Origin of the sequence: Sphingobacterium sp. UBA865 (assembly GCF_002295765.1) — a bacterium.
Taxonomy (GTDB): Bacteria; Bacteroidota; Bacteroidia; order Sphingobacteriales; family Sphingobacteriaceae; genus Sphingobacterium; species Sphingobacterium multivorum.
In genome coordinates this window covers 230,687-288,357 of record NZ_DBGB01000022.1, presented here as the reverse complement: position 1 = coordinate 288,357, position 57,671 = coordinate 230,687, and the positions used below count along the sequence as shown (strand labels likewise).

General features: G+C 41.4%; 41 protein-coding genes (2 of these 41 running past the window's edge). 16 read left to right on the top strand and 25 right to left on the bottom strand.

Annotation, left to right across the window (positions count from 1 at the left end; genetic code table 11):
- From B2O97_RS13080 to B2O97_RS13045, 8 genes are all read right to left on the bottom strand, one after another.
- Positions 1-500: the 5' end (the start) of a glycoside hydrolase family 9 protein gene (locus B2O97_RS13080; protein ID WP_286710251.1), read on the bottom strand. Its footprint begins 1,327 nt before the window's first position; 500 of the gene's 1,827 nt are visible here — the first part of the coding sequence; the start codon lies at positions 498-500; its stop codon lies beyond the left edge, outside the window.
- A 42-nt stretch (positions 501-542) separates the two neighbouring features.
- Complete coding sequence (locus B2O97_RS13075; protein ID WP_286710252.1) at positions 543-2,402, bottom strand: PQQ-binding-like beta-propeller repeat protein; 1,860 nt, start codon at positions 2,400-2,402, stop codon at positions 543-545.
- A 143-nt stretch (positions 2,403-2,545) separates the two neighbouring features.
- Positions 2,546-4,387, bottom strand: a complete 1,842-nt coding sequence (locus B2O97_RS13070) for a RagB/SusD family nutrient uptake outer membrane protein (RefSeq protein ID WP_070561302.1) — start codon at positions 4,385-4,387, stop codon at positions 2,546-2,548.
- Between the two features lie 13 nt (positions 4,388-4,400).
- Positions 4,401-7,892 carry a SusC/RagA family TonB-linked outer membrane protein gene (locus B2O97_RS13065; protein WP_201640030.1) on the bottom strand — a complete coding sequence of 1,164 codons (3,492 nt, stop codon included), beginning with the start codon at positions 7,890-7,892 and terminating at the stop codon, positions 4,401-4,403.
- Between the two features lie 51 nt (positions 7,893-7,943).
- A complete protein-coding gene (locus B2O97_RS13060) occupies positions 7,944-9,188 on the bottom strand; it encodes an exo-beta-N-acetylmuramidase NamZ family protein (RefSeq protein WP_286767518.1) in 1,245 nt (414 codons plus the stop codon).
- Positions 9,189-9,632: 444 nt separating this feature from the next.
- Positions 9,633-10,283 carry an N-acetylmuramoyl-L-alanine amidase gene (locus B2O97_RS13055; RefSeq protein ID WP_286767517.1) on the bottom strand — a complete coding sequence of 217 codons (651 nt, stop codon included), beginning with the start codon at positions 10,281-10,283 and terminating at the stop codon, positions 9,633-9,635.
- Between the two features lie 118 nt (positions 10,284-10,401).
- Positions 10,402-12,291 (bottom strand): SusD/RagB family nutrient-binding outer membrane lipoprotein, encoded by a 1,890-nt coding sequence (locus tag B2O97_RS13050; protein WP_070561308.1) that lies wholly within the window; start codon positions 12,289-12,291, stop codon positions 10,402-10,404.
- A gap of 10 nt (positions 12,292-12,301) precedes the next feature.
- Positions 12,302-15,475: a SusC/RagA family TonB-linked outer membrane protein gene (locus B2O97_RS13045; protein WP_070561310.1), complete on the bottom strand. Its 3,174-nt coding sequence runs from the start codon at positions 15,473-15,475 to the stop codon at positions 12,302-12,304.
- A gap of 597 nt (positions 15,476-16,072) precedes the next feature.
- On the opposite strand from B2O97_RS13045, the gene B2O97_RS13040 reads away from it, so the two are divergent.
- A complete protein-coding gene (locus B2O97_RS13040) occupies positions 16,073-16,705 on the top strand; it encodes a DUF6266 family protein (protein WP_070561311.1) in 633 nt (210 codons plus the stop codon).
- An 18-nt stretch (positions 16,706-16,723) separates the two neighbouring features.
- Here B2O97_RS13040 and B2O97_RS13035 read toward each other — a convergent pair whose 3' ends face one another.
- The 3 genes from B2O97_RS13035 to nagA all read right to left on the bottom strand — a co-directional run bounded on the left by B2O97_RS13035 (position 16,724) and on the right by nagA (position 20,290).
- Positions 16,724-17,278, bottom strand: a complete 555-nt coding sequence (locus B2O97_RS13035) for an acyl-CoA thioesterase (RefSeq protein WP_070561313.1) — start codon at positions 17,276-17,278, stop codon at positions 16,724-16,726.
- Between the two features lie 184 nt (positions 17,279-17,462).
- The gene (locus B2O97_RS13030) at positions 17,463-19,088 is read right to left on the bottom strand and encodes a glycoside hydrolase family 10 protein (RefSeq protein ID WP_070561315.1); all 1,626 of its coding nucleotides are present in this window, start codon (positions 19,086-19,088) and stop codon (positions 17,463-17,465) included.
- 95 nt (positions 19,089-19,183) lie between these two features.
- Positions 19,184-20,290 carry an N-acetylglucosamine-6-phosphate deacetylase gene (nagA, locus tag B2O97_RS13025; RefSeq protein WP_286767516.1) on the bottom strand — a complete coding sequence of 369 codons (1,107 nt, stop codon included), beginning with the start codon at positions 20,288-20,290 and terminating at the stop codon, positions 19,184-19,186.
- A 148-nt stretch (positions 20,291-20,438) separates the two neighbouring features.
- Between nagA and B2O97_RS25140 the strand changes: the two genes are divergently transcribed.
- From B2O97_RS25140 to lipB, 9 genes are all read left to right on the top strand, one after another.
- On the top strand, positions 20,439-20,570 hold the full coding sequence (locus B2O97_RS25140; protein ID WP_312128511.1) for a DUF6728 family protein: 132 nt from the start codon (positions 20,439-20,441) through the stop codon (positions 20,568-20,570).
- A gap of 12 nt (positions 20,571-20,582) precedes the next feature.
- Complete coding sequence (locus B2O97_RS13020; protein ID WP_070561318.1) at positions 20,583-20,969, top strand: RidA family protein; 387 nt, start codon at positions 20,583-20,585, stop codon at positions 20,967-20,969.
- A gap of 3 nt (positions 20,970-20,972) precedes the next feature.
- Positions 20,973-21,905 (top strand): EamA family transporter, encoded by a 933-nt coding sequence (locus B2O97_RS13015; protein ID WP_070561320.1) that lies wholly within the window; start codon positions 20,973-20,975, stop codon positions 21,903-21,905.
- Between the two features lie 432 nt (positions 21,906-22,337).
- Entirely contained in the window at positions 22,338-25,397 is a 3,060-nt protein-coding gene (locus tag B2O97_RS13010; protein ID WP_286767515.1) for a SusC/RagA family TonB-linked outer membrane protein, read from the top strand.
- Positions 25,398-25,493: 96 nt separating this feature from the next.
- Entirely contained in the window at positions 25,494-27,164 is a 1,671-nt protein-coding gene (locus B2O97_RS13005) for a RagB/SusD family nutrient uptake outer membrane protein (protein ID WP_286767514.1), read from the top strand.
- A gap of 272 nt (positions 27,165-27,436) precedes the next feature.
- Entirely contained in the window at positions 27,437-27,862 is a 426-nt protein-coding gene (locus B2O97_RS13000; protein ID WP_070561326.1) for a hypothetical protein, read from the top strand.
- Positions 27,863-27,927: 65 nt separating this feature from the next.
- Positions 27,928-30,033: an ATP-dependent DNA helicase RecG gene (recG, locus tag B2O97_RS12995; RefSeq protein WP_159333464.1), complete on the top strand. Its 2,106-nt coding sequence runs from the start codon at positions 27,928-27,930 to the stop codon at positions 30,031-30,033.
- A gap of 510 nt (positions 30,034-30,543) precedes the next feature.
- The gene (gene hflX / locus B2O97_RS12990; protein WP_046672676.1) at positions 30,544-31,734 is read left to right on the top strand and encodes a GTPase HflX; all 1,191 of its coding nucleotides are present in this window, start codon (positions 30,544-30,546) and stop codon (positions 31,732-31,734) included.
- 60 nt (positions 31,735-31,794) lie between these two features.
- On the top strand, positions 31,795-32,490 hold the full coding sequence (lipB, locus tag B2O97_RS12985) for a lipoyl(octanoyl) transferase LipB (protein WP_070561330.1): 696 nt from the start codon (positions 31,795-31,797) through the stop codon (positions 32,488-32,490).
- 183 nt (positions 32,491-32,673) lie between these two features.
- Here the strand turns inward: lipB and B2O97_RS12980 are convergent, their stop codons facing one another.
- From B2O97_RS12980 to B2O97_RS12970, 3 genes are all read right to left on the bottom strand, one after another.
- Positions 32,674-33,894 carry a hypothetical protein gene (locus tag B2O97_RS12980; RefSeq protein ID WP_286767513.1) on the bottom strand — a complete coding sequence of 407 codons (1,221 nt, stop codon included), beginning with the start codon at positions 33,892-33,894 and terminating at the stop codon, positions 32,674-32,676.
- A gap of 218 nt (positions 33,895-34,112) precedes the next feature.
- Positions 34,113-34,493, bottom strand: a complete 381-nt coding sequence (locus B2O97_RS12975; RefSeq protein WP_201640022.1) for a hypothetical protein — start codon at positions 34,491-34,493, stop codon at positions 34,113-34,115.
- A 26-nt stretch (positions 34,494-34,519) separates the two neighbouring features.
- Positions 34,520-34,936 (bottom strand): hypothetical protein, encoded by a 417-nt coding sequence (locus tag B2O97_RS12970; protein WP_070561335.1) that lies wholly within the window; start codon positions 34,934-34,936, stop codon positions 34,520-34,522.
- A 186-nt stretch (positions 34,937-35,122) separates the two neighbouring features.
- On the opposite strand from B2O97_RS12970, the gene B2O97_RS12965 reads away from it, so the two are divergent.
- Entirely contained in the window at positions 35,123-36,358 is a 1,236-nt protein-coding gene (locus B2O97_RS12965; RefSeq protein ID WP_286767512.1) for a hypothetical protein, read from the top strand.
- Positions 36,359-36,401: 43 nt separating this feature from the next.
- Positions 36,402-38,093 carry a HEPN domain-containing protein gene (locus tag B2O97_RS12960; RefSeq protein ID WP_112375057.1) on the top strand — a complete coding sequence of 564 codons (1,692 nt, stop codon included), beginning with the start codon at positions 36,402-36,404 and terminating at the stop codon, positions 38,091-38,093.
- 99 nt (positions 38,094-38,192) lie between these two features.
- Here the strand turns inward: B2O97_RS12960 and B2O97_RS12955 are convergent, their stop codons facing one another.
- Both B2O97_RS12955 and B2O97_RS12950 read right to left on the bottom strand, forming a co-directional pair.
- Positions 38,193-38,831, bottom strand: coding sequence for an NAD-dependent epimerase/dehydratase family protein (locus B2O97_RS12955; RefSeq protein WP_201640019.1), 639 nt, complete (start codon positions 38,829-38,831; stop codon positions 38,193-38,195).
- Positions 38,832-38,907: 76 nt separating this feature from the next.
- Positions 38,908-40,485, bottom strand: coding sequence for a Na+/H+ antiporter (locus B2O97_RS12950; RefSeq protein WP_286767511.1), 1,578 nt, complete (start codon positions 40,483-40,485; stop codon positions 38,908-38,910).
- 174 nt (positions 40,486-40,659) lie between these two features.
- On the opposite strand from B2O97_RS12950, the gene B2O97_RS12945 reads away from it, so the two are divergent.
- Both B2O97_RS12945 and B2O97_RS12940 read left to right on the top strand, forming a co-directional pair.
- Positions 40,660-41,031: a hypothetical protein gene (locus tag B2O97_RS12945; protein ID WP_112375059.1), complete on the top strand. Its 372-nt coding sequence runs from the start codon at positions 40,660-40,662 to the stop codon at positions 41,029-41,031.
- A gap of 2 nt (positions 41,032-41,033) precedes the next feature.
- Complete coding sequence (locus B2O97_RS12940; RefSeq protein ID WP_201640018.1) at positions 41,034-42,449, top strand: PLP-dependent aminotransferase family protein; 1,416 nt, start codon at positions 41,034-41,036, stop codon at positions 42,447-42,449.
- A 192-nt stretch (positions 42,450-42,641) separates the two neighbouring features.
- Here the strand turns inward: B2O97_RS12940 and B2O97_RS12935 are convergent, their stop codons facing one another.
- From B2O97_RS12935 to B2O97_RS12905, 7 genes are all read right to left on the bottom strand, one after another.
- Entirely contained in the window at positions 42,642-44,285 is a 1,644-nt protein-coding gene (locus B2O97_RS12935; protein ID WP_201640017.1) for a PepSY-associated TM helix domain-containing protein, read from the bottom strand.
- Between the two features lie 6 nt (positions 44,286-44,291).
- Positions 44,292-44,570, bottom strand: a complete 279-nt coding sequence (locus B2O97_RS12930; protein WP_046672687.1) for a hypothetical protein — start codon at positions 44,568-44,570, stop codon at positions 44,292-44,294.
- A 10-nt stretch (positions 44,571-44,580) separates the two neighbouring features.
- Positions 44,581-44,913 (bottom strand): hypothetical protein, encoded by a 333-nt coding sequence (locus B2O97_RS12925; RefSeq protein ID WP_286767510.1) that lies wholly within the window; start codon positions 44,911-44,913, stop codon positions 44,581-44,583.
- 29 nt (positions 44,914-44,942) lie between these two features.
- Positions 44,943-47,360, bottom strand: a complete 2,418-nt coding sequence (locus B2O97_RS12920; RefSeq protein WP_112375063.1) for a TonB-dependent siderophore receptor — start codon at positions 47,358-47,360, stop codon at positions 44,943-44,945.
- Positions 47,361-47,482: 122 nt separating this feature from the next.
- The gene (locus tag B2O97_RS12915) at positions 47,483-48,199 is read right to left on the bottom strand and encodes a DUF4198 domain-containing protein (RefSeq protein ID WP_112375064.1); all 717 of its coding nucleotides are present in this window, start codon (positions 48,197-48,199) and stop codon (positions 47,483-47,485) included.
- A gap of 389 nt (positions 48,200-48,588) precedes the next feature.
- Entirely contained in the window at positions 48,589-49,401 is an 813-nt protein-coding gene (locus tag B2O97_RS12910; RefSeq protein WP_286767509.1) for an MBL fold metallo-hydrolase, read from the bottom strand.
- Between the two features lie 76 nt (positions 49,402-49,477).
- Positions 49,478-50,905 (bottom strand): L-serine ammonia-lyase, encoded by a 1,428-nt coding sequence (locus B2O97_RS12905; protein WP_201640015.1) that lies wholly within the window; start codon positions 50,903-50,905, stop codon positions 49,478-49,480.
- Positions 50,906-51,120: 215 nt separating this feature from the next.
- Between B2O97_RS12905 and B2O97_RS12900 the strand changes: the two genes are divergently transcribed.
- Positions 51,121-52,668 (top strand): glycoside hydrolase family 10 protein, encoded by a 1,548-nt coding sequence (locus tag B2O97_RS12900; RefSeq protein ID WP_070561357.1) that lies wholly within the window; start codon positions 51,121-51,123, stop codon positions 52,666-52,668.
- Positions 52,669-52,764: 96 nt separating this feature from the next.
- On the opposite strand, the gene B2O97_RS12895 is transcribed toward B2O97_RS12900, so the two are convergent.
- Both B2O97_RS12895 and B2O97_RS12890 read right to left on the bottom strand, forming a co-directional pair.
- On the bottom strand, positions 52,765-54,471 hold the full coding sequence (locus B2O97_RS12895; protein WP_201640014.1) for a glycoside hydrolase family 3 protein: 1,707 nt from the start codon (positions 54,469-54,471) through the stop codon (positions 52,765-52,767).
- A gap of 305 nt (positions 54,472-54,776) precedes the next feature.
- The gene (locus tag B2O97_RS12890) at positions 54,777-55,319 is read right to left on the bottom strand and encodes a TetR/AcrR family transcriptional regulator (RefSeq protein ID WP_070561361.1); all 543 of its coding nucleotides are present in this window, start codon (positions 55,317-55,319) and stop codon (positions 54,777-54,779) included.
- Between the two features lie 218 nt (positions 55,320-55,537).
- Here B2O97_RS12890 and B2O97_RS12885 point away from each other — a divergent pair, with 218 nt between their 5' ends.
- Positions 55,538-57,671, top strand: partial view of an outer membrane beta-barrel protein gene (locus B2O97_RS12885; RefSeq protein WP_286767508.1) — the 5' portion only. It continues 608 nt past the right edge of the window; 2,134 of the gene's 2,742 nt are visible here — the first part of the coding sequence; the start codon lies at positions 55,538-55,540; its stop codon lies off the right edge, out of view.

The window sequence follows — 57,671 nt, the reverse complement described above, 5'->3', positions numbered from 1 at the left end:
GGAATACCGGCTTTTCCCGCATAAAGCGTAAACCCATCGTGTGTATGGCAGCTATCTTTCAGAAAAGGGTTAAACAATGTCCGTTGTTGCCGCATATAACGCAACACAAAATCTGCCGCCCCTTTGTAGACGTCCCGAGCAATTCGGAATGTTGGAGACTTTACATCTCCAGCTTGAACAAAAAAACGCCCCGTATCCTGCACGGAAGAGAAATCAAAACGAAAACTCTGAACAAAAGGACCATAAGCCCCATAATCTTTTCCAACAGGATGCACATAGACCGTTTTACCCGTTTGTGCGTTTTTAATTTCAAAAGAACGAAGCTGCCTGATTGATTTCCCGCCCCATACCGCGACCTTCTTGCCCGCTGGAGTATAGCCCAATTGGTTTATTCTAATCCAAGCATTTTGCTGTGCTTCCGCAAAGTTACAAACAAAACATGCAAAAACAAGCAAAAAAGCTTGACGTAAATTTAAGAAGTTTAGACATTTTTTTATCATATCAAGGCATTTATTTTCAAAAAGATCAATTCAATCGATTGTTTAAAACTGTAATGAAACTATTTTACCATCCATCGTACTCGTTATCACTGTGTTTCTTCCATCTAACACGACAGGATTAACCATTCCATTGGATATTTTATATTGCCATACGACAGCGCCTGTTTTTGCGTCAACTCCAGACAGCAAACCCGAATGACTCGGCACAAAAACCAATTTTCCGTTGGTTGTAATAGCAGAAGGTGTCAATTCGTAGGGCAATTTAAGTTTGGACTTCCAGGCAACATCCATGCTGTTACCAGCAACCGAAATACCCAAAAGATCACCATCCATCGTCTTTACATAGACCAATTTATGATCTGCGGCTAGCCCCATAGACTCACGTACCCGAATGGTATCTTTCTTTTCCCGCCAGATGACCACTCCCGTTTTCGCATCCAATGCTGTCATAAAACGATCCGGTGCAACCACAAAGACACGATTATTTGTCCCTACAGGATTACATGCCGCCGCCGAAAACATCCGATTGGCCTGTCCATTATTCCATTCCCACGAAAGCTTACCCGTTTTGGCATCTAAAGCATAGAACCCATTACTCCAAGAGCCGAAAATTACATTCCCTAAATAATGCGTTGGCAGCGTCGATACAAATCCTTTGACCTGATCAAAACTCCATTTTACAGCTCCAGTCTTGATGTCCAGCGCTCTAAACTTACCATCCGAGCCACCGATAAAAGCCACGCCATCATGTAGCAAAGGGGAACCCAAAACCGCCTTCTCAGTCTCCACCTTCCACAACAACTTGCCATTACCGGCATCTACCGCATAAATTGCATGATCCGATGATCCCGCCACGACAATCCCTTTCCACACAGCAGGCGTAGAATAAACTTTACCGCCGGTACGGTATGCCCATAGCTTTTTGCCAGTTTTTAAGTCAAGCGCAAAGATATCGCCCGCGGTATTTGATGTAATCACGCTATTTTTGTAAACGGCTAGTCCCGCCCCGATATCGCTGGCGTCTTCAAACGTCCAATTGACTTTAACCTGGTCCGCATATTTTGCGTTCACAGCATAACTTGGTCTCGGGTAGCTTATCGTTTCATTTTCATAATGATGGTCGAACATTGGAACAACAACCCAAGGTTTCTCCTGCATTCCTACACCGGGATTACGTTCCTGATAACTGGCTTTGCCATCGGCGATGGTCACGATATTATAACCCCCAACCGCTTTATTCGCACGCAGATTAGACCGTCCCATCACCCCCGGAATTCCTTCCCAATCGTATAATTTATTGGCATGACCATGCCCACAAAGCGCCAACTGGACATTCCGCGTTTTAACTCTTTTCAGTGCGTCAAACCAGTTATTTAACGATGAATCCTGTGGATAATGATTAATATAGATCAATGGTAGCTGTTTATCCGGATTCGCTGCAAAAATGGAATCCATCCAAACCAGGTTTTCCCGAGGAATTTGACCAGGACTCATGCGCATATTGGGGCCTGAATTGGTTCCAATGAATGCGTAGCCTTTATGCTTAAAGAAAAAGGTTTCGCCACCAAAAACGGTGCGAAACGTGTTGGCTCCATTTTCTGACCAATTGCCATCGTGATTTCCCGGAATCACATACCAAGGCAACTGCAGACTATCTAAGATTCGCTTCGCAAGCTTTAATTCATGATCAGCACCAAACTCGGTGATATCTCCGGAGACTATAACAAAATCAATATCTTTCAATGTATTCAGGTCCTTTACAGTACGTCGCAAATCCTCCTCACCTGTTGCACCACCGACATGCGTGTCTGTTACGTGGGCAAATTTGAAGGACTGCTGTGCTATCGCAACGTTAAAAACGCAGGATAATGCAATAAAAAAGGTGATAATTGGAAACCTCATGCGTAATGTTTTCTTAAAAATAGCGTTTTTATGCATAAAACAGAAATGATATTGCATTTTTATGCATCTTCATGTAAATCAAAATTCATTATGTATTAAAAAGCCTTTCTGAAATTCAGAAAGGCCTTTTAATACAATGCTATCTATTGCCAGCCTGGCGTCTGTGTTAAGATATAGCCCAAATTTGCATATTGTTGAATCTGATTCAGTCCAACAGGAGCCAAGTACGACCGATCGGTAAAACTTACCCTGTTTGCAAATTTCGGAACAACGTAATATCCCACCATAGCATCGGCGTTTTTACCATTGTACGTGATTGTATTTCCTGCTGCGTCACGGACTTTCAAAACACCTTCGTAAGCTTTTGTCAAACGATTTGGAAGGTCCTTTTTGATATTTACCCAGGGACCCAATGAATAATCGACATTGCGTGAAAAGTTCATATAATCCAATTTTTTCCAGCGACGGATATCATTCAATCGCGCATACTCATATACAAATTCCATTCTTCGTTCACGTCTGATTTCCCACATCAACGGCGATACATCCGCATCGCGGCTTGGATCGTTCGGCAGGGAATTTAATGTCAAAGGTGCCGTTTTCTTTACCCCTTTAGCTATGGCATCTGCGTCTAGCGGCCTATTCCGTACCGCATTTATTGATTTATCCAAATCACCTTGGGTAACAGCTGCTCCACCAAAAAACTCCGCAAGAATCTGCCTTGCCTCAATCCAATTCAACACAACCTCACCAAGACGCACAATCGGAGCATCATTTGTATTTGTATTACTACTCCATTTTGCTGGATAAGTTTTTCCAATATACGTCAAGGCTTCTCTAGCAGCAAATTTATGACCGTAAGCAAATGTTGATGAAGCTGTATTAACGGTATCCATCAACGAAGCTTCAAACCGTGGGTCTCTCGTTCTCGCCAAAGATTTCATCGAAAAGTCCGAAGCATTTGTGAGCGCTGAGTTTTGCCAAACCTTTCCATCGTTACAGATAAAAGATTTCAACAAATCCAAGTTAACGCCCTTCTGCCCTTCAGTACCATTACTGTAAGAACCTACGGCGTGCGTTACTTTCAAGGCATCATTATAAGTTCTGAAGAAAATTACCTCTGGATTGCTTGAAAGATCTTCAGATGCGAACAGGCTTTTAAAATCACTTCCAAAAGACCACTTTCCACTATTCATGACAACTTCGGACGCTTTAACCGCAAGCGCGAGATACTTTTTCGCACGATCTTGATCCAAGCCATGGTATTTTTCCCAGGAACCTTCAAACAACATGAGGTTAGAAATAAGTGCCGCTGCTGCATATTTATTTACATAACCTTTTCCGTCATCAGCACGCATATTATCAAGCACATACTCAAAATCTGTATAGACTTTATCCATAACCTCCCCGCGCTTGGTACGTTCCTTATACATTGTAGCCTGATCCATCGGATCAACTTCAACATCAAAATAAGGCACATCACCAAACACAGAAACTAACCTACTATATTCGTAGCCTCTAAAAAAACGAGCTACTGCAGTCCAGTGCTTATACTCAGCCTCTGACAATTTTGACTTGGCCTTTGTTTCAATCCTGGTCAACATCACATTAGCCTTTCTAACCCAGTAAAAATTCCAGGTCGGCCCTGAATAGGTCGTCAACATATCAGGTGTCACCGTACTCGCACCTCTACTCGTCGGAACAACTGACTCAAAGCCACCTTGCGTTCCTTCAGAAGTAAAGTCATCTGCATAGTTATATCCCACTAAGGGAGCATAGGCCGTACCATAAAAAGTATTATAGCCAACAAAATAATTTAAATAAAAATCATTTGCATACAAACGAACATCAGCTTCATTTCTCCAAAAGTTTTCATCGATTACTTTAGTTTGATCAGGCCTATCCAGCACATCCTTACTACAGCCCACCCCCAATAACATGGCGGAAAGCATGATAGATCCAATTTTTATTCTATTTAATTTCATCTGTCAAATTCGTTTAAAAGTTTAACTGAACACCAAATGAGGCACTCTTAAATGTTGGTGTTCCAACACCTGTACGTCCACCGTTGTAATTCGTTTCATTAAAAATCGAGAAGCCTTCCACCTCTTCCGGATCAATCGGTAAGCCACGAAGCTTATCCCAAGTGAAGAAATTCTCCAACGAAACATAAACACGTAAGTTATTTATCTTAGCTCGTTGCACGATATGCTGAGGAATTGTATACCCCACAGTTAGGTTCTTAATTCTCAAATACGACATATCCAACAGATAGCGGGACTGAACTTGCATATTATTGACATTCGCACTACCGCCGTTGTTGAATGCAGCCGGATAGAATGCTCCTTGATTATCTTTCGTCCAGTAATCGTTTACAAAGCTTGCAGGCATCGCTCCATCTGAAGTGTTAAATCCTGGAATCGCCAAGAATCCTGCTCCCCAAACTTTACGTTGTCCCACACCTTGGAAAAATGCTGAAACATCGAAGCCTTTCCAATCAGCACCAAATCTAAAGCCATACTGATAACGAGGCGTCGAATTACCAATGATCTTCATATCGCCAGGATTATCGATCGTACCGTCACCATTATCGATCTCGCCGTCACCATTCAAATCTTTGAATTTAACATCCCCAGGACCAAAATAGAAATTAGTTGAATTTTGGAATCGTGGCTGATAGACAGGCTTTTCACCATTCGGCCCCTCTTTCAAGAGATAGACGTTATCTGTACTTCCATAATATTTGGTCATATCTGCATTTGGTTTTACCAACTGCGGATTGTTATTTCCATCCAATACAAAATCATTGTATTGGTACAGACGGTCTGTCTCATACCCCCAAATATCACCATATACCCGACCATTATAATTCACACCGGTAGTGCGTAATGACGTATAGCCACTAAAAACAGATTTAGAGTCATCCAAATTAGCCCTAAAATTAATACCCAATCCATTCTCAAATCGGTGATTAAAATCGATGGCCAATTCGAAGCCTTTGGTCGTCAAGGTACCGAAGTTACCCCAAGGCGCCGCAGAACCCAAGGTCAGTGTTGTTCCTTCCAAAGGAGCAAACATATTTTTGGTCTTCTTCTGATACCAGTCAAACGTCAAACCTAATTTATTCTTGAAGAATCTGGCATCCGCACCGAAATCCAGGGTTTCCAGATCTTCCCACGTAACGTTTGGCCAATTCAGTTTTGGCGTACCCACAGAATTCAACAATGCGCCATTGACGATGTAATTAATCTGACCCGCATCCATGTTTGAAACATAAAGATCAGAAGGTACCGTTTGATTTCCGATAACACCCCATGAACCTCTAAACTTCAACTGATTTAATGTAGCCCTTGACCAGTCCATGAATTTTTCTTCTGAAACTACCCAGCCTGCTGAAAAGGATGGAAACCATCGCCATTTCAAATCTGTTGGAAACTTGGAGGAACCATCATAACGGATATTACCTTCAAATAGATACTTATTCTTATACGCATAGTTCACACGGCCAAAATACCCTAATTGTGATTCCCAATACTCACCACCGCTACCCGTAATTTGGCCCACAGCCAAATCAAACTGAGGATTTGTGATATCCAATAAATCAGCACGCTGCGTCCAATGGTAAGAACCATCGTTTGTTACTCTATTTAAACCAAGGATAAATTTAAAGTTATGATCATCATTCAAGTCGAACTCATACGTTGTAAATGCATTGACAGTATGCTTATGTTCATTTTGTGAACGCATATAGATATGATCTTGCGCAGAACCATTCGCTGTATACATATCATTGGAAAGATCATAAGCTAAAGTTGCATCAGCATCTCCCTTATTGACAACAGCTCCTTCTTTATTGACATAAACTGGATTTCCTTGTGCATCAAACCGTTGTTTAGCTGCTACCCAAGAATTGGCTGCTGTATATCTCGTCCCGTTTTTACGCCAGCTATAATCCTCATTGGTAAATGTATAGTCTACATCTACTTTCCAATTCTTCATTATATTAACTGTAGCACCAGCGCTTAAATTAATATAATTGCGAAGCATGGAAGCTTGGTTTGCCGCCTCATTTTCACTCCATGGACTCCTTATTGGGTTGTTATTTTCGTCATAGCCCATTGGATAAAGGGAACTCCAGCGATACATGTACAACCATGGATCGGCCGTTGTTGAGTTTGTCGCATAAGGATAGATCTTGTTCCGTTGTGCAAACATCGCTCCACCCCTAATAGTCACATATTTATTCAGTTCGGTATTTAGTCTTAATGCAGCATTATACCGTTTAAACTTATCCGAATCGCCGGCCTTTAACATACCGCTTTGGTTTAACGAACCAAATGAAGCTGTATATTGTGTCTTCTTAATGGTACCATTTAAAGACAAGTTATGTGTTTGTGTGGGAGCCCACTCGCGCACCATATAATCATATGGATCATACGTTCTAACACCGTACTTTTTCGTCGGCGACCCCGGATCTACATACCAGTCTCTGCCATATACCGTTGGATCATCTTTCCCGATTGAAGATCCATATTTTTTATCCCACTCCACTGCGCGTTCATAACTTTCTCTATTTACTTTATAGAAAGCACCAGTTTCGGTTCCGCCAACTCTTTCTAATGCGTCAATGGTATATTTCAAGGCATTAACACGTCCCATTTCCAACTTTTTATATGGATTTTGGAATGAGAAGTTATTAGAATAATTTACGGTAACCTTTTCCGCACTTCCACCTGTTTTCGTCTTAATCAATACGACACCAAAAGCAGCTTTCGCACCATAGATGGACGAAGAGGCAGCATCTTTTAATACGGTGATCGACTCAACATCATCCGGATTTACATATTGGATACTCGGGATTTCCACATTATCCACCAAGATCAATGGACTACTATTCCCTTGAATGGAAGATATTGCACCACGAATACGCATGGTAGGATCAGATCCAACCTCACCACTCGGTACAGTAACACTAAATCCTGGTGTCGTTCCTTGAATTGCCCGGCCGACATCGGCGATCGGACGACTCTGTAGATTCTCCTTCACATTGATCGATGAAACCGCACCAGTAAGGTTACCTTTTTTCTGGGTACCGTAACCGACAACGACCACTTCGTCCAACGCTTGATTATCGTCAGCTAGCGTTACATCAAGCGTAGCTGAAGTAACGGCAACCTCCTTTGTCACGTATCCTACAAATGAAAAACGCAACTTGCTCCCCACGGCAGCTGTAATTTTAAAATGCCCCTGAGCGTCAGTCTTAGTTGACGCAGTACCGCCAATCACAGACACACTTACCCCAGAGACTGGACCTTTTCCATCCTTTACAGTACCTTGCACCGTATTTTGAAACGCATTTTTTGCAGAAGAACTCAGAAAGGCGCTTGTTAAATTGTCGCGATTCAAAGCACCTTCTTTTTTTGCAAAAGAATAGGATTCAGAAGGAAAACTCAATCCAAGAGCAACAGAAAATAGTACAAATTTTCGCATTGATTATAGAGTTTTAAAATAAATGATTCTAGTTAATATTGTTAGTTATTGCTATTCGAAATCAGTATAAAGCAGATACTTTTTACGCATTTGCTTATAGGCTTTCAGGTCATCGGACCAAGAAGCACGAATCTGAGCTTCAGATTGTCCGGCAAGGATTTGCTTACGTAATTGATCTGTCCCCGCAAGCTTATCAAAAAATTCAGGCCGCGCGAAGAAAGTGGATTTATCAGGTGTCTTTTGATAAAAGTCCAACAGATATTTTAAGGTAAATTTTTGATGATCAGCATCCAGACCGCGCAAATCAACACCATAATTGACTGTTCCTTTACCCTCCACATGTTTGGACATACCGTGACGTTCGCCCGGTGTAAACGTAAAAGAGCCATAGACCGGATTTGTATAACCTAATACCTGGAACGGCCAATCCGTGCCCCGACCTACCGAAATATCCGTACCTTCAAAAAGACATAGTGAAAGGTACAACCGAACAGAAAGATAATTTGGCAGACTTGGCGATGGGATGACCGGCAGCTCATACCTACTATTATGATTCCAATTTTTGACCTGTACAACCGTTACATCGGCCTGGCGGCCATTCTCAAGCCACCGCTCTCCATTGATCATCTGCGCCAGCTCGCCGATTGTTAAACCATGGATCATGGCTATTTTATGCCAGGAAACATCTGATTTAAACTTATCATCATGCCTTACAGGTCCATCCACCTGGTCGCCATTCGGATTTGGACGATCCAGTACAATTAATTTTTTATTATGCTTTGCACATAATTCCATTACACGGTGCAAAGAAGTGATGTATGTATAAAAGCGTGCCCCGACGTCCTGCAGGTCGAAGATCATCACATCAATTGAATTGACGATAGAATCTTGTTTCTTATTACCTCCATATAATGTAAACAGCGGCAAACCAGTCTTTTGATCAACATCATTCCCAAACTTCTCACCACGTTCAACGTTCCCGCGGAAACCATGTTCAGGCGCAAAGGCAAACTTCAAATCAACCTTATTATCGATCAAGACATCGACAAGATGTTTTTTATCAGCCCCTACAATGGAAGTTTGATTTCCCATTATTCCCACTTTCTTACCTTTTAGTTGTGGTAAATACAGCGTAAGTTGATCTGCACCCGGAATAACAACTTGGCTCGTTACCCGGCCGGTCATGCTGTTTACTGCGGTTTTGCTCGCTTGCGTAGACTTCAACGAATTCCCACAGGAAACCCAAGCAACAACAGAAATTAAAAAGGATAGCTTTAATAAGGCATTTTTCATCATAAATAGACTCTTAGATCATACACAAATTGCAGTTTTATGCACGAATAATTGAAAATCAGAATAAAAGTAAGTAGAACTTTTCGTTTTTAAAACTTAAAGCAACATAAAAACGCAAAAGAAAGTAAGTATTCACTTACAAATTACTTCTGTAACAGGAATTAAACCGCAATATATTAGTCGAGACTAAAAGCAAAAATACATTACAATAAACTGAAATACAGTCGATTACAATAAATCAGACGATTAAAAAGAAAAATAAGTAAGTGTGCAGAGCACACGCTCACGTAACAAATCAAATACAATTAACATTTTATTAACAATGCAGCAAAATACAGCAAACCAGCAAAATATATTACAAAACGATCACCAATTGCACACTTATTACTTATTCCTGTAGGAAAACGCAATTTACCTGCAGAACGAAATTCTTCGATTAGGCATGATTTAAGGCAGGGGGTTCAATTTCAGATCGACAAGATGCTTTCTTAGCTCATGCATAAATTTATCTCCCGGATCATCTTTACCCGTGATGTAATTGGGATCAGTTTCTTTCCACCAGCTTGTTTTCTTAAAACGTTGGTACTCATGGTGACCTAAAACAAATTCGATGGGATATTTTTTACTGAGGTAACGGATAAGCTCTTCGTTCGCTTTCAATTGTGCATCAGTCAGTGGGTTCTGGCGACTACCTATATTTTCTATCCCTATTGCACAATAATTGAGACCTATGGTATGCCGTGCAAAAATAGAATCTGGTAAAAACTGATAAATCGTACCGTCACGATCGATGACAAATTGCGAAGATACATTCAAGGCACTGGCCTTGGTCAGTTCCGGACGCCCCTGAAGCCGCGTAGGATTGAATGTATTAAAGGTCGCTTTCACGCTGTTATTCGCGGTCCAATGCACTACCACCATTTTGGGATGGATAACCGGAGTCGACTGCGATAGACCGTGCCGATTTTTAAGATAATCCAGCGAAAGCTGAATACGGTCTTTATCCCAGATAATGGGTTTTTGAATAATCTTGGGCGATTGTGCATATAAAACCACTATTCCAATAGAATACAAGAGCAATAAAAGAAACTTTTTCATATTCGAAGGTATGAACTTTATAAAAACCAACCAAATGCCGCTCACCGAAAATCATGACATAAAAAAGCCTGACTCTATCTAGCGGAGCCAGGCAATTCATTCTTAGATTTTATACAGTCTACTCTTTCGTATCCCACCAAACAGGATAGGAAAGAATCGTTCTGCTTGCAGCTTCTGGATTGGAGGCCATCCAATTATTTGCATTGTAATTTCTTTCGTGACTACATTGCTGAATTCTTCTTGGCCAGTAACGCACATTATTAGGGTCGCTAGACGGATAACACTCTTGTGCTGCGGCATCAAATTCAAATGGACGTCCAAAATCTGGATAAACTACTCCAAATTGAGGATCTGGAGCAGAGTAATTAAATCTCCGCATATCATTCCAATTTTGAACAGTATAAGACATCGCTATTTGTTTCTGCTGCATAATTTTCGCCATTGTCAGCTCTCCTGCACTTTGAGCAACCGCTTTACTGCTTAAAAATGCAGCTATTTCAGTTTCAGAAATGACCTCCTTACCCCTTACCTGAGGATAAGTTTTCAGCTTAACATTCATCGCTTCCATATGCGCTCTAATCCCGTCTCTATAAGCCTGAAGAGCGCCTGCGCGATCCCCTTTTCTAAACAAAACTTCCGCTTTAATAAAACACATTTCATGATAGCACACTAGATGAGCCGGCGCATCGGCTCGAATATAGAAACTTCCTGTCGAATTGATATTGGGTACACCGCTATTGAAATTAGGATTTTTTTCGGACATACCATTATATCTGCTTGCGATATAATAATCATTTGTATTATCGGTAAAGTCTTTTATCCAGTCCAAACGGTCTGAATATACAGACACAAAAACAGAATCTCCTTGCCTAACCGTTGATGTATTTGTCGTAAACCAACGGTTTGTATAACTTGGATCAGCTTTCAGATCAGCAGTCGTAGCACGAACATAGCCAGAAGGGTGCGTTGTCGTCCCTTTTTTTGTTGCCATAATCTCATAAGCTACAGGACCTCCTTTTGTTCGAATATCTGTACCTATTATATCAACTCCTTTCGAAATCCGCCACACCTTCTTACCCTGTGCATCATAAAATTCACCGCTTGGAATCATTCGGATTGCTCTCGGATCTTGGACAGCAGATCCACCTGTAAATGTATTAAACAATAAATCTGTATACCATTTGGTCATCCTATTACCCGTGGCTCCCAAATTGGAGAACTGCATCGAACACACAACTCCAGCCTTATCAGTTTCACTCGTATTTATGGCTTCCATCACTGTATTATCAGCATTTGACTGCTGGGCTTTTTCCAAAGCTTTCAAAACCTCGTCAGGATTATAGAAAGATTTTTTAGACAAATTGTTTAACCATCTAGCCTTTAAACCATAAGCTAATTTCAACCATTTCTTTGTATCTCCCCCATTCCAGATATCGCCATTTGATAATGGCGTTGCTGTAACCGCTTGTGTTTTCGACAAGTTTTCTATTGCTTTATCTAGCATATCCAGACAGCCGTAAAAAATTGTCTTTCCATCGTCGTATTTTGGAGAAACATTAGGTGTCAACGCTTCTGTATATGGCATCTCCCCATACATATCCTCCATCAGCATAAACCCCCAGGCGTGGATTAATTGCGCTGCGCCAACGTAGTTCCATGCCTGCTCCGCAGTCGCTTTTTCTATCAGCGGTTCCAAATTGGATGCTGTATACACAAACCAAGCCTGATACGGCCAAGTTGTCGAAGCCAATGGGACATCCCAACGAATAATACCATCATTCGACGCCGTTCCAGAAGTTTTAGTAACATTTTGCGTTATCCACGACGCTCTTGTCCCAGATGATTCATAAGCATCTACAAATTGCATCTGGATAGAACGTAAGCGTAAATCAGGTGTAGGAACCTTCTCATTTGCCTGGGTTGGATTTTCATTTACGTCCAACCATTTTTTACATGAAGTTAAATTCAATATTGCCAATGCACTAAGTGCGAATACTACTCTTTTCATACTACAAAATTTAGAAAGTAACATTTAAACCAAACGATACTCCGGACAATGCTGGTATTCCATTATAATCAATACCAACAGAACTAGAACCTATTGCACCAGAACCGGCTGCAGAAGTTTCCGGATCCATTCCTTTATAATTGGTCCATAACCACAAGTTCGTACCTGTAAGTGTTGCTGTCACTCCTTTTATCCCTTTCAGACGTTTTAAAGTTTCATTTGGCAACGAATATGACAATGTAACGGAGCGCAATCTCAACCAGTTCGTTTTCGTCATATAATTGGCAGACTCAAGGTTATATGCTCCCTGCCAATAATAATTATTGATAATATTTTCACCACTCACATCCTTATTCCCAATTTTATACATCTTACCAGCCTCGTATTCAAACGTTTTCAGATCCGAATAAATAGGTGTTTTATCTGGATTTTCCCCTGTTTTCACGACCCCTGTGATTGTCAATTTCTCACGGTCTTGAGATCGGGCACTCATACCCATATTGGTCATATAATAATCAGTACCATTATAAATATCACCACCTATTCTATAATCTAAAAGAAAGGAAAGATTCCAGTTTTTATATTGAAAATTATTATTTAATCCACCAAATAATTTAGGTTCTCTATTTCCGATTTCATGTGTAACCAAACCATCAGATGTCGGCATGCCCGATTCCGCATTTAGTACCAAATGCCCCTCTGAATTTCTCAACCACTGAGAGCCTGAAATTGCCATAAAATTACCTTGGTTAAAAGAAGCAGCTTTTGCATTTCCAACCTGGACATCAGTCACATATAAAATATCCATACCAGGTAACAAATCTTCAACTTTACCTTTATTACGAGAAGTATTCAACGTGATATCCCATTTAAAATTCTCACGTTTAATTGGAGAGCCTGTTATAGAAAGCTCCAATCCCCGATTTGTAATCTTACCAGCATTCGTCCACATTAAAATATAGCCAGTAGTCTGACTGGTCCTTGGTTGAAGCAATTGGTTAATGCTACTATTTTTATAGTATGTAAACTCAAGCCCTAATCTATTTTTAAAGAACTTCAAATCAGCACCATACTCCTGCGCCTCAGTAATTTCCGGAACCAATTGTGTGTTACCTCTCAACCAATCGTTACGTACTCCAACCCCTTGACCTTGATTATATAATGTATACTCTGCACCCGCCACATAGGTGTTGGTCACATAAGGATCGGCATCCTTTCCGACTCTGGCCCAAGATGCCCGCAACTTACCAAAAGTAAGATTATCATTTTTAGGCAACAGCTCAGTGAAAATCAAGCTACCTGAAACGGACGGGTAAAAATAAGAGCGATTTTCTACCGGCAATGTGGAAGTCCAGTCATTTCTTCCTGTGACCGTTACATAAGCAATGTCTTTATACCCAGCTCTAAATTCACCAAATCCACCGATCAATCTTTTCTTAACTTTGGACTGAGCAATGGCTATATCTGTATTTTTAGCATTGGTCGGCACGTAGAAGCCCGGAATAATAAAGTTCCATGCTTTTCTACCATTATACTCAACTCCGGTATTTTCCAGCATCGTACCGAGCATTAAGTTAAAATCAAAATCGTTTATTTTCTTTTTAAAATTGGTCATGAAGTTTGAACTAACGTACTCATAAGTACGGTCGTTTTCTGACAACATACCATTTTTATAAAGAATATCAACACCCGAACCTGCAGTCGTCAACCTATTTGTATTGGTGGTATACCGATCAATACCTACTGTATAATTGATACTCCACCATTTGGTAATATCTAGATTGGCATTAAAACTTCCTGTAAAACGTTTCGTTTTATCTGTTCTTGGCATTTTATTTAAGATCCAATAAGGATTATCGAAATCATTTTGAACAAGCTGAAAATCGAAAAGTCGATATTTAGAGCCATCATCATTTAGCCAATGTTTCATATCTAAATTACGCGGCCATATATAAGCCCCCTGGACAGCACCTTCACCACTGGCACCATATAAGCCTCCAGAAGTCAAAGAACTCAATTGATCCGCAATGGAATAGGACACGTTACCCGCTACTTTTAAAATTCCATAACGCTGCTCTCCATTAAAGCGAAAAGTAGACTTATCAAATTTAGAATTTGGAATAATCCCGTTTTGCCTGAAATCAGAAGCAGAAAAGTAAAAGCTCCCATTTTTTGATCCCCCCGAAATACTTGCCGAATTATCCCAAGTACTAGAAGATTTAAAAAAATCCTTTATGTTATTATACATGGGTTCATCTTGGCCAGCTCGTGCTCCCCAGGACCCCATTGTAGTGGTTGCATCTCCATCCAACAACTTACCATCGATTTGATATTCACCACGTTTGTATCTGTTCTGTTGCTCAGGCAAACGATTTGCCCAATTAGAAATGAACCGCGAACTGATACTAACAGAAGCAGTTCCTTCTTTACCTTTTTTGGTCGTAATCAAAATTACCCCCGCTGCTGCTCTAGACCCATAAAGTGCTGCTGCTGCGGGCCCTTTTAATACAGAAACATTTTCGATATCCTCAGGATTTATATCCATTACACGATTACTATAAACGGAATTTGTTGACTGAGCACCATCAAAGCCACTATCGCCATTGACATTAGTTGAATTGTCATAAATAACCCCATCTACAACGAAAAGCGGCTGGTTGTCTCGCTGCAAAGAGGTCCCGCCGCGTAAAATTATACTTGCCCCCGCACCTGCACCTCCACTTGTCTGCGTCACATTTACCCCAGCAATCTTTCCCGCCAAAGAATTAATCATATTGGTAGACTTATTCTTCATCAATTCGTTACTGCCAATTTCCTGAACAGAATAACCCAGCGCTTTTTTCTCCTTTTTGATCCCCATCGCAGTGACCACAACTTCATCCAGAGTTTCTTCGCGTCTCACAAGCGCCACATTGATTACATTTCCATTCCCCACCAACTTCTGGCTCTCTGAAGAACCCAATGCACGGAAGACAAGGATATCTCCTGGCTCCGCGCTAATAGTGAACGTACCATCTGAATTAGTTTGCGTAGAAATAGATTTTCCTTTGATTGCAACGGTAACGTTAGACATTGAAGTTCCATCGGATGCATTGGTCACTTTTCCCGAAATAGTTTTCGTTTGTGCCCAAAGACTCGATGAAAGCATCACACCTGAAAGAATTAATAGTAACTTTCTTTTCATGTTAGGTATGTTTGGTTTGTATAATTGACTTAAAGTGAATCCTCCACTTTAAGCTTAAGTTAATTCACGTTAAATGTATAACTATTTTTCAACAGATGCAACATACCGCAAGCAAAATCTTACAAAAAAATGCACAAACCTCCTAAAAAAACTAAAACTCATGCACTTTTAAAGCAAAAACGCATAATTCGACATCAAAAAAAATCATTAAACATCAACAGAACGGCACAAAACGCACATAAAAACACCCTATAAAAGCATTTAGCTAGACAATTTCACCACATTTTACATCAAATTCTAATACAATCGCAATAAAACTACCAATAGCAGGCAACAGCAAACAGACAACAGCACTTTTATGCAAAAAAACGCCCGGTGTTTACATTATTTGATAGAGATTATTTCCTAAGATCCCTCGGTTCTTATTCGGTGCTTCTTCGGTACTTGTTCGGTGCTTCTTCGGTTGAAAGCGAAGAAATACCGAATAAGTACCGACTTAGTAATGTGAAAAGTCCGACAGAATATTGGATTTGGTGTTGACAAATTATTATTTATTTTGTAATTTAAATACATAATTTATCCCAGTTAACTTATAGTATGGCAGTCATTAAAAACGGTGCAAATGGTGCACTCTCGGGTAAAGCAGGATCTGTGGTTTTCGTTACCGATGGAAATACAACCTATGCAAGGGGCTTACCTAGGAAAAGCAGAAAAAAACCTTCTGCGGATCAAATCCAGTCACGTTCGCGTTTTTCCCTCATCCAAAAATTCATCTCCCCAATGAAAGTCTTATTACGGGTTGGATTTAAAAACTATAACCCTAATAAAAAGGCTTATAGCAACGCCATGTCCTACAACCTCAACAATGCTATAGAAAAAACTGCAACTGGCTATGCCATCAATTATGAAAACTTCCGCGTTAGTAAAGGAGCCCCTAACCCGATTACGTCCTGTACATTTGAGGTAGATAAAGAGACAGAAACATTCACGCTCTCCTGGGATTATGACAATCTAAATCTTAACGCAGGCAGCTGTAGACTGCTTCTCTATTGCCCAGAAGAAGTTGCATTTGCCAATGAAAGCATGAATACACTTTCCCAACGAACGCAGACAGTGAAACTTCAACGACAACAGCACATCGGCAGCTACCACATCTATGTGTTCTTCCATAAAACAGACGGAAGTGACGAATGCACAGATAGCAAATATCTGGGAACTTTCGAATGGTAGCAAACAGCTTTCACTCCGTTACGGAGCCAGATTGATCTTTACATCAAAATGCTGCGTGATATAAGCCTGCTGTTCAGCAGAATCTGTCTCCAGATCATGAATAGCACGATCTCTTTCTTTGTCAACTTCCATCTTCACCACACAGCGGTAGAAACGAAACACATCTTTTTCGGTCTCCAAAATCAGGCGGGGCACACGGGTAGGCCTGCCAGTTTCATCTTTGGCCACCATCGTAAAATAGGAGGAATTGCAATGCTTGGTTTCGCCCGTCTGAATATTCATGGCTTCTACCCGAATACCGACTTCCATGGAAGAGTTGCCTACATAATTCACAGAAGCAATTAATGTAACTAACTCCCCCACCTCAACAGGTTTCAAAAAATCCACCTTACCTACTGAAGCAGTCACACAATAATGTGCAGAGAATTTGGATGCTACAGCAAATGCAATCTGATCCATCAAAGATAAAATATAACCTCCGTGTATTTTGCCTCCAAAATTTGCATTGGATGGCAACATCAGCTGTGACATCCGAATCACCGATTCGCTTACCGTTTTATAGATTTCTTCCATACCTATAAATTTACCTTGGATAGATTACAATTCAAAACAAATCCTTCATGAAATAGCAAACAACAATAGTTATAAAGGCTGCTTAAAAATTCTTTCCAACCAATAAAGACAAATACATTCTTAAAAAAAGGGATATCCAACATACAGATATCCCTTTCTCTTGCGGTGCCTAGGCAATCGCCAACTATTTTATCTTTTCAGAAGCATAAGGCCCCTCGTTACTCAAACGGTCAACAGCTTTAACGGCAACATACTCCAATTTTTTGTTGTTCAATGTCGTTGGAATATCCTTACTTGTGACTCCAGGCTCCAAAATCTCATATTGCCATACACCACCGTAATTGAGATACAATACCCATTTTGCGACCTGATCAATTTGCTGATGTTGCCATTTCACAAAGACATGACCGCCTTGTGGAGTGACCAGCAAAGTCGGTTTCAATAAGGGATTAGCACTCAACCATGGGCTAGTAGGCACCAATGCTTTAACCTGATAAGGGCCATTAACCAAAGCTTGTGTCATAGCTGGATTTTTAGTCAACCCAGCCAGGCTCCAGTGGATAACACCTTCCCGGTTATCCGGCAATAGTGTCCTTGCTGCCTCAACTTGATTGACAATTTCCTGAACATACTCCGGACCACGTCTGCCTACCGTATTGATGCCCGGCCAAAGGTGGCGTCCCAAGGTGTTTTCACTTTCCCACCATTTTAACAGCGCCGTATAACTCTGTTTAGCTGGCTGTATAGGCCAATATAGCTGTGGGGCAAAATAATCAATCCAGCCTTTATTCAACCATAATTTAGCATCCGCATAAAGCATATCATACTGGCTGGAGCCTTGGATACCTGACGGATAACCCGGTTTCCAGATACCAAATGGACTAATACCGAATTTTACAAAATTCTTCTCTTTCTTAATATCCTTATAAATACGTTCGATAAAGGTATTTACGCTATTTCTACGGAAGTCTCCGCGTGATAGATCCCCTCCATTGCGTTTGTATTCATTGTAACTATCCGAGTCTGGAAAATCCTGTCCGCCATTATATTCAGCATAAGGGTAGAAATAATCATCAAAATGTACGCCATCGATATCGTAACGTTTGACAATATCCATAACCACACGTGCGGCATGATCCTGTGTCGATTGTTTGGATGGATCAAACCAATAATACCCTTGTTTCAATTTGACAACCGATTCGGGCATTTTGCGCGCCATGGAAGCTGATGTAACAGCACCGCCAGCGGTATGATGCGCACGATAAGGGTTCAACCAAACATGCAGCTCGATTCCTCTTTTATGCGCCTGTTCGACCCAAAAATCGAGTGGATCGTAGTAAGGAGAAGGAGCTTGCCCTTCTGTACCGGTCAAAAAGTACGACCAAGGCTCAAGATCACTTTTATAAAATGCATCCGCCGAGGGACGCACCTGGAAAATCACCGCATTAAAATTATTGTTTTTCAAAAAATCCAAAATACCAATTGCTTCCTGTTGCTGTTCAGCTGTACTCAGATTGTTCTTGCTAGGCCAATTGATATTGGCAACAGAAGCAACCCAGGCCGCCCGAAATTCACGTGGTAACTTGGGAAGATCGACGACAATTTCCTTCTTTTTTTCAGCAACAGGCTGCGCTTTCGTTTCAACTGTATTCTTTACCCGTTCTCGCTTGGGTATCGAGGGCGGATCTTTTTTTACAATTTCGACATTTGTAGTTGTGGTATTGACAGGCTCCTGCTTTTTATTTTTCTTGGATGAACAAGAAGACAAAACAAAAAGAGCCGTCGCTAAAAATAATAGGGAACGTTTCATCAATCTATAGAATAGTGTTTTTTCAAAATAACTAACGAAGATACATATAATATTAGTCAATCTGGGTCAAACGACCGATCTTGTCGGAAATAGGATCAGAACTTTAACTCACCTTTGAAGATTACCTGCTCCAACTTAAAGTCGTCGTTAAAGACTATGACATTCGCCATGCTTCCCTTATTAAGGTTTCCAATATCCACTCTCTTTAAAAGGTTTGCCGGATACAGCGTAGCCATTCGGATCGCTTCATCGAGTGGTATGCCAACCTTTTGAACAGCATTTTTTACCCCCTCAAGCAACGAGATTGCGGCCCCTGAAATGGTACCGTCAGGCAGCGCATAATAACCGTCGTTCAAAACATGATGATAAATATCTTTATCACAAGCGGCCACAGCATCTGTAATCATAAACAGGCGGTCTCCCATCTGACGTTTTGCAATTTTCACGGCTTCAAAGCTTACATGATGCCCATCGACAATAATACTCGCCTGCGCTGTCGGATGATTAAAAATTGCGCCAACAAGTCCTACCTCGCGATGGTGGAAAGGCGACATTGCATTAAACAGGTGCGTACTCGTGGGGATTCCCAGATCGTAACCACGGGTACCCTCTTCGAAAGTTGCATCACTATGCCCAGCACTGAGCAGCAAATTGTAGCCCTGTAAGTGCTGTAGCACATCGTCCGCTATACATTCGGGTGCTATCGTCATCATCTTGACAACCTGATTCCCTGCCAAAAGATCGTCAATTTTTTCCTTCGTGGGCCTAACAATTAAATCCGCCGGATGAGCCCCTCTTTTTTTCGGATTCAGGAAAGGACCTTCCAGGTGCAGACCTAAAAATGCATCGTGCTGGAAACCTTCTGCTACCCGAATGGCATCCTTAAATACAGAGATAGTATTGGTCGCTAAAGTCATCATAAAGGAGGTTGTCCCTTTACGGACCAAACCTTCGGTGATACGCTCCAGAGAGGCTACACTTCGCTCTGCCGAATAAAGGTCCGAGCCGTCACCATACAATTGAAGATCGATCAGCCCAGCGCAGATATTGGCTCCATTCACTGGATAACTCTCATAATCTGAAGGTATTTCATGATCATGGACGATCCCATCAATCTTACCTTCGCTGGTCAGTAATGCCTTTTGCTCAAAAATCGCGTCACCTGAATATATTTTACCCCCAATTAATGCTACCTTATTCATAAAATTTCAATTTCGTTCACCAATTTACTAATATTCAAAAAATCTCAGCCATTTGTACAAGATTTTGTTTCACAGCTCAACAGAAAACCTTTCAAAGTTTTTGATCTTTTCATTTTAACTTTCTAATTTACTGTTGTAACTTAGTTCCATGTACTTTTTTAGAAAGCGTAACGCAGATCGCCCGACAAATGGAAGCATAAAAGCGATGCATATCATTAATGCAACGGCCATTATTGTCTTTTTATTGGGCCTGATCTACAAAATATTTTTTACCTCCTAAACACTGTAATCCATGTCAAAAAAAGAAATCTTAAATACCGACAACGCTCCTGCAGCAATTGGCCCCTATAACCAGGCAATCAAAGCCGGTAATACATTATACGTCTCTGGACAAATTCCTCTGATCCCAGAATCAATGGAGTTAATTTCATCAGGTGTAAAAGACGAAACACATCAGGTACTGAAAAATATAGAAGCTATTCTGACAAATGCTGGCTATACTTTTGAGGATGTTGTCAAGGCCTCCATTTTTCTGAGCGATATGGGTAATTTTGTCTTAGTCAATGAAGTCTATGCAGAATATTTTAAAGAAGCGCAACCAGCACGTGAGTGTGTTGCGGTAAAAACCCTTCCCAAGAATGTAAATGTCGAGATTTCGGTCATTGCCTGGAAAGATTAGTCCGTGGAAAACAGCAACGAAACAGCAAGCCGCGGAAAATATCTTTTCGCGGCTTTTTTGGCCCCTTTTATCTGGGGATTTATGTCTATCCCCGTACGGTGGATAAGGGATTATCCTGCCGAAGATATTCTGTATTTTAGAATAATCACTGCGCTCCTGGTACTCTGGATTTATCTTTTGCTTTTCCGCAGAAAAACCATGACTGCTGATATCCATAAGTTCCGGCTCCTACCTCGGACGGGCAAGCTTCGTCAGATCTGCCTTACCCTGCTGGCCTCGGGATTAATCTTTGGAAATTGGTTTACCTATATCTATGCCGTCAACCATATCAGCATCCAGTCTGCCGCATTGGCTTACCTGACCTGCCCACTCATCACCGCAGCTGGAGCCTATATCATACTCAGGGAACAATTGACCCTTTGGCAAAAAATAGCGCTTTTTATTGCTTTCGGCAGCGTCTGCCTGCTGGCTAATGGCTCGTTAAACGATGTCCTCTGGGCGGCTACCATTGCCACCTGTTACGCTTTCTATCTAATTGTGCAATGGGTTTCCACCGGGTTTGACAAACTCCACCAATTGGTCGTCCAGCTCAGTATATGTGCCTTGTTTGTAATCCCTAAACTGATCTATAATCATCATGCAATCCCTGCTGAACCTCTGTTTTGGGGCACAATATTTCTTATCGCGTCTTTATTCACGATCATCCCCCTTTTCCTGAGCATGTATGCACTCATTGGTATTTCATCGACAACAACCGGTGTTCTCCTCTATATTAACCCACTGATCGCATTTACTTTAGCAGTAACTTATTTTCAAGAACCTGTTTCACCAATTAAGTATGTTGCATATGGAATTATACTCCTCGCAATTATCTTATTTAATATCAAAAACATCAAAGAGGCTTTTTCCATATCAAGGGTACATGCTAAACGATAGATCAACGCATATCCGGCAATAGCTTTTTAGTCAAGTACATGGTCTGAAATCACATAGGGCACATCTTTCTTATCGTGAAAGACAAAATCACTATCGCTGTTCAAAAAAATGACAAACCGCACATTTCAGTGACTACAAGCAAATTACACCAAAAAACCTTCCGACATGTATCATTTTTGTTTCATAAAATTTTTGATTTTTGCTCAACTATAGTAAATTAGATTTTTATTAAGGGAAATCACACCGCTCTTTCTTCCTATAACTAGGTATTGAATAGCTTATACTATTATAAATAATCACTTATTTCGCCCCCCGATTATTCAATATCCCCCTCTTCTAACCAAAAATGCTAAATGGAATTAGCCCATTTCATTAGAAATTTCACCGTTATGAAAATATGTATATAAAAACTGAATATAACACATATACTATATGAATAACAAATTATACTCTACATTAAGGGTGTTAGGTATTGTTCCAACAATGCTTTTTTCAGCATCTTTATTGCACGCGCAAACCAACCAGATTAAGGGAACGGTTGTAGACGCTAAAACCAAAGCTCCTATTCCAGGTGCCACGATCAAAGTATTGGGCACTTCCAACGCAAGTTCTACGGACGTTAAAGGTGCATTCCAGATCAATGTCGATGACAGAAACCGCATATTAAACATCAGTACGGTCGGCTATGAAAACAAAACGGTAACTCTTGGTCCTGGCGAAACGACAGTGACGGTAAGTCTGGACGAACAGACACAGCAACTGGAAAGCGTGGTCGTTACTGCTTTGGGTATTAGCCGTGCACAAAAATCATTAACATACTCTACACAACAGGTCAGTGGTGACGAATTAAACAAAGTTAAAAGCACCAACTTGGCGAATAATTTAAACGGTAAAGTTGCAGGTGTTAACATTGCTTCCAGCTCTTCTGGACCAGGTGGTTCAGCAAAAGTTATTTTGCGTGGTAACAAATCGGCTTCTGGGAACAATCAAGTACTTTATGTTGTCGATGGTGTTCCGATCAACAATCAGACATTAGCAAGCCAGCCAGACAACGTTTTCGGCGGACAACGTGATGGTGGCGACCCTATTTCATTGATCAACCCAGAAGACATCGAAAATATCTCCGTATTAAAAGGAGCATCCGCGGCGGCATTATATGGTAGCCAAGCGGCCAACGGCGTTATCTTGGTAACAACGAAATCAGGTAAACAAGGCCGCACAACGATCAACTTCTCCTCAAGTGCACAGATCGAACAGGCTGTATCGACACCTAAATTCCAAAGCCAATATGGTCAAGGTTCAGGTGGCAAAAACAGTAACACCAGTGTATTTAGCTGGGGCGACAAAACCAATGGTGCCGACTATGATAACTTAGGTGAATTTTTCCGTACGGGTAGCAACTTCACCAATTCATTGACTTTGTCAGGTGGTAACGAGAAAAACCAAACGTATTTTTCTTATGCCAATACCCTTGCAAAAGGTATTCTTCCAGAAAATGACCTGATGCGTCACAACTTCAATCTCAAGGAAAGTGCTTCATTCTTTGATAATAAGCTGACCGTTGAAGGAAGTGCCAATTACATTACGCAAAAATTAGATAATGCACCTACTTCAGGTTTCTATTATAATCCATTGGTTGGAACCTACCTATTACCTCGCAGCTTAAATATTGCGGATTATAAAAATTTCGAAACGTTCAACACAGGCCGTAATCTTTATGATCAAAACTGGTTTACACTTTCGGACGACGAAACCACCCAACAAAATCCTTGGTGGATTATGAACCGTAATTCAACACGTTCAACACGTAATCGTTTGCTCTTGAATGGTAGTGCGAAATACAAAATTGCACCTTGGATCAGCGTGCAGGCCCGCGGTAGTGTAGACCGTACCAGCGAAGTATGGGACCGGAAAGCTTATGCCGGCACACAGCACATTTTAGCGCGTGAAAATGGAGCTTATAGCTATACCAATACCACGATCACCCAACAATACGGTGATTTAACGGCCAACATGAACTTTAATATTGGCGATAAATTACAAATTACAGGATTGGTTGGAACGAGTATCACCGACTGGAAAACAGAAGGTACAGATTTTACCAGCGGCAAAGATGGACTCAAAGTTCCCAATCAGTTCTTTATCCAAAATACGACAACTCCGGTCACTTCGACATTGTCTGCAAACCGAAGACAATTGCAATCGGTATTTGCATCGGCTAACTTAGCCTATGACAACTGGATTTATTTGGATCTGACTTCACGTTGGGATTGGTCGAGCACATTGGCCTATACACCACAAAACCCATACGCTTATCCATCGGTCGGTTTGGGCATCGTCTTGAACGACAAGCTTAATCTACCTGAATTTGTGAATATGGCCAAAATTCGGGGTTCATACGCAAAAGTCGGAAATGATCTTCCTCCTTACACTACCTTGCTTACCAACCGGGTAGACCCATATGCGGTACTAACCGTGAATGATATTGCCTTTTTGAAGGAATTAAAACCAGAAAAAACGGCTTCCTTGGAGATCGGTACGGAATGGCGCATGTGGAATAACCGTTTGAATGTGGATGTTACTTATTACAAAACAAACACTACCAATCAGTTTTTCAAAATTGCAGCTGGAAATGCATCCCTCAACAACATGTATGCAGTTAATGCCGGCGACATTCAAAATCAAGGGGTAGAAGCATTGGTATCATTGGATGCGATCAGAAATGACAATTTTAAATGGACAACCAGCCTCAACTTTACGTATAATAAAAACAAAATTGTAAAACTTGCTGACGGTATTTCTGAATTTACCCTAACAGGTGAGGGACGTAATAATTTTGCATCTAAATTGCAAGTAGGTGGTTCTTTCGGAGACATCTATGGTCAAGATTTTATACGTGACGACCAAGGAAGGATTCTTATTTCCGAGGACGGTATTCCGCAGAAAAACAACACCTATACCAAACTTGGGAATTCAAACCCAATTTGGCAAATGGGCTGGAACAACAGTTTCAATTATAAAAATTTCAACTTAAGCTTCCTGATCGATGGTAAATTTGACTACGAAGTGATGTCCGTGACGCAAGCGTTGCTTGACGGTTACGGTGTCTCGAAAGCGAGTGGCGACGCCCGTGCCAATGGCGGTGTTAGCATCAATGGGGTTACACCAAGCGGTAAAGCCGTAACAACAGTGGACGCCGAAAAATGGTACACTTCCACGGCTGGTATGGGTCCGGTTAGCAGCCAATATATTTACGACGGAACGGTTGTGCGGTTGCGTGAATTGACTTTCGGTTATGACTTCAATATTAAAGACAGTTTCTTCAAAAAACTTCGCGTAAATGCTGTAGGAAGAAACCTATTCTATATTTCGAAAAAGGCTCCATTCGATCCTGAAGTAACGATGTCTACAGGTAATTCCTTAAGTGGGGTGGATATCTTTATGATGCCGGCAACACGTAATTATGGTCTTACACTAAATGCGACTTTCTAAACGACCAACAATGAAATATCCCTCGTTAAAAAACACATATATCGGTAAAAATGACGAGGATATTTTATATAGTCTTAAAATACAAACGATTAAAAGATGAAATTTAACATAAAAAACATATCCAAGTTCTCACTCGCTTTTTTAATGCTTGGCGGCACCTTAAGTAGTTGTACCAAGAATTTTGAGGACTATAACAAAAATAACATTGGCGTTACGGATGAGGATTTAAAAGGTGATGGCCAAGATCTTGTCATTTTCTTGCGAAATGCACAGATGTCTATTTACAATTTCTCGGGCGCGGGCGATCCCAATTCCTATCAGGTACAACAGAATCTAAATGCGGATGTATTTTCAGGTTTCTTCATGTCTCCTACTCCGTTTAATAGCGGGCAGAACAACCTGAATTACGCCATGGTAAATGGATGGAATGGAGAACCATTTAAAGTACTCTATTTGAATGTTATTAAATCTATTGAAAAGCTAAAAAGCAATGGACTTGCAGAGACTTACCCTGCATTATGGGGTTCGGCTTTGGTGATCAAAGTAGAAGCTGCCAGCCGAGTGACAGATATCTATGGTCCTATCCCCTATAGTAAAGTAGGCACCTCCAATACTGTTCCATACGACAAACAATCCGATGTATATGCTGCTTTCTTCAAAGAGCTCGATGAGGCTGTAACAGCATTAAAATCATACAAAGCGGATAGCCCAATGGCTGCTAAAATAGACCAGATCGATTTGGTATTTCCGAATACCGATAATCAGGTCAGATTTAAAAATTGGCTAAAAATCGCCAATTCGTTACGTCTTCGTTTAGCGATGCGTTTGGTTAAAATCGATGCAACTTTAGCAAAAACACAAGCTGAAAAAGCATTGGATCCAGCAAATGGCGGTGTATTGGAAAGTAATAGCGAAAACTTCAAGATCACTGTACCAGCAGACGGAACCTACAGCAACCCACTTTGGTTTATTTCCAAAAACTGGGCTGACACGCGTATCAATGCGACACTTTCGTCTTATATGACCGGATTGAACGACCCTCGTATCTCTAAGTATATGTCTCCCGTTATTAAAGACGCAACAACAACAGCTTTCGCGGGAAAATATATCGGAATCCGTGCAGGAGCAGACGGCATCGAAAAGGATAAATACCAAAAGCTATCCGCATTGAATACTGAAGGTACAACGCCAACTTTCGTAGCGACTACAGCACCGATATTAATGACTGCTGCTGAGGTTTACTTCCTCCGTGCCGAAGCAGCATTGAGAGGTTGGAACAATGCTGGGGGAACAGCGCAATCACTTTATGAAAAAGGAGTGGAAACGTCCTTTACACAATGGGGTGTATCAGCTGGGTTAAGCACTTATCTCAATGATAATACAAGTAAGGCAGCGGCTTACGAGGATCCTTTCAACGCGAAGAATAACGCAGCTTCACCTAGCGCACTGACCATCAAATGGAATGAGGGCGCTACCAACGAAGAAAAATTGGAACGTATCATTACGCAAAAATGGTTGGCGATCTTCCCTGAAGGACAAGAGGCCTGGAGTGAATTCCGCCGTACAGGATATCCGCGTCTATTCCCTGTTGTGGTCAACAATAGCGGTGGACTGATCGATACTAAAATACAGATCCGTCGTTTACCGTTCCCACAAAATGAATACAATACAAATGCACCTGAAGTACAATCTGCAATCTCCTTGTTGGGCGGACCTGACAACGGCGGTACCAGACTTTGGTGGGATGTAAATAAGGGTAATTTCTAATCGAGAGATTAGCCGAGATAAATCTCAAAAAGGGGCAATCCATAACTGGATTGCCCCTTTTTTATGATGTCTTGAAAGTTAATCAAAGTTTCCAGATTGTTGTAACTATATTACAAAGTCAACTAAATAATGTTGTTTTAAACCTACAATACAACAGAAATCAACCACAAAAGATTTCAAAATCAAATTTCTCTTAACAAAAACTTAATAGAAAGTTCCTGTAGCAGAGATAAAGAATTACCCGTTCAATTAAAAAAACCAAGAAGAATATTATGAAAAATCTCTCAATCCTGGGTTTTATCACCCTCCTGGCATGTTGCATGCTATTTGTTGTTTGTAAATCAGAATCACATTTAGAAAATCCCTACAAGGACAAAACAGAAAAGGAACTCGAATCCCTATCCGATGAAAAATACAGTAAAATCATTGCCTTTGCGAGCCCTAAAGCATGTAGTGATGCCACAGAATGGGAAATGATAGAAATACGGACAGTATGTGGAACAAGTTACCTCCCCTATCATAAATCCGTTGACAAAACAACCTTGCAAAACATGATCAATGACAACAACCGACTAATGGAAATATACCAACCAATGATGGCGCCCAAAATAAATTGTATATCTTATCGCAAACCATTGGGCGTGATCTGTAAAGAAGGAAAAGCGGACATTAAATATGAAGAATCCGCTTCAAAATAGTTACTCGAGCCTAAGAAACAGCTCCATAAACGCATAAATTTTTCGTAATTTAGCCATCAAGAAGAATGGCTGAATTACGTTTAATTACCCCGATAGAATACCTCAAAGGTGTAGGTCCACAAAAAGCAGATGTACTCAAAAAAGAGCTACAGGTATTTACCATTGGCGATCTATTGACACAATACCCTTTCCGTTATATCGACCGTACGGAGTTTCATAAAATCCGGAAACTTCATCCCGATATGATGGCTGCACAGGTGCTGGGCCGTCTGGTTTCTTTACAGCTCGTGGGCGAAAAGAGAACGAAACGTCTTGTTGGCTCATTCAAAGATGAGACCGGCTCCATGGAACTGGTCTGGTTTCAGTCCATCCCCTGGCTTCAAAAATCATTGAAAGTCGGATCCGCCTATATTATATATGGCAAGCCGAGCGAATTCAATGGCCAGCTATCCATTACCCATCCCGAAATGGATCTGTATAACCCGCAGGTAAAACAGATCGGCAATATGAGTTTACAGCCGGTTTATTCATCGACAGAAAAACTCAAAAAGTTTAATCTGGATACCAAGGGAATCCAACGCTTACAACAGACTGCATTGGAAACCGTATTCCGTAGTATTGACGAATCGCTTCCCCAGGATGTGCTTGCTAAACATGGTCTCATTTCCAGGCAACAGGCTTTTGCTTCCATCCATTTTCCAAGCGATCAAAAGGAGCTGAACCAGGCCATCAAACGCATCAAATTTGAAGAGCTATTTTTTATTCAGCTGAAGCTGCTCAACAACAAGCAGCTCAACACACAGAAATTTAGAGGCCAGCGGTTCAATAAAGTCGGTGAAAAATTCAACACGTTCTTTAACGAGCGCCTTCCATTTCCTTTAACAGGAGCGCAGAAACGCGTTGTAAAGGAAATCCGCATAGATACCAATACAGGTGCGCAGATGAACCGCCTGGTACAGGGCGATGTAGGTTCCGGGAAAACAGTTGTTGCCCTCATGAGCATGCTGCTTGCTGTCGACAATGGATTTCAGGCCTGTATGATGGCTCCTACAGAAATCCTGGCGACACAGCATTATCATGGACTAAAGCAGCTCGTGGGCGATGACATCGTCAATATCAAGCTACTTACAGGATCCACAAGCACAAAGGAACGCCGTTTGATCCACCAGGCACTGGAAGATGGCAGCTTAGATATTTTAATTGGCACCCACGCCCTGATCGAGGATAAGGTACAGTTCAAGAACCTGGGCTTCGTTGTTATTGACGAACAACACCGCTTTGGCGTGGAACAACGGGCCAAACTCTGGCGCAAGAATGTCATTCCACCGCATATGTTGGTCATGACAGCGACACCAATTCCACGCACATTGGCCATGACCATGTATGGCGACTTGGACATCTCTGTAATTGACGAATTACCTGCTGGGCGTAAACCGATTAAGACTGTTCACTTTTTTGAAAGCTCCCGTTTACGGATGTTTGGTTTTATGCGTGAGGAGATCGCCAAGGGAAGACAGGTCTATGTGGTATATCCCCTCATCAAGGAAAGCGAAAAACTGGACCTGATCTACCTTGAAGCAGGTTTGGAGAACTTACAACGTGAATTTCCATTACCACAATACAAGATCAGTATTGTTCATGGCAAGATGCCTGTAAAGGACAAGGACTTTGAGATGCAGCGCTTTGTCAAACACGAAACACAGATTATGGTTGCCACTACCGTTATCGAGGTGGGCGTTAATGTTCCCAATGCATCGGTGATGGTCATTGAAAATTCCGAACGATTTGGACTATCCCAGCTGCATCAATTACGTGGCCGTGTAGGCCGTGGTGCTGAACAGTCTTTCTGTATTCTGATGTCGGGCAATAAGCTGAGCAAAGAAGGACGATTAAGGCTGGATACCATGGTGCGTACCAATGACGGATTTGAAATTGCAGAAGTCGATCTACAGTTACGTGGCCCGGGCGACATCTCCGGCACGCAACAATCGGGTGTACTTGACCTCAAGATGGCGAATCTGGCGACAGATCAGGCATTGCTTACAGAATGCCGCAACACGGTCATTGCTATCTTCAAAGAAGACCCAACGCTACAAAGCGAAAAGAATCAGTTGCTGCGAAGCTTCCTCGCCAGAAAATCAGATGGCATTGCCTGGGACAAGATTTCTTAATCGCATGTCATTTTCGAAATAAAAAGCGGGGCCAGCAAATAAATCGATAACGTGTTTAAGTGAATAAATAGAGCGCATTGGGATCTAAAGGCCACTCGTCAACATAAATAGGATACGAATTGTTTTTATTAGTTCTTGAAGACAATTTATCTTTTTTGTATATAAAACCAAATTTATTTACTTTTGCATCACTATGAACATGATATAGAAAAATATCCCTTCTTTTACTAGGCAAAAGATGGCGACCGAACGCTTACATATTTTGAGTTGCCCTGGTAAGCAAATCACAGGAAATTTATTGGTTAATGGAGAATTATGTCATAATCGGCATCAGTCTTGTGTGGTGTACAAACGCATAAATTCTTAAATTTACCTTTTCAAACAAAAACCGGGCTTACAAGCTCATTGAAAATAATTTAAAAAGTGAACGTATAACAAGAGGTAGGCAATAGCATACATTGCAAAGCTTAATGACCTCCCTACTTCACTTGAAAGACTTAATAGTACAAAATGGCCAGAATTAAAATACACGATACAGCAATAAAACCCGAAACAGCCGTCTTGGTGAGTGTGATCACGCCAAGTGTGACGGAGACAAAAGCAAAGGAATATTTGGAGGAACTTGAATTTTTGGTACAGACTGCCGGTGGCGAGACCAAAGGCATGTTTACACAGAAACTGGGCTTCCCAGATCGCGCTACATTTGTCGGCAGTGGAAAGCTGGAAGAAATAAAAGCATACGTTGAAGCGGAGGAAATTGACATCGTTGTTTTCGACGATGAGCTTTCACCTTCGCAGCTGCGTAATATTGAGAAAGAATTGAAACGCAAGATATTGGACCGCTCCAACCTTATCCTGGACATCTTTGCCCGACATGCCAAAACTGCACAGGCAAAGACACAGGTCGAATTGGCACAGCTGCAATATCTATTACCGCGTCTGACCCGTATGTGGACCCACTTGGAACGTCAGCGCGGGGGTATTGGTATGCGTGGTCCGGGTGAGTCACAGATCGAGACCGATAGACGGATCATCCTGGACAAGATTTCCCTGTTCAAAGAACGCCTAAAAGCAATCGACAAGCAAAACGAGACACAACGAAAAAACCGTGGCGAGATGATCCGTGTAGCTTTGGTAGGTTACACCAATGTCGGAAAATCAACGATCATGAATATGATCTCCAAGTCTGATGTACTGATCGAGAATAAACTTTTCGCAACATTGGATACGACGGTACGTAAAGTTGTGATCGACAACCTTCCTTTTTTGCTTTCAGATACCGTTGGTTTTATCCGCAAACTACCGCACCATTTGGTGGAATGTTTCAAATCCACATTGGATGAAGTTCGGGAAGCCGATGTCCTGATCCATGTGGTCGACATCTCGCATCCGAATTTTGAAGATCATATCCAGGCGGTAAACGAAACATTGAAGGATCTTAAAGCACTTGACAAACCGGTGATTACAGTGTTCAACAAAATTGACCTTTATAAACCGGCCGTCGAAGAAGGACACGATGGTGAGGAAATCGAGGTCACGTTGGATGATTTTCGTAATTCCTGGATGGCAAAAAATTCTGATCCAGCAATCTTTCTATCAGCAACGAATAAAACGAATATCGAAGAGTTCAAACAAAAACTTTACGATATTATTGTGAAAATGCACAATGAACGCTACCCTTACAATAACTTATTGTATTAATTTTGACAAACAATGCTGTGAACGGGCCTTATACCTGTTCACAGCTTAATAAAATACGAAATGAACAAAGAGGTGCAGTTTCAAGATTGGGGCCTTGTCGATTATCAGGAAGCCTGGGACAGACAAGAATCCATCTTTAAGGGCGTATTGGACATCAAACATGACAATAGAGTCAATGCAACAGCAGCAAATACCCCAAATTACTTGATCTTTACAGCACATCCCCATGTTTACACCTTAGGGAAAAGCGGGCACGAGGAATACCTGCTCCTAGATGAGAAAGGACTGGAAGAGAAAGAGGCCAAATTCTACAAGATCAACCGTGGTGGCGACATTACCTATCATGGTCCTGGACAGATTGTCGGTTATCCGATACTGGATCTCGACAACTTCTTTACGGATATCCATCTGTATCTGCGTACACTGGAAGAAGCTATCATATTGACCTGTGCGGATTATGGTATCGAAGCAGGGAGATATCCCGGGTTTACGGGAGTATGGATAGAACCGGATAAACCAACTGCACGCAAGATCTGTGCAATGGGCGTGCGTGCTTCACGCTGGGTGACCATGCATGGCTTCGCATTCAATGTCAATACAGATCTTGATTATTTCGGCAACATCATTCCTTGCGGCATCGACGATAAGGATGTAACGTCTTTAAAACGGGAGCTTGGCAAAGAAGTTGATATGGAAGACGTGAAAGGGAAACTTAAAGGCCATATTGCCCAACTCTTTGAAATGCAAATAGTGTAATTTAAGTTTTCAATAACATACAAAGGCCCTTTGAAAGCGGAATTTTAATCTCCTTTCAAAGGGCCTTACTTTTTTGAGCATCCCTGTTCCTCATGGTTAATAAAACCCCTACTAAAGACACAAACGAGGGACATTTTCAGACACTTGGAGGTCTTTACGTGACCCCGACGCTATTTCCGAATATCAACAATAATACATACACTCATAGCTGGCGAGTTTCCCATCAACAAATCTGAAAATAAATAATCCTGCATCGCCATTTTGAATATAGAAAGTATGTGGCGTTGAAATCCAGTCTGCCGAAAGCAGTTCACCAAAGTGGTTTACAAAGTCTCTTTCCGCATAATTGGCATCCATCCGCTGGTCCCCCAACACAATAGCTTCACCCGCACTAAAAAATAGCTTATACAAGGTTCCGACCACTTTGCCTTTATAATTTTCTTCAAAGGCAACGATCATATTCGGTGTTTTATAATAATACTGCGGCTCCCAGCCACATTCGGGCATATCGGGGATTTCGGTAACCCCCTGCAGCGCCAGTTGCTTCATTTGTCCATCTGTGATTTTACCATCAAATAAAGACACTCCTTTCCATTCGAAATGGAAGTTTAAGGCCTTCAGTTTCTTTGTGTACACTTCGGACTGGAACTCATGTTGAAATTTATCGGCCATTAACAGTTCAAAATCGATATCAACCTTGGGGTCCACTTTTCCCGCTTTGTCGTAAGATTCCTTCCAATAGGTAAGCGCCTGTTTTAACTTGGAATACTTCGTCCAGCCGATTTCACGTAGACGGCCTGCCTGTATCAGTTCTTCCTCCTGGTCCTTCCCTTTGACAGCCAAATATTCTTTAAGGACCTTGTCATAGCTTAACTCAGCACCCAAAAATTTCATCTGAATGTACTCCGGATTTTCATGGAAGTGGTCTCCGATGTAGACCCATCCATCTGTGTAGAGCGGCACATAATCGATACATACCATTTCATTGAGCCCCGCCCTACGCACAGCGGTACTTGTGGTATTGGGTGCCTTACGCACGCGCAATTGCGAGACCTGTACATAGAAATGTGGGCATTGAGCGCCTTCGGTTCCGCGATAGAAATATTGTTGTGGCTCTCTGGCAGACCTTTTTCCATCCATGGCACTTTTCAGAGGCTGACGGTCTATAAAACCGATATCCCCATTATTCACCTGCACTTTGTACTGCGTATTGGTGGAATCCAACAGATACACAGGTGCCTCTGTTGGAAAAACTCCCAAGAGGTCTTTATTATTTCCTGCTTCACGGAAAAGGTGCCCCCATGTTGAGGTATAAAGTGGCCGTTGACCCGCTGGCTGTGCTACTGCGTGATGCACAAACCAACTAACAAAAAAGCAGAGTATGAGTAATCCTTTTTTTGGCATAAAATTAATTCTTTGAATACATGACCAGTGGTCGCTCCATTGCGATCAACAGCAGGGAACGAGACATCAATAAATGCAACAGAAACTTTTCCTGGCTACCGGTCAAACACGCACCGTTGCAATAACGAAATTAAAACAAAAAGGAGGCCAATGAAATCACCGGAATCAGGTATTTTTTTGGGCAGGAGATTGTTTGGTTTCTAAACTACGCAATGTGGCTATTTGCGCTGTAATAAACTTACCTGACCTTCCAATGAGAGGATTGTTTTTTCCTGTGCCTTGACCGTTTGCTCTAAGGCATTAACCAGCTGTTTATAAATACCAAGACCTTCGGCAGTGAAATGAGCTGTTTCGGCAGGTAGAGCACTGAGTGCCCCCTTCTCATCCTTTCGCATCATAGTCCCTTCACCCATGAGCAACCAGGCTGGGCTAATGTCAGGATGTTTGGACAATATAGCCACCATAGCATCTGAACTGAGTGCAGTATTTTTCTGCCCTCCCTTAAAGTTTGCATAGGAAAGTTGCACATCTTTAAAAAATTCGGTCTTACTGATGCCTTTGGTTTCAGCGATCAGCAGCACACGTTCCTTTACATTCACTTATAGCTTTTTTAAATGTTGGCTGTTTATTTATTTCTTAACGATTTTATTTCTTGCTCTTGAATTGACAATAATCGCTCCAACGAAATAATTGTCTTCTCCTGAGATTTAATTGTGATATTTTGTGACGATATAACCTGTCTTAAGGAGTTGACAACGGCATTAGTAACGCCCTCAATTTCATTTGTCACATAACCCTCCTTTTCTTCTTCCTGAGCAAGAACGGGCTTTAGCATCTCTCCTTCGCCTTTTAACAACCATTCGGAAGAATATGCAGGATATTTTTCAACAATACTAACTAACCATTTCGCCTGTACATCTGTATTGTTGGTTAAGGCACGTGTAAATACGCCTCTACTAGCTCCAACGGCAGTTTCAAAGGCTGTCACGCTCAGTCCTTCTCGATCTGCAATAACTTTAATTCTCGTTAAAAAAGAACTCATAATCAATAATTATCAATATAAAATTTGATTAATTGAAAATTAGTGTTTAAATTAGCTTAACTATTGATAATTATAAACACATCATTCACCAAAAACTAACAAATGAAACCAACAGGGCTATAGATCAGTGCACAGATCATTATGAGCCCAAGCAGCAGTTTCATCAACTTTAAAACATATAATCTGATGAAAAATACGCAAAAGAAACTAAAAGCGAAACATTTTCGCTATTTAACCCAAGAAAACATCGACGATCCGATGAAATATCTCATTGGGTTCTTTGAAAGCGAAACATCCATACGTGACTGGTTAACGGACCTAAATACGCTAATTAACGCGGCTTCAAACGCAAAGATGAACCCACCACGTTCCTCTACCGGATATCTCACTAGAAAATTAATTGAACAGGTGGAATTGGCCTATGTTATTTTTAGGAAATGTAAACTAAAAACAATAGAACAACCGCTGAAGTTCAACAAAGGCGTTTCAGACTACTGGAATCAGCTATTAGCAACAGACTCATCGGCAAGCAATATTGATACTGCAGCAGACAGCATTAGCCGTTTTTTTTCTTATGAGTCTTTACAACAATGGTACAACATTCTTGATGATTTATGGATAAGTTTAGGAGACAGAGATAATGGCTTTTTAGGCGACAACGGTCATGAAATTCTTGCTATAAAAGAATTCCTACTGCGCCTAGCTGCTGCTCTCGGAAAGATCTATGAAGATGCAATTCTGCCGAATACCCCTGAATCTTATCAGGAAAAAAATGTAAAGAGCGAAATTTCTGAAAATTTAGCGGAAGAAACTCCAACATCTGAAAAAATCAACACATTGACAGGTGAAATAAAGAAAAGTCCACAAAAGACCGAGACCCTCCAAAAAATCAAAAACATTTTGGGAGGAGAAGATCTACAGGACTGGCAAGCATTCATTAACAGCCTATATATATCAGCAGAGAGGGACTTTAAAAGCTGGGATAATGCGTTCAAAGTATATATTCCTGAAAGTAGATTTTGGCTATTTACCCAGTCAATAACACTCTTAGATATTTTATACGAGGAAGTCTTTTGGTTTGTTGATAGAGATGCAGAAATAGCATTAACTCCACGCCGAGAGGTCTCCTTATATTATATATTCCGGGACAAAAATACAATTGGAAATTTCACAGCTCTATCACTACTGGAAGCGAGTTATCCAGAGTACTATCTCATTAAAATGCTATTTACCTATCCAATTTTCGATTGGCGCGACAACCTTACAGATCTCATGCACAGAGGATTCGTATTGAACAAAGGCACAGTATACTATGGGGATCTGGATATCCCTGAATTCCTCCTCAACTTTCAAAAATTGATTGAGCTCTGCTATCTCCTTACCAATAAAGATGAAATAAAATTTACCAAGGCGATCGCTTAGGAAATTTGTAAAACTAAATACAGCCATTTATTCAACCCATATTATGAATACCGATATTAACCCTATTATCGAGGCAATCCTTCGTGCTGTTGCTGTCGATGAAATCTACCAATGGACTTTTGACCACGATGGTAAAAAGTATCAGATGCTACAGGTCAATCTTACCTCAAATGCCGGAATTCGATTTTCCGACGCCAACAGTCTGATAAACAAAACTGTTGGCTCCTATCCCAATGTGTATATCAATGTGAACTTCACGCACGAAATACAACAAAAAGTGGATCAAGGTTTAGGCCGGGCCTATCTTATTTGCCAACCTGAAAACCGCATTTATCAGAATCCTGTGCAAGAGATTCCCCTTGTCTTACCCAATAATAAAAGTGACGAAGTCATCGAAAAAACACGGACATATATCGAAAAGGAAAAGAGCAAGATTCGATCTTTTATTGATGGCTACAATTTCTATTTTGAGCATAAAAATTATGCACACGCAGCATTCATGCTACATCAAGCTTTGGAGCTTGCATTTCGAACATCCGAAAATATCCTCGTTGTTGAGGATAAGAAGTCCCATTCCTTAAAAAACCATATAAACTATCTCAGAGCTTTCGACGATCGCCTCGGTACACTAGCCGATAATAACGAAAAAAAACAAGCTTTGGAGAAAATTAACAAGGCTTACATCGACTATCGATATCACTTTGATTATTTTATCGATGAAGATGTATTAGAAACAGCCTATCAGATTGCGATCAATACATTAAACTGGATATACGATTATTCCAATCTTCTCTACGAAGAAATAAGGGTAAAACTAACCATTCTTCAAAATAGTAATAACGAAGTTGAAAATTACAAAAATAACAATGATATATACAAAAAAAATTATTGTAACTCCAATTTTCGGGATCTTATTCTTAATGCAATTGAATGTTATTGTACACCTGCTTTGGTTGCTTGTTTTGGTTATGACTCTGATTATCACAGACACCATAATGCGCTCCAAAGAGCCAAAAAGGACCACATCACCCATTCCTACTATATTTTTGTTGCTTATGAGACTTTAAATGGCGAACTCAATAATTTAACACAATTCATTGCGGATATGCTTCCCAACAATGTGTCGCTCACGCTGGCCCTGGAAAACTCAGCCGTTTTCAGCAAACAGTTTTCAAAGGGTCATCCCTTTTTTCTTTCACTCCTGAAAGCAGGTGACATCTGGTTGCAAAATACATCCATGGCCAATATCGATCTGGAAAGCATCGTTGCCCCACAGCTAAATCTAGATTATGTACGTCAACAATGGAAGACGCGCTATAATAATGCGCGCACATTATACTTGCCTTATGAGGAATACTGCTCGGCAATAAGTATAGAGGCAGTATATTTTATGCTATCTCAAGCGCTGGAACAAGTTTGTCTTGGCGTAATCAATACCGTACTTCAATACAAACCGCAACGGGTCAACCTTACTTTCCTCATGCAACTCTGCAAATTGATAGTTCCTGATGCCTACTTCATTTTTTGCTTGGATCATCAAGATCAGCTTAACGCCTTCAAAAACATTACGGAAGCACAGCAGGAATTTAGATATAATGCAAATTATAAAGGAAATCCACTAACAATTATAGAATTGCAAAAACGCACAAAAACGTTTATAGAAAGGTGTAACCAAGAGATGGAAAGCTATTTCGAGAAAATTTCTAGCCAACAGCTGGTCGAACAAGTTGAATAGAAGGCCGATTATGAAGGAATAAACCAATTATAATTATGTCAAATAATTTGCAAATAATCAGGATTATTCAGATTACTACATAAATATTTAACAAAGCGGTCAAGCAAGGGCCCGAATATCTTTAATCTCCAATATATTCTTAACGTTATCTCTTTCCACGGCATGTATCATGGCACGTCCGACTTCATGTAGGGAAAGTACTGCTGAAGGGGCAAAAAATTTGATTATTTTGGCCACAAAAGCAAAGGGATTGGCATGCTTTTGCCCTGCAACAGTCGTCATTGCTCCTGGTCTAAAGTTATACTCCTTTTTGAACGGTAATTTGGCAAGATCATTCTCTGTTTTACCCTTAACCCTAGCCCACATCACTTTGCCTTGCTCCGTACTATCGGTGCTTCCTCCGGAAACATAAATAAAACTGATCTCCGAATTGATTTCCAGCAGGGACTTTGCAAAAGCTAGTGTTGTATCATAAGTAATATAACGGTACTTGTCTTCTTTCATTCCCACAGAACTCACGCCAGCACAGTAAAAGCAGGCATCATAGCCCGCAATCGCATCTCTAAATAGCGAAAGTTTAGTAAAGTCTTCGACCAAAAGTTCCTTTAATTTTGGATGCTGAATGGCAGCAGTCCGGCGGGAAATGCTCAGCACGGCTGTTACCTTTTCATTTTGTAGACATTCCAGCAAAACGCCTTCGCCAACCATTCCGGTGGCTCCTGTTATAATTACCTTCATATTTCAGCATGGCTCCTCATTGGAACCTTTAGTTAAAAATACATTATTGCCCTGAGGCATTTATAAAATTCTATGACTAAATCCGCCGCAACCGCTCTTCTTCCAAGTCCAGTTGATATAACTGCGAACGAAAAATCCCCTCGTCAATAGTCGACTCGCAGTTTTGCTTCTGAAGATACTCCCTTTGTACATCCAAAAGCTCCATAAATATCACTTTCGTTTTTTCATTCATCCACGAATCATCGGCCGCATTCACCTTTTCTTCCCAATGTTTCAAAATGCGGTCCATAACATCACGGTTGTGCAGTTCTTTCTCATGTCTATCTTTCAGAAATTGGTAAACATGATGTTTCAATCCTTGCTTCATGCGACTACGGACCTGCTCTTCGGGCTCTTCTTCAAATGTTTCGAACAGCCTAGTCGTTCTGATTAAGTAGGGCAAGGTAAGCCCTTGTATCAAGAGCGTGGATAAGATCACGACAAAGGTGATAAATAAGATCAGGTTTCGCTGCGGAATAGCCACAACATTCATAACGACAGGAATGGATAATGCTGCTGCCAATGACACCACACCACGCATGCCGGTCCAGCCCAACAAAAGAGGCATTAGAAAACGCTGTTTGGTAGATCTCGATCTTGGCGCCACACCCGGGCGAAAAATAAGGGTAGCAATCATGGCTGCATACGAGCTGATAATACGAGCAAGGATCAATACTCCCGTTACCAAAAGACCGTACCCGATGGCTTCTAACAGCGACGTTCCATTGGACCGCAAACCCGCAACAATCTCCGGAAGATCTAATCCAATAATAAAAAATATGATACCGTTCAGGATAAATACAAAACTCTCCCAGACACTCAGCCCCCGCACCCGGCTCGTACTATTGAGAAATGTCAGCCGCTGACCGGACATCAAAAGGCCACCGGCAACGACAGCCAACACCCCTGAGCTATGAAATTGCTCTGCGATCCAATACATAAAGTAAGGTTCAATCAAGGTAAGTGCAATATCCGAGGGCGCATCTGTCGGTAGACGCTTGTGTGCCTGTATAAAAAACCAACCCAATAACAGGCCAATACCCACACCACCGACCAGCATCCAGATAAAGGATACCGCAGCTTGTCCCCATACAAATTGACCTGTCCCAACAGCAATAAGAGCAAAACGTACAATGATCAAGGAAGAAGCATCATTTAATAGGCTTTCGCCTTCCAGGATCGCAGAAGTAGCTTTGGGAACTTTCACAAATTTCATAATCGCTCCTGTGCTGACAGCATCTGGCGGTGACACAATGCCTCCCAGCAGAAAGCCCAACGCTAGTGTAAACCCCGGTATATAATAATTGGCAACAACCGCGACAGAAAGTGCCGTAAAGAATACAACCAAGAAGGCAAAACTCCCGATAATACGCCACCATTTCTTCATCTCCTTAAACGAAATTGACCAAGAAGCCTCGCAAAGCAAGGGCGGTAGAAAAATGAGAAAGATGACGTCCGGATCAATCGTCACTACGGGCAAAGTGGGAATAAAACTAATGAATAGCCCCGCCAGAACCAAGAGAATGGGATAGGCTACCCGTAGTTTGGTCGCCCACATTTCGATCAATACGATGATCGCAATCATTGCGATAAATAAAGGAAATAAGCTGTGCATACTACTTCATAATCTATAGATCCGGAGATATCCTTTTCGTAGTGTAAAGATCTCAAATGGAAATTACAAAAATCACCGGGCAACCTAATTTTTTTCTGTACCCCTATTTTAACGGCACTCTGTACCTAAACAGCATCCTGTACCCTTCTTAAATTAGCAAAAAGATTTATTCTTATGGCGACAACTGCACATCAACCGTATCTGATCAGACAAGTGGATCTTTCTGATTTAGCGCTTATCAAAGAAATACAAAACAAAAAGCAGGTAGATACAGCACGCATAAGCATGCCTTTCCTGGTGCTCGACCAAGGCAATCAATTAAAAGCCTTTTCGTCTGTAATACTCTGCAGAAAGAATTTACTGTCGGTCGAAATGACCTACGACGGTCCTATTTCGGATACGCTTTCCAACGTATTTATGAACAAAGCGCAATCCTTCTTTGAGCAACAGTTGATGAACCTATTTGGTTCGGAAGAATCGCTCAGAAAAGGAATCCGCCGATATAATAACTGGTTAAATCAAAACAGAAACAGTAAATTAGCATAAGGATGGAACAGCAACTGTTATATAAAAAAATAGCCAATATTGTTGAAAACCAGATCAAAAATGGTTCCTTGGTCTATGGCGATCGTTTACCTTCTGTCCGCAGCGCTCAGAAATTATACAATGTAAGTTTAAATACGGCAAAAAGTGCCTATATGGAACTAGAGAGTCGATCGCTCATTGAATCACGCCCCAAATCAGGCTATTTCGTTAGCCGATCCGGGCTTCGTCGGATGGCTATCCCGTCCATTTCTACCTTCAAAATCGACGAAAAGAAACAAGATCCCGCGGCATTGATCGATAAAGTTTTCCACTCCCTGGAAGACAAGGAAATTACACGCTTTTCACTGGGTTTACCCAGTGCATCATTACTTCCGATTCAGAAACTTAATCGATGCATTATAGAGTCGGTTCATGAGCTGCATGATTACGGTGATCAATATGGACAGGTACAGGGAAGTCCGAGCTTACGGAAAGAAATTGCCAAATGGTCATTGGTACTTGAGGGAAAAATAAGTGACGAGGATCTTATTATCACGTCGGGCGCCATGAATGCCATCTACAGCTGCCTTCGTGCCGTCACTAAACCCGGCGACACCATAGCGGTAGAAAGCCCCCTTTACTTTGGCTTTATTCAGGCTTTTCAACTACTGGGCCTCAAAACCATCGAGATTCCGACCCACCCTATTACGGGAATTGAATTGGATGCCCTGAAAAAAGTTATTCATAAAATTGATGTCTGTTGTTTTGTCACCAACTTTAGCAATCCATTGGGCGCACTCATGCCTGAGGAGCACAAGAAAGAGCTTGTCAAACTGCTCGCACACCACCATATTCCATTGATTGAAGACGACCTATATGGAAACATCTATTTCGGTTCGTCACGCCCCAAGCCATGCAAATATTTTGACGAAGAGGGACTGGTGATGTGGTGTGGATCATTTACCAAAGTATTAGCCCCAAGTTTTCGGCTCGGTTGGGTTGAGCCCGGGCAATACAAAGATAAGATCCTAAAACAAAAGCTCATACAAACGATTTCGCAGCCTGCAATTTACCAGGAAGCTGTTTCCAAATTCTTGCAGATCGGCCGGTACGACCATCACCTCAATAGCTTCAGAAAAAAACTGTACAGCAATTATGTCAATTTTAGAAACAGCATTGAGGCCCATTTTCCGGAAAATACCAAAATGTCGCAGCCCGAAGGTGGCTTTGTACTTTGGTTAGAGCTGGACAAAAAGATAGACTCAACGGTGCTATACGATTATGCGCTCAGGCAAAAGTTGAGTTTTGCTCCGGGAAGGATGTTTACACAGCACGATCAGTTTAAGAACTGTATTCGGCTAAACTATGCTGTGGACTGGAACGAAAAGACAGCACAGGATCTGATGCGCCTCGGCCGATTTTTTAAGGCTGTATTGTAAGAGGAAATTTCCGCGATCATCAGTATGGTATCCTTGGATAAGAATTGCTCTGCGCCATGAGGCGTTGTCTACCAGGATCTGACCTTAAAGGTATTTAAGCCGTACCCTATAAACGTTCCAAGGGCACCTTGTGAGCACCCTTGGAATTAAAAAACAAAGTGTATACACTTCGCAGAGAGAAAAGAATCTTTGTTAACGAATCGTCTCAAAGAATTTTTTAGTCTTGTTATAGGCGATTACACCAATTATACCGATCATCAGCCATAAAAAGTCGACGACGAAAATATCCCGCTGTCCATTGCGGAAGGTATCCCAGATCCAGTTACCAGTCATAAAACCATTGGCAAGTGGAATAAAAAATGCCAATATGCTTCCAACCAGCAATGTTTCGCGATTGGTTCTGCGTATGCTTCTCCGGATAATGTAATACAGTGAAAATAGGAGCCAGCTATAGAAATAAACGCGGTATATAAAATCCTGATTGACCTCAGGGCTCAATTTAATAGCAATGAAAGTCAATGCAGTGACAGGTAACATCGTCAAACATATTGCCGTGAAAATATTGGCCGCCCAGAAATTGAATTTTCGTTTTCGTGGAATTACGTTGTTTTTGTCACGCGCTACCAACCAGATCAATATACCCGAGATAATAACAAGACAGCCCATAACTCCCAAAATAAAGTACACCATCTTGAGCGGATAGCCTCCATAATCGCCATAATGCAACCGGTATATAATGCTGCGCACCCCATCTGCATAGCTAGCATCGCTAACTGGTGATTTCTCGGCAACAACTTTATTGTCGGCCGCTCGCACAGACAACAGCCCCGATCCAGCAAAGCTTTTGTTAAAATGCGGTTCCAGCTCCATGATAACATGCATATTGGAGTCTGCGTAGTTTTTGATCGTAATACGCTGAAAATCGGCTTCCGGCCATTTGTGTTTTGCCAGATCTAAAAATGGAGCGATATTAATGTCTGCATTTAAAGGTTTGTAGGTATAAGGAAAATTGGTTTCGGCACTAACCCCCATCTCCTGATACATTTTTTGCTGATCACCATCATACAACAACTTGCTCAGCGGCAAAGCGAGTACTGAATTGATGATCAAGAACGTACCTGTTACCGCGAAGATAAATTGAAACGGAAAACCAATGACGCCCAATGCGGTGTGCATATCGGTCCATACCGTTTTCCATTTACTGAAGGGTCTGAACACAAAGAAATTTGAGACGATCTTATCCCAATGCAGCAATAACCCGGTAATAAGGGCAAACAGAAAAATAAAAGCGGTAATACCTGCAATAAGATAACCAAATGGCGCTATGCCTACCCGAATCGGCACCTGATTGAGCTGGGCCAAGAAATGCAAACGAAATAAAAACTCGCCCATATCGTAATTCTGCACATAGTCTCCAGCCTTTTTATTGGCAAAATTATAGGTAAAGTTCTTTGAATCATCATCTCCACCCCTTCTGCGGCTATTCTTTTTTGCAGCTTTTTGTTCAGGCGTGATCTTCGCCAGGTTTTCTTTATTGAGTATACTATCGTTGGATGCACTCAAGCCCAAGTAGGCTGAAGTCCCTTCCCGGTGCATATAAAAGGTAATATCGCGTCCATGCAAATTTGTTTGTCCTCTGAGTGAGTCGAGCAAATGATCAACGTTTTTATGATCTTCGCGATAGGTCTTATACGACGTGTTATTCTGCCAGGCAGCGATTTCGTTTCTAAAAAATGCAAATGATCCCGCAAAAAATATCACATAGAGGATGGCGCAGATGATAATGCCGCTAATGGTATGTGTATTGAAGTAAATATTATAATTTCGGTTATTCATGATGACTTACAGTTTGAAGAAATAGGGCAGGGAGAAAAGGACAGCCAACACTAAATATATCCCCCATATTTTCCATCCACTCTTAGCAAGAAAGGCCAATAAGAGCAGTACTGCCCATAGGAGATAGCCCGTGAAGCAAGCCGTGGCAACAACATCCTTTTTCTCAAAAATATGAGTGACCAACACGTGGAAAGAGATCATGACGACATAACCACCGATAAATCCGGCTGTAATTTTCAGGAATCGCTGAAATGGCGTACTGAGGTATTTTTTATTAGCAGGCATATTTAATCGGTTAAGAAATCAATAATTCAACACAAAGGCTAAATACATACAATCCCATAATTGGGTATAATTTGAAATAGCGATAAGGATTTAATAGGACCACAAGACACATCATGCACATGAAATAGGCAAAAAAAGCAAAAAAACCTGCTCCAAAGCCTTGCAGATAAAGAACAGCTATAAATGGAAAGATCAACAGTAGCATGCTCAATGTGCGCACAAACTTCGTTTGTGCGCACAATTTTTCGAGCCATTGTGGTCTAGGGCCAAACTTCACCTTTTTGCTCTTGTTGTAAAAAAGATAGGCTCCCATGAGTATAACGATTAACAGTGTACTATACATCGATTCTATAATTTATCTGGATCGGTCCGTTAAAATTTATAGGTCACTCCCATGCGGAAGTTACGTCTGGCTTCGACGATATAGGAATAATAATCCACACCACCGAGCTTCTGAACGGCCGCACTTGCTTTGGAGATCGATCCAGCAGTCAGCAATTTGCGGTTGTCCAACACATTATTGATTACGACCGAAATGGCATACTTCCCTTTTTGATAGCTGATGCCTGCATCGGTACGCAGATAATTCTTGAAATTACTTTCTTTTGTTGTCCCAACTGCACGGTCAAACATTCCCTGAACACTTCCCATAAAGCCAAGTCCACGCACTTTCCCATCCTGAATACGATAGGATACAAATGCATTGGCTGTATGTTTGGCCGTATTCGGAGTGATATTACCTATATTTTCTTCTTTGGTATCTTTGGAGATCTTCGAATCTGTCAAGGCATAATTTGCATTCACATTCAGCCCCTTAATAATTTCACCGGTGACATCAAATTCGATACCCTTGCTTCTGGTTTCTCCCAATTGGGTCTGGAATGACACACCATTAACGACGTGACTCGGATCGGGGTCAGCTACCAGCGCATTTTTACGGGCAATAGTGTAGGCACTTAACGTGGAGATCCATTTTCCACCCATCCACTCTTTCTTAACACCTGCTTCTAAATCATTTCCGCGTATTGGTTTGAAAGCATTACCTTCCCAGTCGGTACCAGCGACAGGAACAAAAGATTGATCAAACAAGCCATATACACTCATGGATTTATCGATCGAATAGCTCAACCCTACCCTCGGCGTAAATGCTTTATCGGTTCTGTCAGCTACAGACGTTTTTCCTATGGTCTCATTAATTGTATAGCGTAAGCCAAGCGATAAACGCAATTTCTCTTCCAGGAACGCCAATTCATCGTGCGCGTAGAATGACATATAGTTTGTTGAAGTCACGTAGTTGCTACCGCCCGCACGGACCTTTACACTCTGCGAACGATCCAGCGTAGGGAATACACTGCCTGGAATACCGTATTTAGGATCATAGACGTTGAGCGGAGCTGAAGGAATCGAATCTAAAATCGTTCTAAAATCGCCCCAGAACTTCTTATTACCATAGTCGGCTCCCACCAAAATCCGATGACGAACGCTTCCGGTATATTCTTCTCCGTTTAAAGAAACCTGACCAAAACTATTTTCACCATGTTCGTCGGCAATACTGTAATAACGTGGCATATCGCCATTGGCTTTCATGTAATTCAGCCATGTACTGGTGGCTTTCATATCAAAATTGAAATAGGCCATCTGTGCATGCAATTTCCAGTTTTCGTTTAGTTTGCGATCCAGGTAAATATAGGCACTATGGTCTTTTAGCTTTCCGGGCTCCATGGAGGGATCACCATAGAAGAAGTCATTGGCAATACCCGGATCGGCAAATCCTTTGGGTGAGAACGTATAATTACCATTTGATAGGTAGGTAGACCCTTGGTAGGTGTATTCAAATGTTAAGTTCGTCAAAGAATCTACTTTATAGGTAACCACTGGCGCTATAACAAGACGGTTACTGTAATTATATTTTGTAAAAAAATCTTTTTGTTGTCCGGCCACATTCAGACGGTAAAGCAGTTTGCCATCTTTGCGCAATTTACCATCCAAGTCAACGGCAGCGCGATAGGTACTGAAGCTCCCTGTATTCAGGGTAACAGACCCCTTGGTATTACCGGTAGGTTTTTTTGTTACCACATTATAAAAGCCGCCAGGTTCGCCATTGGCAAGCATAAAACCGGCTGGTCCTTTTACAAATTCGATCCGTTCGATCATACTTGCATCTTCGGCTGTAGGCCCCCAAGAAGCTTCAATGTTCATCCCATTACGGAATGCAGGGATCTTAGAGCCACGCATACGGATATTGGCATATTGGTTGTCCCAATGGCCCTGACGTGTTGCGCCACTAACATTACGCGTAATACCATCAACAATGTCGAAAACCTGTTGATCTGCCATTAAATCGGAAGAAATAACCTGTATATTTTGAGGCAGCTCTAGGATTGGTGTTTTAAGGCGTAACGATCCGGAGATACTGTCAAACTTATAATGCTCATAGTATTTACCATAAACCGCAACTTCGTCAATAGCTTGCGATTGGTCCTTTAAGATAATGGGACCAAGGTTTGCCGTCTCATCTGTTACGTTCACTTCCATCGTATGCTTACCGTAACCGATCGCTTTAATCTCGATATGGTAGGTTTTGGATGAAAGCTTATGAAAAGCGAAATGCCCCTCACTATCTGTGCTGGTGGTCACACCTGTATTAGTTAATTTTACTGTCGCTCCTGTGATAGGTTCGGATTTTTCATTGATAAGAATTCCTTCAATGACTTTGTTCGTCTGTGCTTGTGCAACAGAAAAGACCGAACTAATCATAGGAATAGCCAAAAAGGATAAAGTTTTATTCATGAATGTAGTATGGTAGATGTTTTATTATAGTAGATTTTTCTTAGATATTTTTTTTGTAAGGACCCATTGGTGTTGCCATCGTTTCAGATTAGACCCTTATGCTGTCTGCGCTGTAGCTGCGGTTATTTGACAGTAATGAAAGTCGTACTTCCCTGCCATGTCGAAGCATAGGCTTTCCCTTCATGTTCACCTGCAGTTTCAGCAAACGTACTTGCTTCCAAGACGTATGGACCAGCCCATATTGCGTCAAATGTCAGGATGCCATGCTCGTCCGCAACAAACTCTTTTCCCCAACCGGTAGTCGAAAAAACAGAAACTTTGGCCTGTGGAACAGCTTTGCCGAAGCTGGTGATCTTTGCTTGTATACGTTGCCCCTTTTTTGCGTTAGCCGCACCAAGCAACTCTATTTGCAATGGGCTTTTTACATTTTTATAATCGAGTGTTGCAGACTTTCCTACGATAACAGGCACTAAGGAAGAAAATTCATATTTCGTTTTACCGCCTAGATCTTTAGGTGCTTTAACAATGGATAGGAAATAGGTTCCGGCTGCTGTAGGTTGGAATGAACCGCTAAAGTGATCGCCTTGATTCGTCAATTGAAGCTTGACGGGTTCCTGTCCCGGGACATGCAACATTAATGAGAAGTCCTTCATGTCGGAGTACCATTTGTCGACCTGATCTCTTTCATTCGTTGCAAACTCGCCGTAATATACCTTGACTTCATGGGATTGGTTTAACGTTCCATAAGAAGATGATTCAATCCAAAGGGCATGGGCATGACTAGTATGACTACACAGTAATACCGTAAGGAATGTAAAAAATGAAATTAAAATTTTCATAATATGTTGATTGATGTTTAGTTTTCTTCAACTTATTATGGGAGAATTTGCAGGTTTTGCATATGCTTAACAACGAATAAAATAATAAAATTCGTTATCTTGCAAGTTCTTCCATATCGTATATCGGGAGTAACTGACACAGCGTGCTGTTTCAGTCATCTACATGCAGTTGCCGCTGTATGTAGATTAACGCCATGTGATAGATTGCCGTCTATTACATGGTGTTTTTTGTTTCTTGTTGTCCAAATAAGTATAAAAGATATTATTTAGACTGATTAAAAACAAAGCAAATATAACAGGAAATCTTTTTAAAACAACTAATTTTTTCATTTTACAGTATTCTTACGCTTTAACTGAAGAAATACAGCGAACAAAAAGAGCGTTGTTAGTTAGGAAGAGAGTGCGGAAAGGATTGAAAAAGATGCCACATGGTTTTCCAGCACAAGTTTCAGGTCGAATAATTCTGTTTCCTGGTAACGTGTCGCGACATGTAGCTGGATACGTTCGCAATGTGGTTCGAAAGTTTGCTGTACCAGATCGACGGTATTATTTTCGCCGGAGAGGTGAGTGAGGATAAGATGTTTAAGACGGTCGGTTTTGTAGGCGTTAAACAGTTCGACGGCAACACGATTTGACAAGTGTCCCCAACCACTGCTGATCCGATTTTTCAGGAAATACGAATAGCGTCCTGTACGCAACATCTCCTCGTCATAATTTGATTCCAGGAGCAAAACATCCGAATGTTGAATAACATGCTGCACATTTTCGCAAGGTCGTCCAATATCTGTCAGGACACCGATATTGTATGTTCCATCTGAGACAAGAAAGCTGCAGGGTTCTTTGGCATCGTGATATTTGGGAATACCATACACCTTAAGCCCTCCAATTTCAACAACCTGATTAGGAGAAATGATATGGACCAAATGGGATGGAAGATGCAAACGGGTACCATCGTAACTCCCCTTGGTAATATAAACCGGTAAATTATATTTTTTGGCAAATACAGATAGGCCCCTAATATGATCAGAATGTTCATGGGTAATGAAAATTGCTTTGATCTGAGTCGGTAAAATACCCAGGTTGTACATCCGCAGGTGCATATGCTTGCTGTTGATTCCAGCATCTATCAGGATAGCAGAATCATCTTTAGCGACATAATAACAGTTCCCATTACTTCCGGAGGCGATTGCACAATATTTCATTCGTTTACGCTATTTATAAGAATAAATCTATTTTACCGCGTCAAAGATACGAAAAACGAGAAAACTTCGGCAGTCATTAACATTCCGGCAAACTCAATGGAATATTGACGGCCAATCCACCGTCTGCTGTTTCCTTATATTTGGCATTCATATCCAAAGCAGTCTCCCACATAGTTTTAACCACCGTATCCAAACTTACTTTTGCTTTATCCGGATTCGATTGCAGTGCCAATTGTGCAGCAGTAATTGCCTTGATGGCTCCCATTGTGTTACGTTCGATGCATGGAATTTGTACCAGTCCACCGATTGGATCGCATGTCAATCCGAGGTGATGTTCCATGGCAATCTCGGCAGCCATCAGCACCTGGCGCTGTGATCCGCCCAGCACTTCTGTCAGCGCCCCGGCTGCCATCGCTGATGAAACGCCAATCTCGGCCTGACAACCGCCCATTGCGGCTGAAATGGTTGCATTTTTCTTAAATATCGATCCGATCTCGGATGCGGTAAGAATAAATTGGATAATTTTATTTTCAAGCATTCCGTCGTGGAAAGTAATGTAATATTGCAACACCGCTGGGATAACGCCTGAGGCCCCATTGGTAGGAGCTGTAACCACACGTCCGAAAGAGGCGTTCTCCTCATTTACGGCAAGTGCAAAACAACTTACCCAATCCAGAATATATTGAAAGTTTTGGCCGCCCTCGCGAATGGCCGCTACCCAGGACTCATAATCTTGATAACTTCGTCCCTGCATTAACTTCTTGTTTAGCTTGGCTGCTCTACGTTCGACATTTAAGCCCCCAGGTAATGTCCCGCCAGTATGACAGCCGCGGTAGATACATTCATGTATTGTTTTATAAATATTCAAAACGCCTGCCACGGTTTCACTTTCTTCACGCCATGCACATTCATTTTCAAGGACCAGCTCCGAGATTTTCAGACCCGTTTTCATCGTCCAATGCAAGAGTTCCTGTGCAGTATCGACAGGAAACGGAAGGTCCACTTCAGACAAAACACCTTCAGTATCATTTTCCTGCACCACAAAACCACCCCCTATCGAATAATAGGTTTCGGTCATTGCCTTACCATTGGATAGGAATGCCTGAAAGGTCACTGCGTTGGGGTGAAAAGGTAAACTTTCCGCATATAGAAACAAGAGGTCTTCCGGATAGGAAAAAGGAATCGTCCGTTCGCCAGCGACTTCCAGTTCGCCGACTGTCTTAATATGCTCCACTTTGGGCATCACGCTATTGACATCAAAGGTAACCGGATCATCTCCACTTAGTCCCAGGAGCACAGCAATATCGGTACCATGTCCAGCGCCGGTTTTAGCCAAAGAACCGTACAGTAGGATTTTGACTTGTTCGACTTCATGTAAGACACCTTTTGACTTGAGAACAGCTGTAAATTGCTGGGCTGCACGCCAAGGGCCCAAGGTATGCGAACTCGAGGGTCCTATACCAATCTTAAACATGTCAAAAACGGATATTTGTTCTTTGCTCATAATCTTTTTTATTGCGGTCAGCCGATCAAGCCATTGCTTTTGTGAAAACCGCATCTAAATTAGCACAAATAAAGTATAATGTTACTTGTATTTGCATTATTATCAATTTGAAAACCAAGCTCAGGTTCTTTTAACAAGTATCCAACAAACATCTTACATTTTTTAGGGAAAAAGTAAGAAATGCTTCCCTATCTTTGTTGGCTATAATTTATAGAATGACGGGAAAAACATATTTATATTCTTTTTTTACCATTGTTATCTGTTTATTTTCGATTAGAACGTATTCCCAGCAACTACCTAAGCGGGAGTTTCGTGGCGTGTGGGTTGCAACCATAGGTAATATAGACTGGCCTTCTGTCAAAGCAGGCAATAATGTCGCACAGCAAAAACAGGAGTTTATTGATTTACTGGACCAGCACCGCAGCGCGGGACTGAATGCCATTATTTTGCAGGTACGTCCGGCTGCCGACGCATTTTACGCGAAGGGCAGAGAACCATGGAGTAGATATCTAACCGGAAAACAGGGATTACCACCTTCGCCATTTTATGACCCCTTGGAGTTTGCCATCACCGAGGCCCACAAGAGAGGAATGGAACTCCATGCCTGGTTCAATCCGTATCGTGCTTCGACAACATTAAATCCGGCCCATTTTTCGGATGAGCATATTACTAAGCGCCACCCGGAATGGTTCTTCACCTATGCTGGCAAGAAGCTTTTCAACCCCGGTATTCCGGAAGTTCGCAAATATATTATTGATGTCATCATGGATGTGGTCAAAAACTACGATGTAGATGGCATTCATTTCGATGATTATTTTTACCCCTATCCCGATAGCAGAAATACACCGGTACCGGATCAGATTACCTTTGGTCAATATAATAATGGGATCGAGAAAATTGACGACTGGCGACGCAACAATGTCAACGTACTGGTGCACGATCTTGGTGTTGCCATCAAAAAGATAAAACCATATGTCAAATATGGCATTAGTCCTTGTGGGGTATGGGACAACAAAGAAAATAACAGTGCCGGATCAGATACCCGTGGTCTGAGCGCTTACCGGGAACTGTATGCTGACGGTGTCAAATGGATGCAGGAAGGTTGGATCGATTATATCAATCCACAGATCTACTTTCCATTCAAAAATCGCGCAGCAGCCTATGAGATCTTGGTTGACTGGTGGCAGAAACACACCTATGGCCGTCACTTTTATGTCGGGCATGGAGCTTATCGTGTTACCGAAAATAAAATCGGCTGGACAGACCGTAGTCAGATCCCCAGACAGGTACGCCACTTAAGGGAGGAGCACGATGTGGAGGGAAGTATTTATTTCAGTTCCAAATCACTTACGGACAATCTTGTTGGATTGCAGGATTCCATGCGAAATGACCTGTACCGTACACCGGCTTTACCCCCTACAATGCCTTGGTTAGATAGTATCCCACCCAATGCCCCCTTCGGTCTTCTGGTGAAAAATTCGGCCAATGGTAAAATGAACACCTTATTTTGGCAAAAACCCGATGTGGCCAATGATGGGGAGTCGGCTTATGGCTATGTGATCTATCGCTTCAACCTCGATGAAAAAGTAAACATTAAAGACCCTGGAAAAATCATTTTTATCACCTTTGATGGGGATAAGCTTCAATATACCGATGACGATATCAAACAGCATCAAAAGTATAAATATGTCGTGACGGCGATTGACCGTATGAAAAATGAAAGTAAGCCATCCGATAGCAGGTCCGCCCATGAAGAGATTTAAGTGCTGCTAAAAAAAATACCCCTTCCGAAATGGCTTTGCAATTGCAGGAGGGCCATTTTTGGAAGAGGTACCGTGTTGGTGTGATTTTATAATGCTTTATTTCCCCTGTCCGTATTTAAATTTTTTGTTTATCGTAACAGGGAGTTTTCCTTTCGGCGTATTTTGCCCTAAAATAGTTTTCACTGCCGCTTTCTGCATGAAAGCATCATTTTGATAGGCCAGCAAAATTGTTTTTGCTTTTTTGGATGCTTCAAATCCATCCACAGCATAGGCATTGGTAAATAAAGTCAGGATTGATTTTTTTGCAAATTTCTTCATCAGGCCCTGAACATCTTTATTTAATACCATGGTCGGACGTGGACGAAGTCTCGTATCGTGTACGGCAATAATAAATTGTTTGTTCTTCTTGATTTCTTTGGTAAGACGTTTGATATCATCTTTACTTGTGCTATCCGTGATGAAATATTGTGTTTCATTTGTGAGTGCACTAGCCAATTCATTTTGGAAGGTCTGATTGGCTGTAATACCAATGTTGATAATAGCCGTAGGTAAATCCTTTTTGAAGGATTTTAATTTTTCTATCGAGTTCAAAGCGGTGATCGCTGCATCGGACAGTTCGTCAATGAGTTGAACAGCTGAAGCACGATGTAAATCATGGTATAGATTCTGTTGTACAGTTGCCTGATATTTATCTAAACCAAGCCAGAGCTTAGCGGCAAGCACTCGTTTTACCCGCGCATCAATATCGGCCTGCGCGATACGTCCTTCTTCAATAGCTTTTACAATCAAATCGATCGCACGCTTGCTATTCTCCGACACTTCAAGTAAATCATGCCCTGCGATAATCGCCTGTACGTCGGCTTCTCCATTTGGAAAAAACTTCTTTACACCTTTCATGTCCATTGCATCAGTAACTGTTAGTCCTTTAAAGCCAAGTTCATTACGCAAAAGATCGGTTACAACCTTTTTAGAGATGGAAGATGGCATATTAGGCGTGTCATCTAAACTCGGAATATTCATGTGGGCCACCATAACAGCAGGTGCACCGGCTTTAATAAGCTCTTTGAACGGATACAACTCCAGGGTATCCAAACGTTTTTTGTCGAAAGGTAGTTGCGGCAGATCATAATGAGAATCCACATCTGTATCGCCATGCCCCGGGAAGTGTTTAATGGAAGCCAGGATACCACCATCCACCATACCGTCCATATACGCTTTAGCTTTCTGGGTTACATTATATTTATTATCACCGAAGGAGCGGATACCGATAACGGGATTTTTAGGGTTATTGTTGATATCCACATCAGGGGCAAAATTGAAATGCATACCTATACGTTGGAAGTCTAAAGCAACCTCACGTCCCATGCGATAAATCAGCTGATTATCCTGAACGGCCCCTAAAGTCATCTGATAAGGGAACGACAAAGTAGAATCTGGCATACGCATGCCTAATCCCCACTCGCCATCAAATGTCACCATCAATGGGACCTTGGACAGGGATTGATACCGATTGAACATATCAACATGGCGGACAGGACCGCCCTGAAAAACAACGAGACCGCCCAAATGTTGGTCCTGTATAACCTGAGCTACGGAGTCAATATATTTCTGTCCTAAATTGGTGTGTGCCCTAACCAAAAATAACTGTGCAACTTTTTCTTTTGGCGTCAACGTATTGAATACCGCATCGACCCATGCATGCTGGGAGTTGATGTATTTCACAAAATCTTTTTTGTCCTGAGCTTTCAAAAAAGAAATTGTGCCGACTAATGCCAATATTCCCAGACCGAGTTTTTTGAACATAAATTAGTTTGTATAATGTATTTAAAATAGAAATACTAAGGACGTTATTATTTTGGACAATATGAAATTGTTTTTGCAACAATTTCATATAAACACGCATAAAACAGCAATTCGTAAGGTGCAGAGCTGAAATATACCGCATGTCAATTGGTGGGAGCAATACTAACACTTTATATATAGAAAAATAACAGCGCCGGAATACAACTGCCATCCAACGATTACAATTCAATTATCGGTTTGATAAGCACGAAAGAACTTTATCAAGGAATAGATGTTTAGAAAAGACTATAATTCAGCTTTTTAAGCTAAATCAGGTTATATTTTTTCTCTAGAAACAGCGTCAACTCCATCACATTTTCCAATTCACCTATCGCTTCCTTTTTCCACAGCTTGTCGATAATCAACAAGAGAAATTGTGTTTCGAGATCTGGATTTTCATAGTTCAGATCTTCAAAAGCACGATGGATAATGGGCTGCACAGGCTTCATAAACTGCTCGTGCTGTTGTTTGGAAAAGGGGTGATGAGACAAACGCTCCTGCAATTTCCAAAATAAGGGTTCCGCGGTAACCAATTTATTGGGTAGATTGATCATTGTGCGCAGAAATTCCTTTGGTTCACGATAGGTCATCATTCCGCGGTGGTGCGTAAGAACCTTACGATAACCTGATTTAATCAAATAAACCAACAGTGCGTCTTTATTCCCAAAATGTTTAAAGATTAATGCTTCGGAAACTCCTGCATTTTGGGCAATCGTTTTGGTAGAGGTATTCGTATAGCCTTGATCTGAAAAAAGCAACAAGGCTTCTTTCATAATACGCTCTTTTCTACTCAAAACACTTTCTTTCATCTTTTATTTTTTTAATCTATATCCGCATATCACTCGATCGTTATACGGACTTGTTCAGTTGATTTTATAATTCTACTGCAAATATATCTAATCTTTCCATTCACTTGGGGTTATTGTAACTAAAATGATAATAATTCGTAACAAATAGTGCCATATTTTTGGGAAATAAAATTATATAACCGTCAACAACACATTAAAACACATTTGCACCTCGACCGATGAAGATCAAACTTTGGACCATTTTGTTCTTTTCTATCTGCTTATCGCTATTGGGGAAAAACGGGCAAGCCCAACAGTATATTACGGGCAAGCTGCTTGACAATACGACTTCGCAGCCTATCAGAGGTGCAAGCATCACCATTATAGCGGTAAAAGATTCCAGTAAAGTCCAGGTTCCGACAGACATTTTGGGCAGATTCAGCAGCAGTACACTTCCCAACGGAGATTATTTGGTCAGTACACAGCCGATGGGATACAGCATGGATCTTCGGCGTGTAAAACTAATCGGGCAAACAATCGATTTAATGTTTAAACTCACTAATGCCGAGATTGTACTGGATGAAATTAACATTTCTTCGAGCAGTATACAGGTTAAAGGAGATACGCTGGAGTTTGACACCAAGAAATATATCACGCAGGATTTTGCAGATGCTGACGAATTGGTCAAACAGATTCCTGGTGTTGAAATTGATGAAGATGGCAATGTAAAAGCGCAGGGCGAGCCTGTCAATAAGATTATTATTGATGGTCGGGAGTTTTTTAGCACCGATCCTAAGATTGCCCTAAAAAACCTTCCGGCCGATGTTATCGCCAAGATCCAAATTATCGATGACAAAACCGAGCAGGCCAAGTTTAGTGGTTTTGACGATGGAAAACGCATGAAAGTGATCAATATTGTCACCAAGCCTGATAAAAGAAAATCCTATTTTGGCAAGCTCTCCGGAGGTGCGGGTCCCGACCGAAAATATGCCGTCAATACACAGGTAACCAAAATGAACCCCAAACGGCAATATTCAATTGACATCAATACCAACAATGTTAATCAGCCCAATGGTTTTGCGACCCGCGGAAACACCAGAGGACGTACCGGACAAGGGGTGACGACGCGCTTTAACGCCGGTTTCAACTACTTGGATCGCTTTTTCGATGACCGCATGGACTTCAATGCGAATTATACCTACAACTATACGGACAATAACATCGTCAGCCAAAATAAAACAGAATATACGGCAGGTAACCGGGCCAACCAAATCAACAATCAAGATCAATTAAACAGTACTTACGGCAACAATCATGCTTTATCTATCCGCGCAAACTGGAAGATAGATTCGATTCAGAAACTGGACTTTCAGCCTAATTTCTCCTATCAAAGTAACGATAGGAATACAAGTTCCACAGGCAATACCTTGTTAAATCTAGCAGAAATGCTGAATAGTTCCGACCGCAGGAATAAGAGCTTTGGAGAAAACTTCAACTGGAGCGGAGACCTCACTTACATGCGGAGACTCAACAAACCTGGGCGCACGATCAGTTTTAATTTCAATGGCTCATTTAACAGCAACAAGAGTCATGCGGAAAATTTTGCACTAAACTCTTATTATAAAGAGGGCTTATTCAGCCGGGTCGACACCGTCAACAATAGGAACTATACCATGGGTGACAATAACGGCTTTCGCTCAAAGATAGCCTATACCGAGATGCTCGGTAAGTATTCCCGGTTGCAAGGGAATTATACTTTTCGGAATACGGCACGCTATTCGGACCGCAGGACCTATGAATTTCTAGCCGAAACAGGCCAGCTAGGGGAATTAAAAAATCGTCTTTCCAATGAATTCCGGAATGATTTTGTTTACCATAGTGGTGGGGTTTCCTACTTATTTAACAAAAAGGATAGCATAAGATTTCAGATTGGTTTAGATTATCAGACGGCTTCACAGGTCAATGATAAATTGTTTCCGAATATACTGACCACAAAAAGCCGCTTCAATAGCCTACTACCTAACCTCAACTTCCAATATAATTTCAATAAGGATACTCGGGTCGAGTTTCGGTATAATGCAAAGACAAATACCCCTTCCATCGAGCAATTGCAAGATTTTATAGACAATCAAAATCCACTACGCATTAGCTCGGGAAATCCGGATCTTAAGCAAGAATATGACCATAACCTTGTGGTACAATTTAGATCGATCAATAAAGGCTCGGGCAGAAGTTTCACCTCTGACATTACAGCAGATTTTATTGAACATAAAATCTCCAATACCATTTTCACCACAGATTCAGCATTTACGATCGCAGCGGAAGTTATACTCGGGCCTGGTGGGCAATACATCAGGCCCGAAAATTTCAATG

Bases quoted from the DNA above. Each gene is read 5' to 3' on its own strand.
- B2O97_RS12900 (WP_070561357.1), top strand. From the start codon at position 51,121: ATGACGGGAAAAACATATTTATATTCTTTTTTTACCATTGTTATCTGT.
- B2O97_RS12935 (WP_201640017.1), bottom strand. From the start codon at position 44,285: ATGAATAACCGAAATTATAATATTTACTTCAATACACATACCATTAGC.
- B2O97_RS13055 (WP_286767517.1), bottom strand. From the start codon at position 10,283: ATGAAAAAGTTTCTTTTATTGCTCTTGTATTCTATTGGAATAGTGGTT.
- B2O97_RS13020 (WP_070561318.1), top strand. From the start codon at position 20,583: ATGTCAAAAAAAGAAATCTTAAATACCGACAACGCTCCTGCAGCAATT.
- B2O97_RS12920 (WP_112375063.1), bottom strand. From the start codon at position 47,360: ATGAATAAAACTTTATCCTTTTTGGCTATTCCTATGATTAGTTCGGTC.
- hflX (WP_046672676.1), top strand. From the start codon at position 30,544: ATGGCCAGAATTAAAATACACGATACAGCAATAAAACCCGAAACAGCC.
- B2O97_RS25140 (WP_312128511.1), top strand. From the start codon at position 20,439: ATGTACTTTTTTAGAAAGCGTAACGCAGATCGCCCGACAAATGGAAGC.
- B2O97_RS12970 (WP_070561335.1), bottom strand. From the start codon at position 34,936: ATGAGTTCTTTTTTAACGAGAATTAAAGTTATTGCAGATCGAGAAGGA.
- B2O97_RS12925 (WP_286767510.1), bottom strand. From the start codon at position 44,913: ATGTATAGTACACTGTTAATCGTTATACTCATGGGAGCCTATCTTTTT.
- B2O97_RS12940 (WP_201640018.1), top strand. From the start codon at position 41,034: ATGGAACAGCAACTGTTATATAAAAAAATAGCCAATATTGTTGAAAAC.
- B2O97_RS12915 (WP_112375064.1), bottom strand. From the start codon at position 48,199: ATGAAAATTTTAATTTCATTTTTTACATTCCTTACGGTATTACTGTGT.
- B2O97_RS12895 (WP_201640014.1), bottom strand. From the start codon at position 54,471: ATGTTCAAAAAACTCGGTCTGGGAATATTGGCATTAGTCGGCACAATT.
- B2O97_RS12910 (WP_286767509.1), bottom strand. From the start codon at position 49,401: ATGAAATATTGTGCAATCGCCTCCGGAAGTAATGGGAACTGTTATTAT.
- B2O97_RS12965 (WP_286767512.1), top strand. From the start codon at position 35,123: ATGAAAAATACGCAAAAGAAACTAAAAGCGAAACATTTTCGCTATTTA.
- B2O97_RS13010 (WP_286767515.1), top strand. From the start codon at position 22,338: ATGAATAACAAATTATACTCTACATTAAGGGTGTTAGGTATTGTTCCA.
- B2O97_RS12980 (WP_286767513.1), bottom strand. From the start codon at position 33,894: ATGCCAAAAAAAGGATTACTCATACTCTGCTTTTTTGTTAGTTGGTTT.
- B2O97_RS12905 (WP_201640015.1), bottom strand. From the start codon at position 50,905: ATGAGCAAAGAACAAATATCCGTTTTTGACATGTTTAAGATTGGTATA.
- B2O97_RS13000 (WP_070561326.1), top strand. From the start codon at position 27,437: ATGAAAAATCTCTCAATCCTGGGTTTTATCACCCTCCTGGCATGTTGC.
- B2O97_RS13065 (WP_201640030.1), bottom strand. From the start codon at position 7,892: ATGCGAAAATTTGTACTATTTTCTGTTGCTCTTGGATTGAGTTTTCCT.
- B2O97_RS12930 (WP_046672687.1), bottom strand. From the start codon at position 44,570: ATGCCTGCTAATAAAAAATACCTCAGTACGCCATTTCAGCGATTCCTG.
- B2O97_RS13060 (WP_286767518.1), bottom strand. From the start codon at position 9,188: ATGATGAAAAATGCCTTATTAAAGCTATCCTTTTTAATTTCTGTTGTT.
- B2O97_RS13030 (WP_070561315.1), bottom strand. From the start codon at position 19,088: ATGAAACGTTCCCTATTATTTTTAGCGACGGCTCTTTTTGTTTTGTCT.
- B2O97_RS12890 (WP_070561361.1), bottom strand. From the start codon at position 55,319: ATGAAAGAAAGTGTTTTGAGTAGAAAAGAGCGTATTATGAAAGAAGCC.
- B2O97_RS12945 (WP_112375059.1), top strand. From the start codon at position 40,660: ATGGCGACAACTGCACATCAACCGTATCTGATCAGACAAGTGGATCTT.
- B2O97_RS13045 (WP_070561310.1), bottom strand. From the start codon at position 15,475: ATGAAAAGAAAGTTACTATTAATTCTTTCAGGTGTGATGCTTTCATCG.
- B2O97_RS12960 (WP_112375057.1), top strand. From the start codon at position 36,402: ATGAATACCGATATTAACCCTATTATCGAGGCAATCCTTCGTGCTGTT.
- B2O97_RS13040 (WP_070561311.1), top strand. From the start codon at position 16,073: ATGGCAGTCATTAAAAACGGTGCAAATGGTGCACTCTCGGGTAAAGCA.
- B2O97_RS13035 (WP_070561313.1), bottom strand. From the start codon at position 17,278: ATGGAAGAAATCTATAAAACGGTAAGCGAATCGGTGATTCGGATGTCA.
- B2O97_RS13075 (WP_286710252.1), bottom strand. From the start codon at position 2,402: ATGAGGTTTCCAATTATCACCTTTTTTATTGCATTATCCTGCGTTTTT.
- B2O97_RS12950 (WP_286767511.1), bottom strand. From the start codon at position 40,485: ATGCACAGCTTATTTCCTTTATTTATCGCAATGATTGCGATCATCGTA.
- B2O97_RS12955 (WP_201640019.1), bottom strand. From the start codon at position 38,831: ATGAAGGTAATTATAACAGGAGCCACCGGAATGGTTGGCGAAGGCGTT.
- B2O97_RS13070 (WP_070561302.1), bottom strand. From the start codon at position 4,387: ATGAAATTAAATAGAATAAAAATTGGATCTATCATGCTTTCCGCCATG.
- B2O97_RS13050 (WP_070561308.1), bottom strand. From the start codon at position 12,291: ATGAAAAGAGTAGTATTCGCACTTAGTGCATTGGCAATATTGAATTTA.
- recG (WP_159333464.1), top strand. From the start codon at position 27,928: ATGGCTGAATTACGTTTAATTACCCCGATAGAATACCTCAAAGGTGTA.
- B2O97_RS13005 (WP_286767514.1), top strand. From the start codon at position 25,494: ATGAAATTTAACATAAAAAACATATCCAAGTTCTCACTCGCTTTTTTA.
- nagA (WP_286767516.1), bottom strand. From the start codon at position 20,290: ATGAATAAGGTAGCATTAATTGGGGGTAAAATATATTCAGGTGACGCG.
- lipB (WP_070561330.1), top strand. From the start codon at position 31,795: ATGAACAAAGAGGTGCAGTTTCAAGATTGGGGCCTTGTCGATTATCAG.